42 protein-coding genes and 1 pseudogene (1 of these 43 running past the window's edge) are annotated in these 57,671 nt (G+C 74.3%); 14 read left to right on the top strand and 29 right to left on the bottom strand.

Translation table 11 applies throughout. From position 1 onward, the window contains the following. The 13 genes from AB0D08_RS16290 to AB0D08_RS16230 all read right to left on the bottom strand — a co-directional run. Positions 1 to 487 carry the start of a cupin domain-containing protein gene (locus AB0D08_RS16290; RefSeq protein WP_359889314.1) on the bottom strand. 554 nt of this gene lie to the left of the window's left edge, so only the first 487 of its 1,041 coding nucleotides appear in the window; it begins with the start codon at positions 485 to 487; its stop codon lies beyond the left edge, outside the window. 5 nt (positions 488 to 492) lie between these two features. Beyond that, positions 493 to 1,551 carry a hypothetical protein gene (locus AB0D08_RS16285; protein ID WP_359889312.1) on the bottom strand — a complete coding sequence of 353 codons (1,059 nt, stop codon included), beginning with the start codon at positions 1,549 to 1,551 and terminating at the stop codon, positions 493 to 495. Then, on the bottom strand, positions 1,548 to 4,820 hold the full coding sequence (locus AB0D08_RS16280) for a thiopeptide-type bacteriocin biosynthesis protein (RefSeq protein ID WP_359889309.1): 3,273 nt from the start codon (positions 4,818 to 4,820) through the stop codon (positions 1,548 to 1,550). Before AB0D08_RS16280 ends, AB0D08_RS16285 begins: the two co-directional genes overlap by 4 nt. Before the next feature lie 166 nt (positions 4,821 to 4,986). Next, positions 4,987 to 5,139: a hypothetical protein gene (locus tag AB0D08_RS16275; RefSeq protein ID WP_158515557.1), complete on the bottom strand. Its 153-nt coding sequence runs from the start codon at positions 5,137 to 5,139 to the stop codon at positions 4,987 to 4,989. Positions 5,140 to 5,322: 183 nt separating this feature from the next. Beyond that, positions 5,323 to 8,370 (bottom strand): AAA family ATPase, encoded by a 3,048-nt coding sequence (locus AB0D08_RS16270; protein WP_359889305.1) that lies wholly within the window; start codon positions 8,368 to 8,370, stop codon positions 5,323 to 5,325. Beyond that, positions 8,367 to 8,555 carry an aroma-sacti cluster domain-containing protein gene (locus AB0D08_RS16265; protein ID WP_033822141.1) on the bottom strand — a complete coding sequence of 63 codons (189 nt, stop codon included), beginning with the start codon at positions 8,553 to 8,555 and terminating at the stop codon, positions 8,367 to 8,369. The genes AB0D08_RS16270 and AB0D08_RS16265 overlap by 4 nt, the downstream gene beginning before the upstream one ends. Further along, positions 8,471 to 9,286: an iron-containing redox enzyme family protein gene (locus AB0D08_RS16260; RefSeq protein ID WP_359889302.1), complete on the bottom strand. Its 816-nt coding sequence runs from the start codon at positions 9,284 to 9,286 to the stop codon at positions 8,471 to 8,473. Before AB0D08_RS16260 ends, AB0D08_RS16265 begins: the two co-directional genes overlap by 85 nt. 569 nt (positions 9,287 to 9,855) lie before the next feature. Next, positions 9,856 to 10,881 carry a hypothetical protein gene (locus AB0D08_RS16255; RefSeq protein ID WP_359889300.1) on the bottom strand — a complete coding sequence of 342 codons (1,026 nt, stop codon included), beginning with the start codon at positions 10,879 to 10,881 and terminating at the stop codon, positions 9,856 to 9,858. Next, on the bottom strand, positions 10,878 to 11,999 hold the full coding sequence (locus tag AB0D08_RS16250; RefSeq protein ID WP_359889297.1) for a radical SAM protein: 1,122 nt from the start codon (positions 11,997 to 11,999) through the stop codon (positions 10,878 to 10,880). The genes AB0D08_RS16255 and AB0D08_RS16250 overlap by 4 nt, the downstream gene beginning before the upstream one ends. Before the next feature lie 7 nt (positions 12,000 to 12,006). Then, entirely contained in the window at positions 12,007 to 12,597 is a 591-nt protein-coding gene (locus tag AB0D08_RS16245; RefSeq protein ID WP_051813952.1) for a GAF domain-containing protein, read from the bottom strand. Continuing rightward, complete coding sequence (locus AB0D08_RS16240; protein WP_233289309.1) at positions 12,594 to 13,454, bottom strand: S8 family serine peptidase; 861 nt, start codon at positions 13,452 to 13,454, stop codon at positions 12,594 to 12,596. The genes AB0D08_RS16245 and AB0D08_RS16240 overlap by 4 nt, the downstream gene beginning before the upstream one ends. Further along, entirely contained in the window at positions 13,451 to 14,848 is a 1,398-nt protein-coding gene (locus tag AB0D08_RS16235) for a radical SAM protein (RefSeq protein WP_051813951.1), read from the bottom strand. Before AB0D08_RS16235 ends, AB0D08_RS16240 begins: the two co-directional genes overlap by 4 nt. Then, a complete protein-coding gene (locus tag AB0D08_RS16230; protein ID WP_359889293.1) occupies positions 14,845 to 15,771 on the bottom strand; it encodes a hypothetical protein in 927 nt (308 codons plus the stop codon). The genes AB0D08_RS16235 and AB0D08_RS16230 overlap by 4 nt, the downstream gene beginning before the upstream one ends. Positions 15,772 to 16,138: 367 nt before the next feature. Here AB0D08_RS16230 and AB0D08_RS16225 point away from each other — a divergent pair, with 367 nt between their 5' ends. Both AB0D08_RS16225 and AB0D08_RS16220 read left to right on the top strand, forming a co-directional pair. Beyond that, positions 16,139 to 17,176, top strand: a complete 1,038-nt coding sequence (locus AB0D08_RS16225; protein WP_359889291.1) for a helix-turn-helix transcriptional regulator — start codon at positions 16,139 to 16,141, stop codon at positions 17,174 to 17,176. Positions 17,177 to 17,370: 194 nt separating this feature from the next. After that, positions 17,371 to 17,865 carry a hypothetical protein gene (locus tag AB0D08_RS16220; protein ID WP_359889289.1) on the top strand — a complete coding sequence of 165 codons (495 nt, stop codon included), beginning with the start codon at positions 17,371 to 17,373 and terminating at the stop codon, positions 17,863 to 17,865. A gap of 9 nt (positions 17,866 to 17,874) precedes the next feature. Here the strand turns inward: AB0D08_RS16220 and AB0D08_RS16215 are convergent, their stop codons facing one another. The 5 genes from AB0D08_RS16215 to AB0D08_RS16195 form a co-directional block, all read right to left on the bottom strand. After that, a complete protein-coding gene (locus AB0D08_RS16215; RefSeq protein WP_033824261.1) occupies positions 17,875 to 18,771 on the bottom strand; it encodes a prohibitin family protein in 897 nt (298 codons plus the stop codon). A gap of 110 nt (positions 18,772 to 18,881) precedes the next feature. Then, positions 18,882 to 19,295 (bottom strand): (2Fe-2S) ferredoxin domain-containing protein, encoded by a 414-nt coding sequence (locus AB0D08_RS16210; RefSeq protein WP_359889285.1) that lies wholly within the window; start codon positions 19,293 to 19,295, stop codon positions 18,882 to 18,884. 283 nt (positions 19,296 to 19,578) lie between these two features. Beyond that, the gene (locus AB0D08_RS16205; RefSeq protein ID WP_033824260.1) at positions 19,579 to 21,234 is read right to left on the bottom strand and encodes an FAD-binding dehydrogenase; all 1,656 of its coding nucleotides are present in this window, start codon (positions 21,232 to 21,234) and stop codon (positions 19,579 to 19,581) included. 343 nt (positions 21,235 to 21,577) lie between these two features. Continuing rightward, positions 21,578 to 22,159 carry a hypothetical protein gene (locus AB0D08_RS16200; protein ID WP_033824259.1) on the bottom strand — a complete coding sequence of 194 codons (582 nt, stop codon included), beginning with the start codon at positions 22,157 to 22,159 and terminating at the stop codon, positions 21,578 to 21,580. 181 nt (positions 22,160 to 22,340) lie between these two features. After that, positions 22,341 to 24,461: an RICIN domain-containing protein gene (locus AB0D08_RS16195; protein ID WP_359889281.1), complete on the bottom strand. Its 2,121-nt coding sequence runs from the start codon at positions 24,459 to 24,461 to the stop codon at positions 22,341 to 22,343. A 321-nt stretch (positions 24,462 to 24,782) separates the two neighbouring features. On the opposite strand from AB0D08_RS16195, the gene AB0D08_RS16190 reads away from it, so the two are divergent. Then, complete coding sequence (locus AB0D08_RS16190; RefSeq protein WP_359889279.1) at positions 24,783 to 25,715, top strand: SGNH/GDSL hydrolase family protein; 933 nt, start codon at positions 24,783 to 24,785, stop codon at positions 25,713 to 25,715. A gap of 64 nt (positions 25,716 to 25,779) precedes the next feature. On the opposite strand, the gene AB0D08_RS16185 is transcribed toward AB0D08_RS16190, so the two are convergent. Then, the gene (locus tag AB0D08_RS16185) at positions 25,780 to 28,167 is read right to left on the bottom strand and encodes a lamin tail domain-containing protein (protein WP_359889340.1); all 2,388 of its coding nucleotides are present in this window, start codon (positions 28,165 to 28,167) and stop codon (positions 25,780 to 25,782) included. Between the two features lie 665 nt (positions 28,168 to 28,832). On the opposite strand from AB0D08_RS16185, the gene AB0D08_RS16180 reads away from it, so the two are divergent. Next, positions 28,833 to 30,803 carry an NPCBM/NEW2 domain-containing protein gene (locus AB0D08_RS16180; RefSeq protein ID WP_359889337.1) on the top strand — a complete coding sequence of 657 codons (1,971 nt, stop codon included), beginning with the start codon at positions 28,833 to 28,835 and terminating at the stop codon, positions 30,801 to 30,803. Positions 30,804 to 30,891: 88 nt separating this feature from the next. Here the strand turns inward: AB0D08_RS16180 and AB0D08_RS16175 are convergent, their stop codons facing one another. Further along, positions 30,892 to 31,998, bottom strand: coding sequence for a HoxN/HupN/NixA family nickel/cobalt transporter (locus tag AB0D08_RS16175; RefSeq protein WP_359889276.1), 1,107 nt, complete (start codon positions 31,996 to 31,998; stop codon positions 30,892 to 30,894). 255 nt (positions 31,999 to 32,253) lie between these two features. Here AB0D08_RS16175 and AB0D08_RS16170 point away from each other — a divergent pair. After that, positions 32,254 to 33,201, top strand: a pseudogene (locus AB0D08_RS16170) (hydrolase); the annotation flags it as partial. A gap of 93 nt (positions 33,202 to 33,294) precedes the next feature. On the opposite strand, the gene AB0D08_RS16165 reads toward AB0D08_RS16170, so the two are convergent. The 3 genes from AB0D08_RS16165 to AB0D08_RS16155 form a co-directional block, all read right to left on the bottom strand. Continuing rightward, positions 33,295 to 34,704 carry a CHAP domain-containing protein gene (locus AB0D08_RS16165; RefSeq protein ID WP_158515621.1) on the bottom strand — a complete coding sequence of 470 codons (1,410 nt, stop codon included), beginning with the start codon at positions 34,702 to 34,704 and terminating at the stop codon, positions 33,295 to 33,297. Positions 34,705 to 34,934: 230 nt separating this feature from the next. Next, positions 34,935 to 35,252, bottom strand: coding sequence for a hypothetical protein (locus AB0D08_RS16160; protein WP_033824569.1), 318 nt, complete (start codon positions 35,250 to 35,252; stop codon positions 34,935 to 34,937). Positions 35,253 to 35,259: 7 nt separating this feature from the next. Then, complete coding sequence (locus AB0D08_RS16155) at positions 35,260 to 35,412, bottom strand: hypothetical protein (protein WP_158515620.1); 153 nt, start codon at positions 35,410 to 35,412, stop codon at positions 35,260 to 35,262. 510 nt (positions 35,413 to 35,922) lie between these two features. Here AB0D08_RS16155 and AB0D08_RS16150 point away from each other — a divergent pair. Together AB0D08_RS16150 and AB0D08_RS16145 are read left to right on the top strand one after the other, a co-directional pair. Beyond that, a complete protein-coding gene (locus AB0D08_RS16150) occupies positions 35,923 to 36,756 on the top strand; it encodes a helix-turn-helix transcriptional regulator (RefSeq protein ID WP_359889273.1) in 834 nt (277 codons plus the stop codon). 127 nt (positions 36,757 to 36,883) lie between these two features. Next, on the top strand, positions 36,884 to 38,947 hold the full coding sequence (locus AB0D08_RS16145) for a CocE/NonD family hydrolase (RefSeq protein WP_033824568.1): 2,064 nt from the start codon (positions 36,884 to 36,886) through the stop codon (positions 38,945 to 38,947). Positions 38,948 to 39,029: 82 nt separating this feature from the next. On the opposite strand, the gene AB0D08_RS16140 is transcribed toward AB0D08_RS16145, so the two are convergent. The 4 genes from AB0D08_RS16140 to AB0D08_RS16125 are packed head-to-tail and all read right to left on the bottom strand — an operon-like array spanning position 39,030 to position 43,476. Next, positions 39,030 to 40,370, bottom strand: a complete 1,341-nt coding sequence (locus AB0D08_RS16140; protein ID WP_359889270.1) for a GH1 family beta-glucosidase — start codon at positions 40,368 to 40,370, stop codon at positions 39,030 to 39,032. A 35-nt stretch (positions 40,371 to 40,405) separates the two neighbouring features. Then, entirely contained in the window at positions 40,406 to 41,248 is an 843-nt protein-coding gene (locus AB0D08_RS16135; RefSeq protein ID WP_359889268.1) for a carbohydrate ABC transporter permease, read from the bottom strand. Next, positions 41,241 to 42,158: a sugar ABC transporter permease gene (locus AB0D08_RS16130; protein ID WP_082527077.1), complete on the bottom strand. Its 918-nt coding sequence runs from the start codon at positions 42,156 to 42,158 to the stop codon at positions 41,241 to 41,243. Before AB0D08_RS16130 ends, AB0D08_RS16135 begins: the two co-directional genes overlap by 8 nt. Before the next feature lies 1 nt (position 42,159). After that, entirely contained in the window at positions 42,160 to 43,476 is a 1,317-nt protein-coding gene (locus AB0D08_RS16125) for a sugar ABC transporter substrate-binding protein (protein WP_359889266.1), read from the bottom strand. 145 nt (positions 43,477 to 43,621) lie between these two features. Here AB0D08_RS16125 and AB0D08_RS16120 point away from each other — a divergent pair, with 145 nt between their 5' ends. The 3 genes from AB0D08_RS16120 (at position 43,622) to AB0D08_RS16110 (ending at position 48,975) form a co-directional block, all read left to right on the top strand. Then, positions 43,622 to 44,866, top strand: a complete 1,245-nt coding sequence (locus AB0D08_RS16120) for an ROK family transcriptional regulator (protein WP_359889263.1) — start codon at positions 43,622 to 43,624, stop codon at positions 44,864 to 44,866. A gap of 369 nt (positions 44,867 to 45,235) precedes the next feature. Beyond that, positions 45,236 to 47,770, top strand: a complete 2,535-nt coding sequence (locus tag AB0D08_RS16115; protein ID WP_359889334.1) for a discoidin domain-containing protein — start codon at positions 45,236 to 45,238, stop codon at positions 47,768 to 47,770. Positions 47,771 to 47,931: 161 nt separating this feature from the next. After that, positions 47,932 to 48,975, top strand: a complete 1,044-nt coding sequence (locus AB0D08_RS16110) for a LacI family DNA-binding transcriptional regulator (protein ID WP_033824748.1) — start codon at positions 47,932 to 47,934, stop codon at positions 48,973 to 48,975. A 17-nt stretch (positions 48,976 to 48,992) separates the two neighbouring features. Here the strand turns inward: AB0D08_RS16110 and AB0D08_RS16105 are convergent, their stop codons facing one another. Further along, positions 48,993 to 50,888 carry an AfsR/SARP family transcriptional regulator gene (locus tag AB0D08_RS16105; protein WP_033824767.1) on the bottom strand — a complete coding sequence of 632 codons (1,896 nt, stop codon included), beginning with the start codon at positions 50,886 to 50,888 and terminating at the stop codon, positions 48,993 to 48,995. 137 nt (positions 50,889 to 51,025) lie between these two features. Here AB0D08_RS16105 and AB0D08_RS16100 point away from each other — a divergent pair, with 137 nt between their 5' ends. Beyond that, complete coding sequence (locus AB0D08_RS16100; RefSeq protein ID WP_033824749.1) at positions 51,026 to 51,433, top strand: hypothetical protein; 408 nt, start codon at positions 51,026 to 51,028, stop codon at positions 51,431 to 51,433. A gap of 83 nt (positions 51,434 to 51,516) precedes the next feature. Continuing rightward, the gene (locus AB0D08_RS16095) at positions 51,517 to 52,833 is read left to right on the top strand and encodes a VanZ family protein (protein WP_359889259.1); all 1,317 of its coding nucleotides are present in this window, start codon (positions 51,517 to 51,519) and stop codon (positions 52,831 to 52,833) included. A 55-nt stretch (positions 52,834 to 52,888) separates the two neighbouring features. On the opposite strand, the gene AB0D08_RS16090 is transcribed toward AB0D08_RS16095, so the two are convergent. Next, positions 52,889 to 53,614 carry a HEAT repeat domain-containing protein gene (locus AB0D08_RS16090; protein ID WP_033824751.1) on the bottom strand — a complete coding sequence of 242 codons (726 nt, stop codon included), beginning with the start codon at positions 53,612 to 53,614 and terminating at the stop codon, positions 52,889 to 52,891. 215 nt (positions 53,615 to 53,829) lie between these two features. Between AB0D08_RS16090 and AB0D08_RS16085 the strand changes: the two genes are divergently transcribed. Then, positions 53,830 to 54,969 (top strand): alpha/beta hydrolase-fold protein, encoded by a 1,140-nt coding sequence (locus AB0D08_RS16085; protein ID WP_359889257.1) that lies wholly within the window; start codon positions 53,830 to 53,832, stop codon positions 54,967 to 54,969. Positions 54,970 to 55,182: 213 nt separating this feature from the next. Beyond that, positions 55,183 to 57,564: a glycosyltransferase family 39 protein gene (locus tag AB0D08_RS16080; protein ID WP_359889254.1), complete on the top strand. Its 2,382-nt coding sequence runs from the start codon at positions 55,183 to 55,185 to the stop codon at positions 57,562 to 57,564. Positions 57,565 to 57,671 lie beyond the last annotated feature (107 nt).

Here is a 57,671-nt window from a genome sequence, read left to right as displayed (position 1 = left end):
ACACCCGCCAGCGCTTGGAGCCGTGCACCTGGCGCACCAGCACACCGGCGGTGTCGTAGTGCGGGGCGACGCCGCGCGCGCCGGCCGGGGTGAGGAAGGCCGCGCAGTAGGTGGCGAATCCGGTCTCGGCGGTCAACTCCCGGCAGAAAGCGGCGACCTGGGGGCAGTACGTCTGCAGCTCCTCCAGGACCAGGGTGGCCCCCGCGGCGACCTCGCGTTCCACCGCGCGGCCGTCCAGCAGGGGCTCCCGGCGCCCGGCCGTCCGCTCCCGGCCCCGCCCGACCCGGGCGGCGGGCAGTTCCTCGCCGTCCCGGAACAGCCGCACCGAGGGCAGCGGCAGACCGGTGGTGTGGATCAGCCGCTCCGCCGTCCGCGCGTCGAACACGTCGGAGAACGAGCCGAGCGCGACCGCGACGAACGGGCGGCTCTCCCAGGCGCTCTCCAGGCGGTCGGCCGTACCGACCAGCCGGGCCAGGCCGGTGGCCATCGCGCTCACACCCCCGCCCGGCTGCGGACCGGTGCCAGCGCCAGGTGCAGCTGCCGGGTCACCTCGGGGAGCCGCCCGAGGTCATGGGTGCGGGGCGGGGCCGGTTCGCCGAGCCGCAGCAGCGCCCCGCGGACCAGCGGGGCGTCCCCGCGGGCCTCGGCCAGCGCCGCCCGCAGCAGGATCCGGCCCTGCTGCTCGCGGCCGGCCCGCTGCAGGGTCGCCCCGAGCACCGCCCACCAGCGCGGCACGGTCAGGGGTGACGCCCAGGGGCCGGGCAGTTCGCCGATCGCCTCCACCAGCGGGCCGGTCAGGTCGAGTGCCCGCTCGCGCTGCCCGCGGCCGGCCGCGTGCGCGGCCAGCTGCAGGGTCCTGACCACCGCGAGGCGCCGGGCCATCGGGTCGGGGTCGGCCAGGGCGGTCGGGCCGGGCGCCCCGGCCGTGTCGGCGCCCAGCAGCCAGGGGGCCTCGGCGGCGTGCTGGACGCCCTGGGACGCCAGGGCGGGCCAGCGTGCGGTCAGCCGGGCGGCGGCGCCCGCCAGCAGGTCGGCCCGCCCCCGGCGGTGCAGGATCTTGCAGGTGTCGCTGACCCGGATGTTGCGGGCCAGCGCCCGGACCTGACGGGCCAGTGCCGGGTCGGCGGCCACGTCCTCGGGCCACCAGTCGACGTCCTCGGTGTGCGCCCGCTCGCCGTCGGCGATCCGCTCCAGGGCGGCCAGCCCGGCCAGCGCCCGGTCGAGGTCCCCCGCGTAGCCCTCGATCCGGACCAGGTTGACCTGCGGCTGGAGGGCGAAGGCGGCCAGCCTGGCCGGTGTCCCGCCATGGGTGCGGGCACGGCTGCGGGCGTAGGCGATCTCGGCGTGGCACAGGGCCCGGGCCCGGTCGGGGCGGCCGAGCCGGAAGTGCACCAGGGCCACCAGGTTGGCCGCCACGAACAGCGGCTCGGGGTCGTCGCCGACCGGGCGGTCCAGCAGGTCCCGGGCGCGGGCCACGGCGGCGGTCTCGTCCTGCGGGACGCGCTCCTCGTCGGCGAGGAAGCCCAGCCAGTTCGGTGCCGGTGCTGTCACGGTACGTCCTCCTTCGCGGGCTCCGACCGGCGCGGCGGATCGCCGGCCGGGTGGGGCGGGACGGGCGGGTCGGGTGCGGTGGGACGGTCGGGTGCGGCGGGGGTCCCGGTGGTGCGGGCCTCGCGTTCCAGGAGCCGCCGCCACAGGCCGAGGGCGGTGCGCTCACGGACCCGGTCCAGGCCGAGCCGGTTGGCGTGCAGGTGGAGCAGGGAGGCCACCGCGTGGTGGCGGCGGTCCGCCCCGGCGGGGCCCGGCCAGTGCTCCGCGAGCAGGCGCCGGTACTCGGCGGCGGGCGCGGACCAGTACCCGGCGGCCGGCTCCGCCGGGCCGTCGGGGTCGGCCCTGAGCCGCCACAGCTCCCGTCCGTGGCGCCGGTGTTCCTGGGATCCGGCCCGGGAGTCCGCCGCCCGCGCGGCCAGCAGCCGCCGCTCGGCCGGGTCGGGGACCAGCAGCGCGGCGTACCGGTCGAGGGTCAGCGCCGCCGACACCGCTCGTGGCAGCCCGTCCGGCGGCGGACCGGCCAGCAGGCCCGCGACGGCCGCCGAGTCCGCGCAGAACAGCCGCTCGGCGGCCTCGATCAGCGCGGGGCCGCCGTAGCGGTCGGCCTCCGGCCGGTAGGCGCGGACCGCCACCTCGTGCACGGGCAGCCGGCCGGCGGACCCCCGGGCCCAGTCCAGCAGCTCCTCCAGCAGACCGGGCCGGTACCGGACCCTGATCCGCAGGTGTTCGAGCGGATCGGCGTACCGGAGGAAGAACAGCCCGCCACCGGGCCGCCCGAGCTCGGCCCGACGGGCCGCCAGATCGGCCACCAGGGCGTCCTGCCAGGGTCCGCGCAGGTAGAGGTGGAGCGAGAGCCAGCCGGGCGCGACCTGCCCGGCCCGGTACCCGGCCCCCGGCGGCGGAGCCGAGACGGCGGGCGGGACGGGCGAGGTCCGGGGGCCCCCGGGCGCGGCCGCGGTCGCCGGTGAGGGTGTGGCCGCCGCCCCGGCCACGGGCTGCGGCGCGGCCACGGGCGCCGACGGCGGACCGGGCACGGCCACTGACGCGGGGTCGGGCGCCGGCCCCGAGATGGTCACCGTCGCGGGTGGGTGCGCCGGCCCAGGGTCGGGCACGGGCACGGGCGCCGTCAGGACGACCGGGATCACCGCCTCGAGGAGGTGCCGGCCGCCGTCCGCCGCCGCGACCGGTCCGTGGGCGGGGTCCGGGGTGGCCTCCTCCAGCAGCAGTCCGGTGTCGTCGGCGCGGTCCAGGGCGTGCCGCAGGTGGGCGAGCGAGACCGCGCTGTCCAGGTCGAGCAGCAGCTGCCGCCCGGCCTGCACCAGGTGGACGTGGCGCGGGGCGAGCCAGCGCTCCGCCCAGCCGCGGACCTGCTTCGCCGAGCAGTCCCCGAGCTCGTCGCGGCCGGGACGCCAGGCCGCGGGGGCGAGGACCAGCCCGTCGCGCTCCAGCCGGGGCCGGAACGGGCCCTGCCCCGCGGGCCCCCAGTCGAACGGCGCGGGGTGGCGGAACTGGTTGGCGGAGGCGTCCAGCAGGAAGCGGCAGACCGGCGGGGCGAGCCGCAGGTCCAGGGCCGAGGCCTGGGTGAGGTGCAGCAGGCCGCCGGTGGCGGCCTCGTACAGCTCGAACCGGCCGTCCCGGACACCGACCGACACCTCGGCGAGCGTCAGGTTCTCCCCCGGGGCCGGGACGTCGACGGGCAGGTGGCGCGGGCGCCAGGGTTCGCGGGCGGCCACGTTGGCGGCGGCGCGCCGCTCGGGGCGGTAGACCAGTTCGACGAACCGGTGGTGCGGGGCGGCGGCCTCCTCGGCGGCGCGGGCGGCCCGCAGCGCGGCGCGGGCCGCCGGGTCCAGCAGGTCGGACGCCCGGCCGTAGGCCACCCCCGCCGGCACGGCGCCCGGGCCGCTGAGCGCTGCCCGGATCCGGCCGTCCGGGCCCCAGCCGAGCCGCAGGCAGATGTCGGCCGCCGGCAGGGCCGGGCGCATCCGGTCGATCGGGAGGTCGGCGGCGAGGCGGGCGAGCAGTACGTCATCGAGTTCGCGGACCGGGTCGCGTTCGGCGAGGGCCCGCGCGACCACGGTGGCGAGCAGGGTGTCGCGGCCGTCCGGGCCCGGGGCCGGGCCGCTGTCCAGGACCCGCAGGTCGGTGAGGGTGTGGACGGCGGCGAGGGCCGGTACCCGGGCGTGCGCGCCGAAGTGGTCGAGGAACGCGGCCGCGGCGCGGGCCAGGTAGCGGGGGTAGCGGCTGCCCCGGCCGACCAGGGCGAGGAGCCCGGCGGCCTGTTCGGCGTACCGGGCCGCCTGTGGGTCGAGTGCGGAGCCGGGGGCCGGACGGGCCACGCTGTCCAGGTGGAGGGCGGGGCGGGGGCGGGACCGCAGGGCGGTCAGCAGCCGGGTGAGCGCTGCGGCGGGCTCGGCGGGGGCGTTCAGCCGCTCGCACAGGCCGAGCAGCGGTGCGGGGGCGCCGGGGCCGGGCCCGGCGGGGCGCAGGAAGCCGAGTCTGACCAGGTCGCGGACCAGGCGCCGGGCCGCCGCCACGGCGGCCGGGTCGCTCTCGGCGGGTTCGCCGTCGGCCGCTGCCCCGGCCACCGGGCCCGGGTGGCCGGTGAGTTCGGCGAGCAGCCGGGCGACCGGGACGGGGCGGGCGGCGGCCCGCAGCGCGGTGCGGACCGGTTCGCTGCCGCGCAGCCAGCGGGCGGCGCCGCGTCCGGCGGGTTCCCGCCAGGGGTGGCCGTCGAGGAGGTGCACGAGGTCGGAGACGACCACCGTGTCCTGGTCGCCGATTGCGGTGTGGGGGGATGACGCCGGGTCGGGTGCGGCGGCGTCGGGTGCGGCGGCGTCGGGGCGGGCGACCGGGCGGGCCGGGCCGGACAGCCGCAGCAGGTGGCCGCCGGGGTCGGTCCCGGTGGGCCGGCCGGCGCGGGCGACGGGCACCGCGGCGACCGCGGCGGCCAGCCCGAACGGGGTGGGCCGGGTGCTCAGCCGGTTCAGGCAGCGGTCCAGCGCGAGCGCCGTCCTCGGCCCGTCCGGGCCGCCGGCCTCGGTGAGGGCGCGGGCCAGGTCGGGTGCGGAGTGCTCGACGGCGGCGGCGAGCAGCGGGGTACGCCAGGCGTCGGCGAGCAGGGCGCGGTGGGTGGCGGGCCAGTCGGGGTCGTCCGGTCGGCAGGCGGCGAGCAGGCCGGTGCAACCGTCGGCGGGCAGCGCCGGAATGCGCAGGACGGCCACGTCGGCGGCCCGGTACCGGGGTATTCCGGGTCGGATCCGGTCGGTCATTCGGCCCTCCCCGCTCCGCTGATTGAGATCCGGCGCCGAGGGCCGCCGGTTGTTCGCCGGTAAATCACTGATGCGGGCCCCGGAACACCGGTGCGGGTGGCGGCCCGCACCTTGCCGGCGGCACCTGATCGACCGTCGGCAAGGGGGGTCCGGCTCCGGCCGGGTGTCAGTTGGCCGAGCAGCCGAAGTTGATGTTCGTGAAGCCGGCCTCGTCCTCGACGTCGGCCGCGTGGCCCTCGACGTCGCTCTCGGCCAGCTCCGCCTCGCGGGCGGCGGCGGCCAGCTCCTCGGCCTCGTTCTTCTCGAATTCGTTCGACATGAGCCCTCCCATGGGTTCTTGACGGTGCGTCGGGCGCGCTTGTGCGGCCTTTTCGAATTCTTCTCAAAGGGCGGACGGCCGTCAACACTCGCGACAGCATTCGAAAAACACCGGCAGCGCCGGAAAAATGGCAGGCCGAATTGCCGCTCGGAACATTCCGTGAAAGAGCCGAAGGTATTTCTCTCAGGGCCTTCCGGGCGGCTCGGGACCGGTCAGTTTGGCGGCCCTGGCGGCTGCCAGGGCCTGTCCGGCCCGCTCGGCGAGGTCCTGGCAGCCGGGTGCGGCCCGGGCGATCCGCAGGGCGGCGGTCAGCGGAAGCAGCAGCGCACCCGCGCCGCGGACGGTGTCCAGTTCCGCCAGCGACCGTTCGATCGGGCCACGCGCCGCCGGGTCCCCCCGGGCGGCCAGCCGGACTGCCTCCACCTGCTGGTGCAGCACTCGGGCCTCCCAGCCCGCCCCGGGCGGTGGCGGGTCCCCGGCGGGGGCCGGGCCGCGCGGATCGAGCAGCCAGGCGGAGGCCAGGCAGCCGGCGGCCGCCGCCCCGGCGCCGGCCTCGGTGCAGCAGTCGGCGGCGGCACGCTGCCAGTGCGCGGCCCCGGCCGGGTCCCCGGCCCACTCCTCGACGGCGCTGCGGAACTGGTACAGCCCGGCCAGCGCGGCCCGGTTGCCGATCCCGGTGAACACCTCCCGGGCCTGTTCCAGCAGGTCCCGGGCGGGTCCGGCGGCCCCGCCGAAGGCGTGCAGCAGCGCGGCCGAGCAGCCGACCAGGGCGTGCAGGGCCGGGGCGTCCGCGGTGGCCCGCCGCAGTTCCTCGCAGCGGGCGAGCGCGTCCCGCACCGGCCTGTCCCCGAAGGCCAGGCAGAGCGCCAGGTTGGCGTGGACCTCGGCGGTCCCGAGCCCGGCGCCGGCCGAGCGGATCCCGCCGTACGCGGCGTCGAGCAGCCGCTCACCGAGCCGGTAGTCGCCGCCGCCGATCGCGGTGAGTCCTTCGAGCAGCAGCAGGCGGGCCCTGGAGGCGTGGTCGCCGGCCTGCTCGGCGAGCCGGCGGGCGGCCCGTACGGCGTCCGGGCCGGCCGGGCGCAGCGCCAGCTCGTTGGCGCGGAGCTGGAAGACGGCCGCCGGGTTGCCGCCGGACGGGCCGGCAGCGGACGGGTCCGGGGCGGACGGGTCGGCGGCGGACGCGGTGTGCTGGGCGGTGCGGTCGATCAGCTCGAGCGCGTCCGCGGTCCGCCCGCAGGCGGCCAGGGCGTAGCTCTCGATCGCCGCCGCCTCCAGCTGCAGGGCCGGGTCGGCCGCCGACTCGCGGGCACGGGCGGCGAGTTCTACCGCGCGCCGGACGTCGGAGCGGCCGACCGCGCGGCGGGCCGCGGCGACCAGGCAGCCGGCGGCGAGTTCCGCCGCGCGGGCCTGCTGGGGTGAGCCGGGGCGCAGTTCCCGTTCGCACTCCAGGGCCCGTTCGGCGTGCACGGCGGCCTGTTCCAGGGCGCCGGGGGCGGTGGCCGCCTGCCCGCGCAGCAGTCCGGCCACCGCGGTGTGCAGCTCGGCCCGGTCGGCGAGCGCCAGGTGGGCATACGCCACCTGGGCGGGGCTGCGGCAGTCGAAACGCAGTCTGCCGTCCTCGCCGGGCCGCCCGGCCGCGAGTTGCCTCTGCTCCAACTCGGCGATGCCTTCGGCTAGTTCGGCGGGCTCCAGGCCTGCCGTGGCGGACAGTTCGCGGGTGCCGACGGCGGTGCCCCAGGCGCCGATGCAGCCCAGGACCCGGCGGGCGGGGTGACCGAGCCGCTCGATCCGGGCCCCGAGCGCGGCACTGGCCGAAGGGGCGACCAGGTCCTCGATGCCGTCGGCGGACAGTGCGGCGAGCTGTTCGAGGAAGAGCGGATTGCCGCCGCTGCGCGCCACCAGGGCGGCGGAGGCGGCCGTGTAGTGCAGTTCCAGGTCGCCGCCGGCGGGGGTGGCCGGGCGCAGCAGGCCGAGCAGCCGGTGGCCGTGCTCGGCGGACAGCGCCGGTACGCCGAAGACGGTGGGCCGCCGCCGCAGGCCGGCGGGCAGATCGCGGCCGGCCAGCACGAGGACCACCGGGCCGCAGCCGTCCGGCACGACGTGCCCGCCCGCGGCCTCGCGGGCGTCCGGAACGCCGTCGATCACCTGGAGCAGTTCCGCGGACGCCCACTGGACGTTGTCGATCAGCAGCAGCAGCGGCTGCCGGGCGCTCAGCCGGGCGAGGCGGCGGCCGATCCGCCAGCCCAGTTCGGCGGTGGACCCGGCGATCCCGTTGCCCGCTGCGGCAGTTGCGGTGCCGGGCGTCGCGGCCGCCAGCGCGGCGTCCAGTTCCAGCAGCCGGGCGCGCCCCTGGGCGTGGTCGTCGCGGGCGCAGTCCAGCCGGACCACCAGCGCGCCCGCGGCCGCCGGGCCGTGCGCCAACTGCCGTAGCACGGAGGTCTTTCCGCTGCCGGGTTCGCCGTCCACGGCCAGCAGTGAGCCGCCCGGGCGGCGCAGCGCGGCGGCGACGGCGGTGGTGAGGCCGGCGAGCAGCGGGCGCTGGTTGACGAAGGGCGGCCGGGCGGCGGCGGGCCGGGCGCCCGGTTCGGGGATCCAGGCCTGCAGGGCGGTGTCGAAGCCTTTGGCGGCGACCGGGTCGACCGCCGTGCAGCGCACCTGGTCGCGGATCAGCAGCCAGGTGCGGACGTCGGCCAGGGCGCCCTCGGGCGGGGCGGCGGCCTGGAGGCGGGCAGCGCGGTTCATCACGGCGCCGATGGCGAAGGAGGAGTCCCGGTCGGCGAGGACCACCTGGCCGGAGGCGATGCCGAACCGGACGGACAGCTCGACCCCGCCGTCCTGGCCGCCGGCGAGCCGCCGCAGCGCCTCGTGGGTGGCGTGCACGGCGCGGACCGCGTCGTCGTCGGCCGGGTGGTCGGCGCCGAAGACCCCGACCACGGCGTCGCCGATGAACTTCTCGACCCGCCCGCCGTGGTCCTCGACCGCGCCGCGCATGGTCGCGAAGTAGCGTCCCAGGACGCGGTGCCAGAGTTCGGGGCTGAGGCTGGTGGCGAGCCGGGTGGATCCGGAGATGTCGCAGAAGGTGACGGTGACGAACCGCAGACCGCTCGGTGCGGCGGCGGCCGGCTGGGCGGTCGGGGTGCCGCACGCCATGCAGAACCGTGCCACCGGCGGGTTGACCGTGCCGCAGCCCGGACAACCCGCGGGCGGCGGCGCCGGGTCGGGGGTGCTCACCACAGCAGGGCACCGCCCTCGATCCCGTGGCCCTCGACGTCGGCGCCGGCCGCGTCCAGCCGCCGCTTGACGTCGAGCAGCAGCTGGATCTCCTCCTCGGTCAGGGCGTCGAGGACGGCCAGTTGCTCGTCGCTCGCGTAGTCCAGGTCGAAGCCGAGCTCGGTGAGCCGGTGCGGGTCGGCCATGATTCCTCCGTGGGGTGTCGGCCCGGTCCGGCGGCCGGGAGCAGCGGGGCGAGGACGTCGGCGAGGCCGGCCGCGCTGGTGGCGGCGGCCGTGAGCAGCAGCCGGTGCTGGGCCGGGGTGAGCTGCAGGGAGTCGAGCAGGGCGCGCAGGTCGCCGCCGTGGGCGGTGTCCAGATCGGCGTGCGCGGTGAGGGTGCGGAAGGCGGCGGCGGGCAGGCCGGTACGGGCGGCCAGCCGGGCCGCGGCCGAGGCCGGCGGCGGGTACCACTCCAGCAGTGCGATGTGGCCGAGCAGCGCGAGCGGGTGGGTGTGCCGGATCCAGTACGCCGGGGCGCCCGCGAACCGGGCGACGGCGGGCGGGGGTTGGGCGGCGGTCAGGTCGGCGGGGTCGGCGCCGGTGGCGGCGTAGTCGGCGAGCAGCCAGTGGTCGTGGCCGTGCTCCTCGGCCAGTTGGACGGCGAAGTACGGCGCCAGCCGGGCGCTCAGCGGGTCCGAGCGGCGCAGGCACTCCTGGGCGGCGTCCGCGAGCAGCGGGGTGGTGGCGCGGATCACCTGGTGGGCGGTGCGCAGCCAGGCCCGGTAGCGGTCGACCCCGCCGGCGCCGTCCCAGGCCGGGCCGTCGGACCACAGCCCAGCGGCGACGGCCGCCAGCCCGGGCGCCAACCGGTCGAGCAGCAGCCGCAGCCGGGCACCCGCGGGGAGCACCGGCGGGGCCGCCGGGGGTGACTGCACGGCAACCCCCGGCCCGGCGGCCACGCCGGGCATGACGGGCGTGCCGGGCGTGCCGGGCGTGACGGGCGTGCCGGGCGAGCCCGACGGGGGCCGCAGGGACGCCGCAGACGCACCCGGGCCCGCCGGCACCGCAGGCGGACCGGACACCGAGGGCACGACGGCTACCGCCACCACGGGCGCGCCGGGCGGTTCGGCCGAGCCCGGCGGTTCAGCCGAACCCGGCGCGGGCGACACCGACGGCACACCAGCTACCTGCACCAAGGGCACGCCCAGCGGTACGGGCGAGCCCGACACCGACCGCACGGGCGCCGCAGACTCGCCGGGCACCGGCACCGGCACCGGCACCGCAGCCGCTCCGCGCGCCGCGGGCGCCCCCGGGCCGGGCGCCGCGCCGGGCGCTGGGGCGCGTTGGCAGAGTCCCGCCGGGTCCGCGAGGCTCCCCCGGCCATCCGTGGCTGGACGCACGCCCGAATCATCCGAGTACGACCCGGTACGAGGGTGATCCGGGCGCACGCCCAGCCGGGCGCCCGACGCCGCGGTCTCATCCGACGCGACGTTGCCAACGCGCCCTAGGGGTGGCTTCGGCATCGGTCTGCCTCCTCCACGTCGGGGGTGCTCGTCGGCGACGGCGGTGCCGGGGTGAGCAGGGTGAGCAGGGCCGCTGTGCGGGGTTCGGCCGCGGCCGTGTGGTGGGCGCTCCAGCAGGCGTCGCAGACGGTGCGGTGGGCGGTGCGGGTGAGGCCGGTGAAGCCGGGCAGCGGGGCGAGGGCGGCGGGGCCGGTGGTGGCGAGGATCCGCAGCAGCGGGTCGCGGCCGAAGTGGTCGAGGGCGGCGGTGAGCGAGGCGGCGTCGGTGGCGGTCCGGCGCAGCGCGGCGGGCCCGCCGCCGGTGATCACGTCCTCGTTGCAGCAGCCGGTGACGGTGCCGTCGTAGCGGACGGTGGGGGCGTTGGCGGGCAGGCAGGGGCCGAACGCCGCGACCGGGCGCGGGGCGGGTGCCGGGAACAGTGCGGCGCCCCGGCCAGTGGCCAGCGGCCGGGTGGGGTACAGCTCGGCGCGGGCCGGCCAGTCGGGGCCGAGCTCCTCGGCGAGCAGGGTGCGGGCGTCGTCCAGGCGGCCGGGCAGGTCGATCACCTGGAGCACCAGGTGGCATCCGGCGGCGGCGACGGCGGTGACGGCGCGGCGCAGCCGCTGCGGGCCGAGCCGGGCCAGGTGGTGGCTGTCGGTGCCGAGGACGACGGTGGCGATCCGGCCGAGCAGGGCGGTGATCCAGGCGGGGGTGCGGGGTCCGGCCCAGTGGCCCGCGGTGTACGCGATCAGGGCGGGGCCGGTGCCGTGCAGGCGGTCCGCGGTGAGGGTGAGGGCGCGGCGCTCGGCGAAGGGTTCGCCGCCGGAGACCGCGACGGCGCGCAGGCCGGGGCGGGCGGCGAGCGCGTCGAGCAGGCGTCCGAGCAGTCCCAGGTCGGTGGGGCCGGGGCTGTCGGGGCGGGCGGAGACCGAGCAGTGGTCGCAGCCGACCGGGCAGCGGTCGGTCAGGTAGAGCAGCACGCTGGCGCCGGGGGTGCGGCGCGCGGCCAGGAGCTGGTCGAGTCTCATCCGGTCCACCCCAGTTCGACCAGGTCGGCGTAGCGGGGGAGGGTTCCGCGGGCGGCGGCGAGCCGGTGCGGCGGGCGGGCGGCGGCGAGTGCGAGCACGGTGTGTTCGACGGCGCGGCCGCCGGGGGTGGCGAACTGCCGGGCGGTGGCGTCGGCGGTGGCCGGGTCGAGGGCGAGGCAGCTGCCGCAGGGGTCGGGGGTGCCGGGGCGGGTGGCGCAGCCGTCGGCGGCGGGCGGCGGGCCGTACCGCTCGCGGGTGGTGACCGGGCCGAGGGTGCGGACCGAGCGCAGCAGGGGGTCGCCGAGGGTGCGTTCGCTGAGGGTGCGCCAGGTGTCGCGGGCGGCGTGGCCGAGGACCAGGTGGGCGGGGGCCGGGCCGCCGCGCAGCAGGCTCTGCCGGGTGCAGGCGTACACCGTGCCGCCCTGGTCGACCACCGGCCAGTGCGCGAACTCGCAGGGGGCGGTGGCACCTCGGCCGGTGGCGCCTCGGCCGGCCGGCGGGTGGACAGGAACCCGGCGGGCGGCCCGGCCGGTCGGCCGGACCGCGCCGACCAGCATCGGCACCCGGGTGCCGAACCGCCGCCGGACGTCGGCGATCACACCGTCCAGGTACGCGTGTCCGGCGGCGTCCGGGACCGCGGTCAGGTGCAGGCTGGCGTGCGGGACGTGGTCGAGGGCGGCGCCCAGGGCCCGGAACACCTCGGCGCGGCCGACCTCGCGTTCGTGCTCGGCGTCCAGGCTGGCCGCGAGGTGGGCGAGGCCGGTCACCGCCCGGCGGACGGCCGGCGGCAGGCGGCCGCCGCCGCGGGCGAAGAACATCCCGGTGAGCAGGGCGGCGCCGGTTCCGGCGGTGGCGGCGGAGGCGGTCAGCTCCCGGACCAGGGCGGGCCGCAGCAGGGGCTCGCCGCCGGACATCAGGATCAGCTCGGGCCGGCAGTCCGGGGTGAACGAGGAGACCAGGGCGCGGAACGGGCCGCCGGGCGACTGCGCGGAGGCCATCGTGGAGTCGGTGGAGCAGTGGGCGCAGGCCAGCGGGCAGCGGTCGGTGAGGGAGAGCAGCAGTCCGGCGGCCGGCCGGGCGCCGAGGGTGAGGAGGTCCGCCAGGTGCACCGCCGTCACCCCCCGGTCACCGGTCGGTCTGGAGGAGGTCGGCGACGGCCGCCAGCAGGGCCTGGACGGCTTCGCCGCGGGTGCCGTCGGCCTGCCGGGCCGCGGCGGCGATCCGGGTGAGCGGGTCGCCGCCGGGCGGGGCGGTGGGGCGGTGGCGTTCGGCGAGGCTGAGGGCGAGCACCGCGGCGCTCTGGTTGGCGAGTTCGGTGAGCAGGTCCATGGCGTCCAGGTCGCCGACGCCGTCGACCTCGGGGTCGAGGACCTCCAGCACGCCGAGGATCTCGCCGCGGTGCTCCATCGGGACGGCCATGATCACGTCCGGGACCAGCCCGGTGCTCTCGGCGAAGCCCTTGTCGAAGCGGGCGTCGTCGGCGACGCCGCGGACCACCATCGGTTCGCCGGTGTTGGCGACCCATCCGGCGATGCCGTGGTCGCCGGGGATGGCGATGCCGACCAGCCGGTCCTCGCCGACGCCGGAGGAGGCCTCGAAGACCAGGGTGCCGTGCTCCTCGTCGCGGACGAACACCGAGGCGGCGGCGGCCGCGAAGGAGAGCCGGGCCAGCCGCACGGTGGAGCGCAGGATCTCGTCGAGCTGGTCGGACGTCACTCCGGTCTCCTCGGGGCGATGTTGTCGGCGGTGGCCGCCAGCACGTGCCGCAACTGCGGGGTGCCGAAGCCCGGGTGGCGTTGCAGGATGCGCGCGCACAGTCCGGTAATGTGCGGGGCGGCGAAGCTGTTGCCGGACACCCGGCGGGTGGCGCCGCCGAGCCAGGGCGCGGGGACGTCCACGCCGAGGGCGAAGAAGTCGACCGGCGGCCGCGGGTTGGACTCCACCCGTTCGGGGTCGGCGACGGCGTGCGCGCCGACCGAGATCACCGACGGGAACCGCCACGGGTAGCTGTCCACCGGGCTGTTGTGGGCGGCGGAGATCAGGGTGACGCCCGCGTACCAGGCCTCGTCGGCGAGGTCGTGCAGCCGTTCCTTGAAGTGCTCGCGGCGGGTCGAGAGGCTGACGTTGACCAGCGGGAACCGTTCGGCGACCGCCCACTCCAGGGCGGTCAGCAGGGCGTCGCCGTTGCCCTGCAGGTTGCCGCCGAGCACCCGGACGCTGGTCAGTTCGCAGTCCGGCGCGAGCGAGCGGACGATCCCGGCGCAGGCGGTGCCGTGGCCGGCCACGTCGCCGCCGGTGTCCTCGGCGACGGTCCACGGGCGGGTGCCGTCGGCCGCCGGGTCCGGCGCCCGGGTGGCGGCCAGTTGCCGGACCCCGTCGCCGATCTGCGGGTGCCCGGCGGTGACGCCGCTGTCGACGATGCAGACCCGCACCCCGCGGCCGGTCGCGCCGCCCCAGGCCCAGGCACGGCTGACGGGGGCGGGAGCGGCGAGCCCGGCCGGGTCGAACGGCTCGCCGGCCGAGGTGTGCGCGAAGCGGATGGTCCGGCGGGCCGCCGGTGCGGCGCCGCTCACCGGCCGGCCGCCGGGTCCAGCGGGGTGTACCCGCGCCGGCGGACCGCCAGGTCCATGCGCTGCGCCCAGTTGAACTTGACGCTGGGGCAGGGCAGGTGGCCCTCCCGCCAGAGCTTGGGACAGGACCCGCCGCAGACCGGCAGGATCGGGCAGCGTGAACACTGCGCGCCGCCGTCGCCGACCTGGTCGTACCAGTCGTCGAAGGCGCCGGCCGGGCGCCGGGCCGAGCCGGCCAGCTCGGCCACCTCGGCGACCACGCCGCTGTCCCGGGCGCCGGGCACCAGCGGGTGCTCGGAGCAGGAGTAGACCCGGCCGGCGGTGTCGATGATCTCGCCGGACCGGGTGGTGGCGGTGCAGGTGGTGCGGACGGTGGCGGCGGGCAGCGGCCCGAAGTGCAGGCCGAGCGCCTCGGCGGTGCGCAGCCAGTCGGCCTCCCGGGCGGCGTACGCGCGGGCGGCGAGCTCCACCTCGGAGACGTCGTTGCCCCAGGAGTGCACGGCGATCAGGTGCAGGGTGACCTGCGGGTGGGCGAGGCCCAGGCAGGCGAGGTCGTTGAGCAGGCCGGTCACCGAGTCCTCGTTGTCCCGGTCGATGTTGACCCGGATGCCGATCCGCAGGCCCGGGGCGAGGCCCTCGTCCAGGGTGCGGGCCAGCACGGCGACGGTCCGCCGGAAGCTGCCGCGGCCGTTGCGGGTGAGCCGGCGCCGGTCGTGCACCTCCTCGGGGCCGTCGATGGTCAGTTCCATCTCGGCGAGCGCGCAGTCGTCGTGCAGTTCGGCGAGGGTCCGGGTGGTGAGCAGGCTGCCGTTGGTGGCCATCCGGGCGGTGTAGGTCTTGCCGTGCAGGGCGGCGGCCGCCGTGAAGCGGGCGCTCAGCTCCCGGATCACCCGCAGTGCGAGCAGCGGCTCGCCGCCGAACCAGGTGACCGTGACGGCGTCCACCGCGGGGTCGGCGAGCATCGCCTCGACCCGGCGGGCGGTGCGGTCGGCGCGCTGCCGGTCGTGGGCGGCCTTGACGTGCTCCTGGCCGCAGTAGCTGCACGCCATGTTGCAGTACGAGGTGGGCATGATGGTCACCGACCGGGTGGCACCGTGCGCCGAACCTTCGCGCAACCCGTCGGTCACGGCGGCGAGTTCGTCCTCCGCCGGGTCGACCAGGGCGTGCAGGCGGGCCAGCCGCCGGCGTTCCTCGGGACCGAGGCCGGCCAGCGCCGCCGGGTCGCCGGAGCGCAGCGCGTGCGCGCCGGCCCGGTCGAGCCGGATCAGGGTGGCCGAGCGGGTGGCGTACCCGAACCAGGCCTCGCTCCCGTCGCTGTCGCGGTAGGCCCGGTCGCCGACCAGCAGGTAGCGGCTGGGGACCAGGGCCGGGGGCGGCTGGACCATCGGTGCGCTCACGGTGCCTCCCGGTGCTCGGGTTCCGGTGTCCAGGACGCGGCCGCGCCCAGGGAGATGCGCAGGCCCGCCGAGGCCGTCGAGTACGGGCGGTCGGGGTCGACCACCAGCCGCAGGGTGACCTGCGGCCGGCCCGCGGTCGGACGGCACCTGACGGCCGCCAGCCGGTCCAGCCGGTGCACCGACACGGCCCGTTCCAGCAGGCCGAGCAGGACCGGGTCGGCGCAGCCGAGTGCCGTCACCCGGCCCGCCGCCAGCCGGACCGACACCGGCCGCTCGTGCAGCGAACCGCCCAGCCGGGTCGGCCGGTTGATCGCGATCAGCCCGTCCGCGACGAACTCGCCGTCGGCCTGCGCGGCCGGCCAGTGCAGGTGCCCGGCGGGCAGCTGCCGGACCCGCCCGGCCTCGGCCGGCCCGTCCTCCACCCGGGGCGGCCGGCCGTCGGCGGGACGCAGCCGCAGTTCGGCGCCGCCGCCGGTGGCGACCAGGACGGCCGGTGCGGCGGCGGTCAGCTGCCGCAGGTGCGCCAGCCGGCCGGCCCGCAGCGCGGGGTCCTCCCAGTCCGGGACCGGGAGCTGGACCGCGACCAGGGTGGCCGGCAGCCGCAGCACCGCGTGGTCCAGTGGCTCGGCGCACAGGAAGAACACCGCCTCCCGGGCCGGCGGCCCGTCCCCGCGCAGGTCCGCCAGCGCGCCCAGGACCCGCCGGCCGGTCCGTACCGGGCTCCGGGCGTCCCCCGCCAGCAGCCGGACCGCGATCCCGCCGGCCCTGGCGGTGGCCGCCAGCCAGGCCGCCTCGGCCGCCCGGCCGCGGTCGAGGACGACGACCAGCCGGTCTCCGGCCGCGAGCCGCAGCCGGTCGAAGAGCGCGGACCGGACGGCGAGCCGCTCGGCGGGGTCGGGTGCCAGGATCTGGGCAGAGGGCATACGGGCGGCCTTCACGGGGTCGGGTGCCGTCCGCTGGTCACGGATCGGCAGGGCGGTCGGGCCGGGCGGTCGGCCGCGGCCGTACGGGATCGAGGGCGCGGACCGGGCCGGGGTGACTGGCCGACCGGCCGGTCGGGTGTCCGGAAAACTGCGGTCGCCGCACCGGCCCTCTGGCCGGGCGCTGCCCCCTGTGGCATGTTGGCGCAGGCCCGCTCCCCCCACGAGCCGGGCCGGTCCGACGAGCTACCCTGACGAGCTGTCAGAACTGTTGAAGATCAGAGCATTTGACAGTTTCGCGGCCATCCGGCCGGAGCGTCCAGCATGCGGATCTGGCAGCAACCTGCATGTCCCCAACGTGCAGCGAACCATGACCGGGGGTACCTCCTTGCCGGACACCACGGCTCCCGACCCCGTACCGCGGCTCGACACCGCCGCCGTCCGGCTCTTCGACCTGGCGCTGGCCAACGGCCGGCTCGACCGCTCCCGCCCCGGCCAGGAGGCCCCGGACCTCGACCGCGAGCAGTTCGACCGGGCCTGCGAGGTGCTGCTGCGGCTGCGGCTGCTCCGCCCGGCACCCCAACGGCCCGACCAGCTGGTGCCGATGAGCCCCGAACTGGCCGCCGCCGGGGTGACCGCACCGCTCGAACGGGAGATCGCCGGCACCGCCGAACGGGTCCGGGCGATCCGCGAGGAGTTCGGCGCCCTGATGCCCCGCTACCGCTCCGCCCGGCGCGGCACCGCCCGGCACGATCCGGTCGAACTGCTGACCGACCCGGAGGTCGCCGCGGCCGTCTTCGCCGAGGAGAGCGCCCGCTGCCGGCAGGAACTGTTCACCGTGACACCCGGCGGCCTGCCCGCCGCCACCGACGGCGACCCCGGGTTCGCCGCCCTCGGCCGCGGCGCCCGGCTGCGCACCCTGTGCCGGGCCGCGCCCGCCGCACCCGGCCCGCAGCGCGAGCGGATCGACCGGCTGATCGCCGCCGGCGCCGCCTACCGCGCCCTGCCCGAACTGCCCGCGCCCGCGACGGTGATCGACCGCAGCACCGCCTTCCTCGCCCACCGCGAACCCGACGGCTCCACCGGCACCGTCCTGCTGCGCGACCCCGGCGCGGTCGCCCACCTCTGCCAGGCCCTGGACCTGCTCTGGGCCGCCGCCGTCCCCTGCCACGGCCGCCGACCCGCCGCCACCGGCGGCCCGCTCGCCAGCGGGGTCCACCGGGCCGTGGTCCGGATGCTCGCCGAAGGCGCCAAGGACGAGGTGATCGCCCGCCGGCTCGGCGTCTCGCTGCGGACCTGCCGGCGGCACATCGCCGAGATCCTGGAGACCCTCCAGGCCGACAGCCGGTTCCAGGCCGGGGTGCTCGCCGAACGCGCCGGGCTCACCACCGCCGGACCCCAGCCGTAGTGCCGGGGGCCGGCAGGGCAGCGCCGGGCGTACGGGCGGGGCCCGCGCGCGGGCGCCGGGGCGTACGGGCGGCGCGGGCGCGGCGGCCACGTCACCACCGGTCCGTTCCGGTCGTCGGGCGACGATTGCGGACTGCGCCCGCCGCGGCGCCCCGCCCGCCGGTAGCATCCGGTCAGCCGACAGGAGGAGTGCCAGTGACGGTGATCGCGGTGACCGGCCATCTCCACCTCACCGACCCGACCGTCCACCTGGTCCGCGCGGCCCTCGGCCGCCTGCTGGCCGGCCACCCCGCCGCCGCCCTCACCGGCGTCTCCTGCCTGGCCCCGGGCGCCGACGCCCTGTTCGCCGACGCCGTGCTGGCCGCCGGCGGGGCCCTGGTCGCGGTGATCCCCTCCCCCGCCTACCGGGACACCGTCGACGCCGGCTACACCGCCGAGTTCGACCGGCTCCGGCACGCCGCCGCCGAGGTGCTCGTCCTGCCGTTCGACACCCCGGACGCCGACGCCTACGAAGCGGCCAACACCGAACTGCTGCGCCGGGCCGACCTGTTGGTCGCGGTCTGGGACGGCCTGCCCGGCAACGGCCGCGGCGGCACCGCCCACATGGTCGCCGCCGCCCGCCGGGCCGGCATCCCGGTCGAGGTGGTCTGGCCGGAGGGCGCCGGCCGCCGCCCCGCCCCGCCGGCCTGAGACCCCCGCCTAACGCTTGGTGCCGTCCACGATCAGCGGCGCGCTGCCGCCCGCCCCCGAGCCGCACGGGCTGGCGTACACCGGGTTCTTCTCGGCCGCGGCCTTGAACGCGTCGATGCACTGGCTCATCAGGATCCGGTCGGTCAGCGAGTTGGCGATCACCGTGTTGGCCTGGGCCTGGCTCTCCGCCTCGATCCGGCGCTTCTCCGCCTCCGCCTTGGCGGTCAGCACCGCGGCCGCGGCCTGCTCGGTCGCCTGGTCCTGCTGGATCTTCTGGTCGATCGCCTTCTGCAGGACGTCACTGGGCTTGACGTTGCGCAGGTTCACGCCGTTCACGATGATCCCGCGCGGCGCCAGCCGGCCCGTGATGATCTGCTCCATCTCGGAGTTGATGACCTCCCGCTGCGAGGCGTAGCCCTCCACGCTGGTGTGCTTGGCGAAGACGTTGCGCACGATCTCCCGGGTGTCCGGGTAGACCAGCCGCTGCTGGACGCCGTCCGAGCTGCCGGACAGCTTGTAGAGCGCCAGCGCGTGCTGCGGGTCGATCGACCACTTCACGGTCAGGTCGACGTACAGCACCCCGCCCTCGGACGAGCGGACCTCGACCGTGTCGTTGCCGGTCAGGTTGAGGTCCGAGGGCCGGGTCGAGAACGTGGTGACCTCGGTCAGCGGCGTCTTCAGGTGCAGCCCCGGCTGCCAGGTCGAACCCACCGAACCGAGCGAGGTCGGCACCCCGACCTGGTACGGCTCCACCACGTACACGAACGTGCTCAGCCCCAGCAGCAGTCCGACCGCACCCACCAGCACCCCGGTGAGCATCGCGAACCGGAACTCGACCACGGAACGGCGCCTGAGCACCACCAGCACGACGCCGGCGGCAAGAAGCAGGATCGAGAAGTAGAACATCGTCGCATCCCCCCTGGTCACACATCAGGACACCAGCAGCGTAGGGACACCGGCCCGTTCTCATCAGCCGAACCGAGATGCTGACCATCAGCCAGGGTGGATTCGGCCGGTCAGCGCGCCTGCTCCGGGAGCCCCTCGCGGACCCGGCGGGACACCGCGAACGCCTGGAGGTCCAAGGTCCCCGGGGCGTCGGCCACCCCCGGGCCGCCCGCCCGCACCCAGTCGGTGATGTCGTCCAGCATGTCGTCCTGGAACACCCAGCCCAGCCACACCGGCCGCCCACCGGCCCGCCGGCCCTCCGCCGAGGGACTGACCACCACCACGTTGGCGTGGTCGCAGACGTCCAGGCAGTCGACCACCCGGACCTTGCCCGCCGTACCCACGTCCGCCTTCAACTTCGCCACCTGGCCGGGGTGGTCCACCCCCGGGTACTTGGCGGCCACGCCGCAGCAGCACCCCCGGCAGACCGTCACCGTCACCGGCGCGGCCGGGGCGACGGGTTCCTTGCGGGGCATGCGGGCCATCGGTCTCCTCCCACCGGGGCCCACCACCAGGACCGGCGGCGGACCACTCGATCCTCCGCCGATTCTCCCCCACCACCCCGCCCCCCAGCGAGGCACCCCCAACGACCAGCCCCCCAGGGGCGCGAGGAACTGCGCGCAGCGGAAGACCCCCACCTCAAACCCGGCAACGCACGACACCCCCACCCACCCTCGCCACCCACGCCCCCACACGCTCCCGCCCCGCGCAGTTCCCCGCGCCCCTGACGAGCAACCCACTCAGGGGCACTGGGAGCATCCCCCGGCCTCAGGCCGTTGCCTGCGCCGCCGCCCGCCCTGCCGCGCGGCCGGAGAAGATGCACCCGCCGAGGAAGGTCCCCTCCAGGGAGCGGTAGCCGTGGACGCCGCCGCCGCCGAACCCGGCTGCCTCGCCGGCCGCGTAGAGGCCGTCCAGCACGGACCCGTCCGCCCGCAGCACCCGCGAGGACAGGTCGGTCTGGAGTCCGCCGAGCGACTTGCGGGTGAGGATGTTGAGCCGGACGGCGATCAGCGGGCCGGCCTTGGGGTCGAGCAGGCGGTGCGGGGTGGCGGTGCGGATGAGCTTGTCGCCGAGGTAGCGGCGGGCGCCGTGGATGGCGGTCACCTGGAGGTCCTTGCTGAACGGGTTGGCCATCTCCCGGTCGCGGGCCTCGATCTCGCGCCGCAGCGCGGCCTCGTCGATCGGCGCTTCGGGGGTCTTGGCGTTCATGCCCCGGACCAGTTCGGTGAGGGTGTCGGCGACCACGAAGTCGGCGCCGTGCTTCTTGAACGCCTCGACCGGCCCGGTCGCGCCCGGCAGCGCCCGTCCGAGCACGCCCTTGACGGACTTCCCGGTGAGGTCGGGGTTCTGCTCGGAGCCGGAGAGCGCGAACTCCTTCTCGATGATCTTCTGGGTGAGGACGAACCAGGTGTGGTCGTGCCCGGTGGTCATGATGTGTTCGAGGGTGCCGAGGGTGTCGAAGCCGGGGAACAGCGGGACGGGCAGCCGGTTGCCGCGGGCGTCGAGCCAGAGCGAGGACGGCCCGGGCAGGATCCGGATGCCGTGCCGGGCCCAGATCGGGTCCCAGTTCTCGATGCCCTCGGTGTAGTGCCACATCCGGTCGCCGTTGATCAGGTGGCCGCCGGCCGCGCCGGCGATGCCCAGCATCAGGCCGTCGACGTGCGCGGGAACGCCGGACAGCAGCCGCTCGGGCGGGGTGCCGAGCCGGGCCGGCCAGGCCTTGCGGACCAGTTCGTGGTTGCCGCCGATCCCGCCGGAGGAGACGACCACCGCCTGGGCCCGGAGTTCGAAGGCCCCCGCGACCTCGCGGGAGCTGGCCTCGCCGCGGCGGACGTCGCTCGGCACCAGTACCTCGCCGCTGACGGTGTCGACGGCGCCCGCCGTGGCGGCCAGCCCGGTGACCCGGTGCCGGAACCGCAGTTCCACCCGGCCGGCGGCGACCGCCGCCCGTACCCGCCGGGCGAACGGCTCGACCAGGCCGGGTCCGGTGCCCCAGGTGATGTGGAAGCGCGGCACCGAGTTGCCGGGGCCGCTGGCGAGCAGTCCGCCGCGTTCGGCCCAGCCGACCACGGGGAAGAACCGCACGCCCTGGCGGTGCAGCCAGGAGCGCTTCTCCCCGGCCGCGAAGTCCACGTAGGCCTCGGCCCACCGGCGGGGCCACTCGTCCTCGGGGCGGTCGAAGCCGGCCGTGCCGAGCCAGTCCTGCCAGGCGAGTTCGTGCGAGTCGCGGATCCGCATCCGGCGCTGTTCGGGCGAGTCCACCAGGAACAGCCCGCCGAAGGACCAGTGGGCCTGACCGCCGAGGTTGGTCTCCGGTTCCTGGTCGAGGAGGATCACCTTGCGTCCCGCGTCGGCGAGTTCGGCGGTGGCGACCAGGCCCGCGAGGCCGGCTCCGATCACGATGACGTCGGCGTCCAGTGCCATGCGAACGGTCCTCCAGGGCTCGGTGGGTGCCCCGATACTGCGGCCTGCGGGCCCCGGGGTCAACCGGCGGGTAACAAACCGTCCGGCGGAATTGCGCTCCACCCCGTAGCCGAATTGCCGTCCCCCCGCCGGTGGAAATGCCGGCGGATATCGGCGCCGCGCGCGGCGGACGGCCGGAAGTAGCCCCTCCCCGCTCCCGCCAAGGGCGGATCGCCCACGATGCACCGCGGCCGGACAGCGTGCACCGCGACGGGAGACGGCGCACCGCAACGGGAGCGGCCCGGGACACCGGGGTCCTCCGGTGTCCCGGGCCGAGGCCGGGCGGGGTGCGCGGGCGGCGGGGTCAGCGTGCCGCGCGGCGCCGTCGCAGCAGGGCGGCGGAGACCACCACCGCGGCGACGGCGGCCAGCACCGCGGCCACCGCGATGACCCAGTTGGGGCCCGCATCGGCGGAGTCCGCCGTCTCGGCCACGGCCGCCGGGGTACCGGTCGGCGCCGCGGACGACGGGGGCACGGCCGGGCCGGCCGTGCCCCCCTCACCGGCCGTGGTGCCCGGCACCGCGGTCACCGTGAGGTCGGCCTGGCCGCGGCCGAGCGCCGGGAACCCGGACTCGACGGTCACCGCCCAGTGGCCGGGCGGCAGGGCCAGCGCGGTGGTGAAGGTCCCGGGGGTGCCGGCCACCGCCTCCAGCTTCCAGGGGCCGACCGTCCGGCCGTCGTCGGCGGTCGCGCTGAGGGTCGCGGCGACCTTGTCGGTGACCGGGTCGTTGTCGTTCGCCCAGGTGGCGGCGGCCCGGGTGTGGCCGTCCCCCAGCGCGGAGATCTTGAAGACGATGGTGTCGCCGTGGGCGCCGGCCTGGCCGGCCCCGCCCAGGACGGCGAGGCCGGCCATCACGGCGGCTGCGGCGAGCGTGCGGATGCGCATGCGGTGGCTCCTCGGACGGTCGTGCGGGGTGCGGGAGTGCGGTCGAGCGGTGGTGCGGTGCAGCGGTGGTGGTGCGGAACGGGCCGCGGTACGCAGCACCGCCGGGCGCCTGGGCGCCGCGGCGGATTCGCGTACCGGGGGTGGGGCGGGAGGTCGGTCCCGCCCCACCGGTGCGGGCGGTCTAGGAGACCGGCTGGATGGTCCAGTTCTGGTAGGACTGCTCGTTCGCCTTCTGCAGTTCCAGCAGCCAGCCGCCGTAGTACCAGCGCTTGCTGGCGCCGAGCACCAGCGAGGAGCCCTTGGCGGTCAGCGTGTAGCCGCTGCCGCTGGCGTTGACGGTCCACTGCTGGGTGTCGGCGCTGCTGCACGGCTGCTGCATCACGTACTGGCCGGCCACCGCGTTGCCGCCGATCTGCAGGCACTTGTCGGAACGCACCGAGCGGATCCGCAGGTTGCCGCCGCCCTGGTCCTCGAACGTCCACTGCTGGTTGGCGTAGCCGGTGCGCTGGTAGCCGATCAGCACGGCGCCGTCGTTGGTCGAGCCGCCCCACATGTCGGCGGCCTGGCCGGTCAGGCTGTTGGTCATCGTGTACTTGGTGCCGGGCTTGGTCGGGCCGGGGCCCGCGGCCTTCGGGGTGCGGAAGGAGGCCTCACGACCGGCCTTGCCCGCCTTGCCGGACTGGTCGCGCACCGCGACGGCGATCTTGTACGCGGTGTCGGGGCGCAGGTTGATCAGGCGCACCGCGGTGGAGCGGACGGTGCCGAGGGTGCGGCCGTCCAGCACGATGTCGTAGCCGCTCGCGCCGGCCGTCTGGGACCAGCTCAGCACCACGGAGTTCTGGGTGAGCTGACCGATCGCCACGTCGGGCGCGACCGGACCGCCGGTCGGGCTGGGGCTGGCGGTCGGGCTCGGGGAGCCGGTCGGCGACTTGGTCGGGCTCGGGCTCGGGCTCGGGTTGGGCGACGGGCTGCCGGTCTTGGTCGCCGTGGCGGTCGGGGTCGGCGTCGGGTTGGGGCCGGTGCCGCCGCCGGAGATCAGGAACTGGTTGTTGGCCACGTTCCAGTGGGTGGTGAGGTAGCTGCCCGCGGCCGGGTTGGTGTTGTAGTAGTCGTCGTGGTTGCAGTCCAGCCGGTCGTCACTGGCGCGGTTGGGGCACTTGGTGACCATCTGCGGGTAGTACGGCGCGTCCGAGTAGCACATGATGTCCCACTCGTCGACGCAGTGGCCGGCCTTGCTGCTGTTGGGCGCGCTGTTGTTGACCGCGCCGAGGTTGTGGCCGAGCTCGTGGGCGGCGGTGGAGCCGCCCCAGCAGCCGCCGTCGGTACGGCCGTAGGACGGGCCGAAGTTGCTCAGGTTGTCCTTGCCGGGGCGCTCGTCACCGGCGAAGGTGCCGATGCCGCAGTAGACCTGGGCATCCGCGAAGATCATGTACTTGCGGTCCTTGCGGTTGAACCCCTGCTGGGCCAGCGCGTTGTTGGTGGCGCCGAACTCCTGCAGCGCGGAGGCCGAGAGCTCGACGTTCAGCACCGCGGCCGAGCAGTCGGACTCGGTGACGAAGCGGATGTGCCGGGTGCCGCCGGTCTCCTCGGCACTGGCGTTGTAGATGACGTCGGCGTCGGCCGCCCACTTCTTGAACGAGGGCAGGTACTGGCCGAAACGGTCCTTGCCGGGGGCGTGCACGTACAGCACCTGGACCCGGTTGCCGGTGCTGCCGTCGCCGTCGCAGACCACGGCGGTGCCGGCGGCGGCCGCGGCGGCGGAGGCGGGGGTACCGCCGGCGGCCGGGGCCTCGGAGGCCAGCGCGCTGCCGGACTGGACGTCGAAGACGGTCTGCCCGCCGAGCAGGTCGGCGGCGGACGGCGCGGCGTCGGAGGCGACGGTCAGCGCGGCCGGCTCGGCGGCGGCGGCCGCGACGGGCTTGGCGTCCTGGTGGATGTCGACGCCCTTGGGCGCCTCGTCCGGGCCGTGGGTGCACAGACCCGCGTCGGACACCTTGTACACACCGGCACACTTGTCGCCACCTGCGGCGGGAACCAGGCCGGTGTACACCATGCCCTTCCCGGTGTCGCTGGCCGGCACCGCGGTGACCGGGGCGGGGGCCTCGTTGTGCAGCGGTCCGGCCGCCGGGCCTATCTCCTGGGTGACGGCGGCGTCGGCGGAGACGACGACCGGCCGGTCGCCCTCCAGCGCGGTGCCGATCGTGACGGCTCCCGCGATGAGGCCTGCTGTCACGGTGGCTGCCACCAGCAGCCGGCCACGGCGGTTTCGGCGGCGGTGCGTGACCGCTCCCCTGCGTCCCATGCGTGTCTCTCCCTCATCGGCAGGTGTCGGTCGTGGGTGCCGACACCTAGGAGACGGGTGGGACGGGAGGGGATAACGGAAAATCGCACAGATTTTTTTCGGACAGGTTGGCGAGGCTCTCGGGCCACCCGTGGAAGCCATGCCATCGCTCCACCATGGAGCGTAATTCCCAAGGAAGTTGACCAGGATTCAGCAGCAATTCGCTGGGGCGGAAACCTGGACACCCCGTTAACGTGCCAGTAACTTACCAATCAGTAAGACGCTGTGGCCCAGCTCACGTACCCCACCACCCACCCTCGTTTCTCTCCCCCAGGAGGAACCGTGCTCGGCCCTGCCCTGAAGCGAAAGTCCGTCCTGGCCGGCGGCGTGCTGCTGTCCGCCGCACTCACCGCGCTCACCGCGCTCGGTGCCCCCGCCCAGGCCGCCGGCGGCACCGGCAAGTACGTGGCGCTCGGCGACTCCTACGCCGCCGGCGCGGGCGTGCCCGGCCAGTCGGCCGGCCTGTGCCTGCGCTCCGACCACAACTACGGACACCTGGTCGCCGCCGCCCTCAAGAGCAGCGCGTACACCGACACCACCTGCTCGGCCGCCAAGATCAAGGCCATCACCTCGGCCCAGTACGACGCCTTCATCCGGGTGAACGACCCTCAGATCGACTCGGTCACCGCCGACACCGAACTGATCACCGTCGGCATCGGCGGCAACGACCTGGGCACCTCCGACCTCGGCATCGCCGACGTGATCGCCACCTGCATCGGCGGCGCGGTGGTCAACCCGCTCGGCACCCCCTGCAAGGACCACTACGCCGACGGCCACTGGGACTGGAGCAGTTGGAGCTGGCAGTGGGGCACGGACACCCTGCGGCAGCGGATCGACGCGGCCCGCCCGCAGCTCGCCGACGCCCTGCAGCGGATCCACGCCAAGGCGCCGAAGGCCAAGGTGCTGCTGGTCGGCTACCCGTCCGTGCTGCCCGACGACGAGTGGAACTGCGTCGGCCGCCAGCCCGTCACCGTCGGCGACGTGGCCTACCTGCGCGGCGTGCTCGGCAGTCTCAACTCGATGCTGGCCTCCACCGCGGCCGCGAACGGCACCACCTACGTGGACACCGCGACGCCGACCAAGGGCCACGACATCTGCTCGGACGACCGCTGGATCGAGGGCACCATCCCGCACTCGCTCGCCGTCCCGTTCCACCCGAACGCGACCGGCGAGGCGGTGATGTCCCGCGCCGTGCTGAAGACGCTCGGCCGCTGACACCGACGGAACGGGGCGGGACCGCTGTGCGCGGCCCCGCCCCGTTCCGTTCACCGCCGCCGGGTCACGGCTTGACGCGGACCACCTGCGGGTCGTGGTCGCTGGCCTGGTTCGCGAACTCGCTGTTGATGTGCACCACGTCGTACTTGGCGTGGGTCAGCCCGGGGCTGACCAGGATGTGGTCCAGCACCTGGGAGTTGCCCTGGTAGACGTAGGAGTAACGCTGCTTCTCCGGGAGCTCGTTCACCAGGTCGCGCAGCACGCAGTCCTTGGTCAGCGCGGTCAGCGCCGGGGAGAACTGGTAGTCGTTGAAGTCGCCGAGCGAGACCACCTTGGCCTGCGGGTCGGCGGCCAGCAGCTTGGCGACGAAGGCCTGCTCGATGCCGGCCTGCTTGACCCGCTGCACCTCGGAGGAGCGGGTCGGCGCCTGGAAGCGGCTGTCGATGCCCTGGTCGCCGCCCTTGCTGTTGAAGTGGTTGGCGATGACGAAGACCTTCTTGCCCTTGAACGAGAACTGGCCGACCAGCGGCTTGCGGCTGGTGTTCCAGGCCTCGTTGCCGGGGTCGATCCGGCCCGGGGAGGCGGTCAGCGCGGTGGTGCTCCCCTTGCCGGTGACGTCCACCGCGGTGGTGGCGCCGCCGCCGGCGATGTCGGTGAAGGAGACCCGCTGCGGGTTGAACAGGAAGACCTGGCGGATGTTGCCGCCGGGCTCGCCACCGTCCTTGTTGTTCTCCGGGTTGATGGAGCGCCACTCGTACGCCGGGCCGCCGGCCGCCTTGATCGCGGCGATGAACTTGGCCACGGTGGCGCCGGCGTCCACGGTGCCGTCGTTGGTGGCGCCGTTGTTGTCCTGGATCTCCTCCAGGGTGACGATGTCGGGCGAGCGCAGGTTGGTCACCACGCCCTTGGCGAGCTCGCCGAACTTGCTGTCCGGGTCGCTCGGGTCGAGGTTCTCCACGTTGTAGGTGGCGATGGACAGCTCGCCGGCCGCCGCCTCCTTGGTGACCTCACGCTGCAGGCCGTTGTCCTGGAGTGCGCCGAGGGTGGACGCCACCAGGGTGTAACCGCCGAACTGGTTGTAGTCCAGCGGGCCGGAGGTCACGCCCTGCAGCCGGTCACCGACGTTGGCCAGCGGGAACGGCTTCTCTGCCTCGGGCGCGAGCGCCTGCACCATCAGCCGGCCGGAGTTGGGCCTGTCGTAGCCCAGGTAGATGGCGCCGCCGCGCTTGGACTTCTCGTCCTGGCGCCGGGCCTCCACCCACAGCTCGTGGTACTGGTCGGTGGCCTGCACCACGCGGACGTTCTTGACCTGGACGTTCATCCCCTCCAGGGACTCGAACAGGTCCAGCGCGTAGCTGCCGGGCTTGAGGATGTTGGCCTCGATCGTGCCGCCGGCCGCGTCGGCGGTGTACGCCTCGGGGATGGAGTCATCGTTCAGCACCACCGGGGCGGGCACCGGGTTTCCGGAGGAGACCACGGTGACCAGCGGGTTGGTCAGCTCGGTGACGGACTGGCTGCCGCCGGCCTGGTTCGGGTAGTACTCGCTGACCTTGGCGGTGACCAGGACCGCGTCACCGGCCTTGACGGTCGGGGTGGCGCTGCCGGTGTAGACGAACACGCCCTCGCTGGTGGCCGGGTCGGCGTCCGGGTTGGTGTCCTGGATCCAGAAGCCCTTGGAGCCGTAGGTGCGCACGCCGGTGACCACGCCGGGGATGCCCTGGATGGTCTGGCCGGCCTTGGGCGAGATGCGGGTGTTGCCCTGGATGTCGTGGATCCGCACCGAGCCGGGCTCGGTCGGGTTCGGCGGGGTGGTCGGGCCGCCGGTGGTGTCGCCCTTGCTGTTGGTCGGCGTCGGGTCGCCGGCCTTGAGGTCGGCCGCGTTGTCGTCGGTGTCGGCGAGGTCGGCCGCACGGGCCACCGAGGCGGTGTTGCTCGCGCCGGCGGCAGGGCCGCTGCCCTCGCGGACCACGGCGGTGCCGAAGCCCACCAGGTCGCGGACCTTCGGGTCGGCGGCGCAGTCCGCGGCGGTCTTGCAGGTGAGCGCGGTGGTGCCCTGCACCAGGGCGACGGTGCCGGCCGTGCCGGACAGCGCGAGGGTGCCGGTGGCGTCCGGGGCGGGCAGCTCGACGGTGCCGCCGGTGCCGGCCGACTCGGCGACCAGGAAGCGGCCGCCGGGGGCTATCGAACCGGTCAGCGGGGTGACGCTCCAGGTGGAGGTCGGGCCGGGGCTGGCCGAGATGTACTGCACGCTCCAGCCGGTCAGGCCGAACGCGGCGCCGCCCTTGTTGGCGAGCTCGATGAAGTCGTTCTTCAGGGTGGCGCCGGAGTTGCCGCCACCGCCGTAGACCTCGGAGATCACCGCGTCGGCGGAGGGCGCGGCAACGGCGCCCGGCAGCGGGACCAGGACGAGCGAGGCCGCGACGCCGGCCGGGATGATGGTGGCGCGCAGCAGCGCCCGGCGTGAGCGGGCGGCGGTGGGCTTGGACACCGGTATCAGGACTCCTTAGGTCTGCCCGGCCGTCACGGCGGGCCGGTTCCGGGCAGCGAGGTGGCCCGGCCGACGGGAGGTCTCCGGGCGCTTGAGGGTGTGTCAGAGCGCTTACTACTCGCGTAGATCCGAAGCCTGTGGGCGCTTCGGCGAAGCCAAGATACGCGCGTAGAAAATGACCCGACAAGGGCCTGTGCGTTAACTCTTGGCGCAGACACGTCCAACCGTCGCCCACCCCGGCCGGCCCGGGCCGTTCATGATCCACCATTTTCCAACGTGCGGGTTCCGGGCTGTTGATTTCGGTCAGTCCTCGCCCGGCGCCGAGTGCCGCGCCGAACGGACGGTGTGTCAACACTCTTGACGCGGCCATGAAACGGCGCTGTCATGTGTGACATTACGTTGGAACGCGTTGGCTTTGGTTGCTTTCTGATCGCCTTCGCAACCGGCCACCTCTCACCCGCAGGAGCCCTCACGTGCTGTCCCGCAGAGCCTCCTGGCGCCGCCGTTCGGCGTCCGCGCTCACCTCGCTCGCGTTACTCACCGGCGGCGTGGCCCTCACCGCGGCCGTCCAGCTGGCCGGCGCCCCGCCAGCCCTCGCCCTCGCCAACGGACTCGCCCTCACCCCGCAGATGGGTTTCAACAACTGGAACTCCACCTGGTGCGGGGACGACTTCGACGAGGCGATGGTCAAGGGCATCGCCGACCTCTTCGTCTCCAAGGGCCTCAAGGACGCCGGGTACCGGTACGTCAACCTCGACGACTGCTGGGCCCTGCCCGCCCGCGACGCGGCCGGCAACCTGGTGCCCGACCCGGTCCGCTTCCCGCACGGCATCAAGGCGCTGGCCGACTACGTGCACGACAAGGGCCTCAAGTTCGGCCTCTACTCCAGCGCCGGCAGCAAGACCTGTGACGTCAAGGGCTTCCCCGGCGGCCTCGGCCACGAGCAGCAGGACGCCAACCTCTGGGCGTCCTGGGGCGTCGACTACCTGAAGTACGACAACTGCAACAACCAGGGCGTGGACGCCCAGCAGCGCTACAAGGCGATGCGGGACGCGCTCGCGGCGACCGGCCGCCCGATCCTGTTCTCGATCTGCGAATGGGGCGCCAACCAGCCCTGGGGCTGGGCGCAGCCGGTCGGCAACTCCTGGCGCACGACCGGGGACATCAGCGACACCTGGTCCAGCATGATCACCATCGCGCACCAGAACCAGCAGCTCGCCCCGTACGCCCGGATCGGCGCCTGGAACGACCCGGACATGCTGGAGGTCGGCAACGGCGGCATGACCGACACCGAGTACCGCACCCACTTCAGCCTCTGGGCCCAGATGGCCGCCCCGCTGCTGATCGGCACCGACCTGCGCACCGCGGACCCCGAGACGCTCGCGATCCTGACCAACAAGGACGTGATAGCCGTCGACCAGGACCCGCTGGGACGGCAGGGCACCGTGGTGTCCTCCACCGGCGGCAAGGTGGTGATGTCCAAGCCGCTCGCGGACGGCAGCCGCTCGGTCACCCTGACCAACGAGGGCTCGTACACCGCCACCGTGGCCACCACCGTCCAGGCGGTCGGCATCGGCGGCGCCACCTCGTACGCCGTCAAGGACCTGTGGAGCAAGCAGAGCAGCAGCACCACCGGTGCGATCAGCGCCTCGGTGCCGCCGCACGGCACGGTGATGCTCCGGGTCACCCCGGGCACCCCGGTCCCCCCGCCGGGCGGCATGAACCGGCTGAGCGACCTGTCCTGGAGCTCCGCGGTCAACGGCTGGGGCCCGGTGGAGCGCGACCGCTCCAACGGTGACACCGCGGCCGGCGACGGGCGCACCATGGCGCTGCGCGGCACCCAGTACAGCCGCGGCCTCGGCGTCCACGCGGGCAGCGAGGTCGGCTACTTCCTCGGCGGCACCTGCCGCAACCTCACCGTCGACGTCGGCGTCGACGACGAGACCGGCGGCAACGGCTCGGTGGACTTCCAGATCTGGAAGGACGACGCCAAGGTCGCCGACAGCGGCCGGCTGACCGGCCGCGACGCCGTCAAGCACCTGAGCGCCGACCTCACCGGCGGCACCCGGCTGCGGCTGGTGGTCACCGACGCCGGCGACGGCATGAGCTACGACCACGCCGACTGGGCCGAGCCCCGGCTCGCCTGCGGCGGCGGCCCCTCGGCCGGCACCCACCCGCTGAGCGACCTGCCCTGGTCCGCCGCCGTCAACGGCTGGGGCCCGGTCGAGCACGACCGCAGCAACAACGAGGCCCCCGCCGGGGACGGCCACCCGATCACCGTCCAGGGCGCCACCTACGCCAAGGGCCTCGGCACCAACGCGTACAGCGAGATCACCTACTACCTCGGCGGCGACTGCACCGGCCTGACCACCGACGTGGGCGTGGACGACGAGTCCGCGACCCGCGGCTCGGTGGTCTTCCAGATCTGGAAGGACAACACCAAGGTCGCCGACAGCGGCCTGCTCACCTACCAGGACGCGGCCAAGCACCTGACCGCCGACCTGACCGGAGCGCTGGAGCTGCGCCTGGTGGTCACCGACGGCGGCGATGGCGCCGCCTCCGACCACGCCGACTGGGCGGCCCCGCAGCTGACCTGCTGACCTGCTGACCACGGTCCGACCCGGTCACGCGCGCGAGGCCCGCCCGACGGCTGTCGGGCGGGCCTCGCACGGCTGGTCCGGGGCCTGCTCAGTCGGCCTCCACGGCGGCCGGCTCGCGCAGCGCGGTCGACCACTTCTGCTCGACCTTGCCGAACTTCCAGTACGCGGCCGCCACCGCCCAGGTGAGCACGAACAGGCCGACGATGGCGTAGCCGACCAGGTTGAGGTCCAGCTCGGCGATCCAGCCGACCGGGCCGGCGGTGATGTCCAGCTTCTCGGAGAGCAGGCCGATCAGCTCGATGCTGCCGATCACCAGGGCGACCAGCACGGACAGGCCGGTCACCGTGAGGTTGTAGTAGATCTTGCGGACCGGCTTGGAGAACGCCCACTCGTAGGCGAAGTTCATGAACGAGCCGTCGATGGTGTCCAGCAGGCTCATACCGGCCGCGAACAGCACCGGCAGCACCAGCAGCGCGTACCAGGGCAGCGAGAAGGCGGCCGCGCCGCCGGCCAGCACCAGCAGCGAGACCTCGGTGGCGGTGTCGAAGCCGAGGCCGAACAGCAGGCCGACCGGGTACATGTGCCAGGACTTGGTGACGGCCCGGGTGACCCGGCCGAGGATCCGGTTCATGAAGCCGCGCTTGTCCAGCTGGCGCTCCAACTCGGCCTCGTCGTAATCGCCTTCGCGCATCCGGCGGAAGACCTTGAGGATGCCGTTGAAGGCGCCCAGGTTGATCAGGCCGATCAGCAGCAGGAAGGTGCTGGAGACGCTGACGCCGATCAGGCCGGTCGCGTTGTGCAGGGAGGACTCGTCCGACTCCACCTGGCCGGCCAGCGACTGGATGCCGAAGGCGAGCAGCGCGCACAGCCCGAAGACGATCGACGAGTGGCCGAGCGAGAACCAGAAGCCGACCGACAGCGGGCGCTTGCCCTGGCCCATCAGCTTGCGGGTGGTGTTGTCGATCGCGGCGATGTGGTCGGCGTCGAAGGCGTGCCGCATCCCCAGGGTGTAGGCGGTGAGGCCCATGCCCGCCCCGAAGACCTGGCCGCCGACGTCATAGTGGTGCGGCGCGATGACCGCCAGCAGGGTGAACCAGCCGATCACGTGCAGGGCGAGGATGAACGCACCCATCCCCGCGAGGCGGATCCACTCGTCCCGGGTGAGCCGGTCGCGGAGACGGCTAGGCGCTGGCATGGGGGGTCCTCTCGGTACGGGGGTCGAGCCGGGACAGTTTTCCCTGCTGTTGTACCCATGTGCAAATCATGTGCAACAGCGAATTCCCCTCGCCTGCCTGTATCTCGCATGCCGGATGCCCGAAGCCCCCGAGAAATGTCATGAACCGTACATGGATCGGCCATCCGCCGAACCTTTCGGCCCCTGTGTCTACGCGCGGATACTCTCCCTCGCTCGTCCCGCCCGAATCCCCAACCCCCCTCGGAGGAACGACAGATGACCAGCTTCCGCCCGGCCCGCCGGGCCGCCGGCGCCGCCGCAGCAGCCGCGCTGACCGCCGCCCTCACCGCCCTCGCGGTCCCGGTGCCGACGGCCGCCGCCACCACCGCCCCCGTCGCCGCGGCGGCCAAGCACCGGGTGCTGTTCGACAACACCAAGGCCGAGACGGCCGGCAACGCCGACTGGATCATCAGCACCGCCCAGCCCGACCCGCTCACCCAGAACCCGAACCCCAGCACCGAGAAGAGCTGGACCGGCGCCCTCTCCGCCTGGGGCGTCGCCCTGCAGAAGACCGGCCAGTACAGCCTCAAGACCCTGCCCGCCGGACAGACCATCACCTACGGCACCGGCGGCACCCTCGACCTCGCCAACTTCGACACCTTCGTGCTGCCCGAGCCGAACACCAGATTCAGCGCGGCGGAGAAGACCGCGATCATGCGGTTCGTGCAGAACGGCGGCGGGCTGTTCCTGGTCTCCGACCACGTCAACAGCGACCGCAACAGCGACGGCTGGGACTCGCCGAAGATCATCAACGATCTGCTGACCGGCAACGGCGTCGACGACACCGACCCGTTCGGCTTCTCCGTCGACCTGCTCAACATCACCACCGACAACCCGCGCGCCGTCACCGACGCCGCCGACCCCGTCCTGCACGGCCCGTTCGGCACCGTCACCGGCTCGATCCTGCGCAACGGCACCACCTTCACCCTCAGGCCCGCCGACAACCCCGCCGTCAAGGGCCTGCTGTACCGCACCGGCTACAGCGGCACCACCGGCGCCTTCTTCGTCACCAGCACCTTCGGCGCCGGCCGGGTGGCCATCTGGGGCGACAGCTCACCCGCCGACGACGGCACCGGCCAGAGCGGCAACACCCTCTACAACGGCTGGAACGACCCCGCCGGCACCGACGCGGCCCTCGCCCTCAACGCCACCGCCTGGCTCAGCAAGGCGTAGTTCCGCAGGTCGACCTCCCGACCGGGGAAACCCGGGGCGGCGGGCTCCGCATCGGATGCGGGGCCCGCCGCCCTGGGTCTCCCGTCACATGGCGGGGGTGCCTGCCTGGTAGGCCAGGTCGGTGGTGGCCCAGGCGCCGCCGTTCGGGAGGTAGGTCAGGTTGAGGTGGCCGTTGCCGGCGTTGCGGCTGTAGAGGGCGAGGGTGCCGTCGTTGCCGAGCACCGAGCTGACGTTGCCGTCCGAGGTGGCGGCGCCGAAGCTGCCGGTCAGGTCACTGGTCTGCCAGGCACCGGCGGCCGGCTTGTAGGTGATCCGCAGGTGCCCGTTGGCCGCGTCCGCCGTCACCACCCCGAGCGTGCCGTTGGCCTGCAGGAACGCCACCGGAGCACCACCACCGGAGACCGCCGCCCCCACGTTGTCCGTCAGATCGAAGTTCTGCCAGCCGCCACTGGTCGGCAGGTAGGTCAGATTGACGTGACCGTTCAGGGAGTTACGGCTGAAGATCGACAGCGTGCCGGACGCATCGACCTGGGTGCTCACATCACCGTCGCTGACCGGAGCGCCGAAGCTGCTGGTCAGATCGGTGGTCTGCCAGCCACCGCCCGACGGCTGGTAGGTCACCCGCAGGTGCCCGTTGGCCGCGTCCGCCGTCACCACCCCGAGCGTGCCGTTGGCCTGCAGGAACGCCGCCGGAGCACCACCACCCGCGGCGGCCCCGCCCGTCATCCCCGTCAGATCCGCCGTCGCCCAGCCCCCACCCACCGGCAGGTACGTGACCTGCAGATGCCCCGAACCCGCATCACGCGTGAACGTCACCTGATTGCCGTCCGAGGCAATGATCGAACCCTTGTTGCCCAGCGCCGGCTTGGTGTTGGGCGCCGTCGGGGCGGAGTTGCTCAGTACCGGAGCGGCGTAGCCCGCGAGATGGACGGCGGTGCCGTTGACGGTCCATTCGTAGGCGCCGACCGTCCCGGGCATGCCGTTGTTCCGGGAGACCTTCCCGGGCGCTCCGCCCTGGTTGCCGCCGACGTAGTCGATCGTCCCGTTTCCGTTGACCGCGACCACGATCGCCACGTGGTCGTCCTCGGTGAAGGAGGAGCTGTAGCCGCTCGGGTGGAAGAACACCGCGTCACCGACGTGCGGGGTGGAGGACAGTCCGCCCTGGTTGTTGTTGGCGTAGGTCTGGAAGCTGTTGGCAAGGTTGTTCAGCACGCCCAGGTTCTTCGCGCCGTTCTGTGCCCAGACCCAGCCGGCGAAGTCGGCGCACCAGGCGTGGGCGGTGGTGCCGCCGGAGCAGCTCGAGGTCTGGCCGGTGCCGGACGCGTAGTAGCCGGCGCCTCCGTTGCCGCAGGCGTTGTTGCCGACCTGCCCCGCCGCGGTGGCGGCGATGTCGCTGCCGGTGGCCGCCTGGGCCGACGGAGCGGACAGGAGACCCAGTCCGGAGCCGAGCAGCAGGGCGGCGGCGCCGGCGGCCGTGGTCGTGCGACGAGACATGGACATGGTGACCCCTTCGGGAGGACGGTTCGGCTGGAACGCGCACGGGAGGCGCGGGGAGAGTTGGTGCGTCGGTCGACGCGGACCGCCCGGCGGCACGGGTCGGCGCGGACCGTCGCGGGGGAACAGCGCCGCACGCTCGACGCGGGAGCGGGTGGCCGGGGCCCGGGTACGGCGGAGGAGCGGCGGCGGTCCACTCGATGGCGGCGGGCCGGACGGCCGCCACCCGTTCAGCAGGCGGCGGCAGTCTCGCGCGGCGCGAGCGGCTCGGGTGGCAGGTAGCGCCGGTTGAGCCAGGGCGAGGCGCGGTGGCTCCGGGAGATCAGGGCGTGGGCCCGCTCGACGGCGTCGGGGTCACCGGCGCAGGAGCGGCCGAGGAAGTAGAGCAGGAGGTCGATCCGCCCGGGGGCGGGGCGCGCACTGACGTGCTGGAGTCCGTCGTCGGACAGCGCGTGGGCCCACAGGACGTCCACGATCTCGGCCCGTTCGTCCGACGGGACGGGCTCGCCGGACCGTCGGTGGATCAGGCTGGCGTAGGCGGCCTCCACGGCCGGCTCAGCCGCCCCAGCCGAGGCTGTCCTGGGACACCGTCCGGACGACGGGGGCACCGGCCTGGGTCGCGGCCGTGGCGACGGAGGGCGCGAGGACGATCGCGGCGACGGCGACGGAGGCGACCGCGGCGGCCTGGACGATACGGGCGCGGAACATGGTGGTGGTCCTTCGCTCGTGGTGCTGATGGTGTGGCAGTTCGGTACCGGTGGGGCGCCCCGCGGTTGGCGCTCCGTCCGGCCGCCGCCCCGGGTTCGTCCCCCTGGCGGCGAGGTACAGCTTTCCCGCTCGCCGCAGGCACCGGAAGACGTTCCGGATGGCGCCAACCGGACTGTCCGGAGACGGACATGGGTTCATGGACACGTCAGGCCGTGGACACCTCCGACGGCCCGGCGACCCATGACCCCACCTGCGCACATGCGCACGGGACGGCCCGAACGGCCAAAAACGATCTTGAGCAATCGATCGAAGGCCTGTTTGAATGCGGCGAGACGATCGCAGGCCCGACAGGGCCGGTGAACCAGGGGGACGGATGCTCGAGGTACTGGGACTGACCGCCGCGGCCGCAGGGCTGTACCAGGCGATGCTCGACCATCCCGGGACGGCCTGGACGAGCTCGCCGCCCGCTGCGGCCTGACCTCGACCCAGGCGCACGACCACCTCGACGAGTTGTCCCAGCTCACCCTCGTACGCGTCTCCGCCGAGCGCCCGGGGCAGATGCGCGCGGTCAGCCCCGAGATCGGCCTGGCCGGCATCCTCGCCGGCCAGGAGGCCGACCTCGCCGCACGCCAGGCCCAGCTGGCGACCTCCCGGGCCGCCGTCTCGCGCATGGTCGCCGAACGCGCTTCGCACCGGACGAACCACGGCGAACGCCTGCTCGGCATCGACGCCATCCACCATCGCCTCGAACGGATGGGCCACTGCGCCACCACCGAGATCCTCAGCAGCCAGCCCGGGAACCAGCGCCCCGAGGACCTCCTCGCGAGCCGCCCGGCCGACACCGAGGCGCTCGGGCGCGGGATCACGATGCGCACCCTCTACCAGAGCACGGTCCGCAACCAGCCCCACGTCACCGCCTACGCCCACTGGCTCCTCAGCCGGGACAGCGAGGTCCGCACCATCCCCGCGACCCCCCAGCGGCTGGTCATCGTGGACCGCGCCCAGGCCCTGGTCCCCATCGATCCCGCCGACAACCGCCAAGGCGCCCTCTACGTCACCGAGCCCGGGATCCTCGCCGCTCTGCTCGACCTCTTCGAGCAGGCCTGGAACACGGCCGTCCCGCTCGGCGCCGCCAGCCCCGAAGACCCCCGGACCAGCCTCACGCCCACCGAACGCGAGCTCCTGCGCCTACTGAGCTCCGGTCTCACCGACGACGCCGCGGGCCAGCGCCTCGGCATCTCGTCGCGGACGGTCGGCCGCCACATGTCCTCGATCATGGAGCGCCTGGGCGCCAGCAGCCGCTTCGAGGCAGGTATCAAGGCCGCCCACAGGGGCTGGCTCTGACCCGCCCCGGGCGGCGGGGCGCGGAGGGCCGCTGACCGGAACGACGCCGAGATGTCCACTATTGTCGGAATTCGGCGACCGCCGGCAGCCACCCCGCACCACCACCCACGCCCAGGGAGCAGGCACCATGCGGCACCCCACCTCGTACCCGTACCCGACCACCCGCGAGGACGTACACATCCCGCTGCCCGACGGCACCCTGCTGTTCGGCCGGATCTGGCGGCCCGTCACCGAGCGGCCGGTACCGGCCCTGCTGGAGTACCTGCCGTACGGGCTGACCGACCGGACCGCCGCGCGGGACGCCGAGCGGCACCCCTGGTACGCGGGCCACGGCTACGCCGGTGTCCGGGTCGACGCCCGCGGCCACGGGAACTCCGAGGGCCTGCCCGAGGACGAGCAGACCGGGACGGAGGCGGCCGACGGCGTCGCCGTGGTGGAGTGGCTGGCCGGGCAGGCCTGGTGCAGCGGCCGGGTCGGCATGTTCGGCCTCGGGCGCGGCGGCCGCACCGCGCTGCGGGTCGCCGCGCTCGACCCGGCCCCGCTCCGGGCCGTGGTCGCGGTCTGCGCCGGCGACGAGGACCACGAGGACGCCCACTACCTGGGCGGAACGCTGCTGGCGACCGGCCTGCAGAACCGCACCTGCGCCGACCTGGCCTCGGCCGCCCGCCCACCGGACCCCCGCTACGTCGGCGACCGCTGGCGGCAGCTGTGGCTGGAGCGCCTGGACGCCCTGGAACCGGTGGTCCACCGGCGGCTCGCCCACCAGAGCCGGGACGCCTACTGGCGGGACGGCGGCATCCGCGACCGCCACCACGCGATCACCGCCGCCGTCCTGGCTGTCGGCGGCTGGGCCGACCCGCACCGGGACGCCGTACTGCGGCTGGTCGAGCAACTGGACGCGCCCACCCGCGGCATCATCGGCCCGTGGCCGCGGCAGTACCCCGACCAGGGGCTGCCACCGGGCCCCGCCATCGGCTTCCTCCAGGAGACCCTGCGCTGGTGGGACCGGTGGCTGCACGGCCCCGGCAGCGACAGCGGTTCCGGCAGCGGTACCGACACCGGCAGCGGCACCGCAGACGGACCCGCGCTGCGCAGCTGGATGAACGAGTCGGTGCCGCCGGCCGCCGCGTACGCCAACCGGCCCGGCCGCTGGGTGGGCGAGGACGGCTGGCCCTCCCCCGACGTCCGGGAGGTCCGCTACGGTCTCGACGGTGCGCTGCGGGGCGCCGGGACCGCCTCCGCCGACCGCTTCGTGCGGGTCCGCTCGCCGCAGCACACCGGGGTGGACGCCGGACGCCAGGTGCCCGCCGGTGGCGGCGCCGACCTGCCGCCGGACCAGCGGGAGGAGGACGGCAGGTCGGTCTGCTTCGACTCCGCGCCGCTGCCCGAACCGGTCGAGCTGCTCGGCCGGCCCGGCGTACGGCTGCGGCTGCGCTGCGACACCCGGCGCGGGCAGGTCGCCGCCCGGCTCTGCGACGTGGCGCCGGACGGCTCGTCCGCGCTGGTCACCCGGGGGGTGCTCGGGCTGTCCGCCCGGCACGGCACCGAACGGGTGGTGGACTGGGAGCCGGGCGCGGTCGAGGAGGTGGAGTTCGACCTGGCCGGCATCGCGCACGACTTCCCGGCCGGCCACCGGATCCGGCTGGCGCTGTCCTCCGCGTACTGGCCGTGGGTGTGGCCGCAGCCGGACGCGGCCGGTTTCGAGGTCGACCCCGGCGGCAGCGTGCTCACCCTGCCGGTCCGCCACCTGGCCGCCGACGCGGGCAGCCCGCCGGTCGCCTTCGAGGCGCCCGAGCAGGCGGCCCCGCTCGCCGTGCGGGTGTCCGAGCCGCTCACCGCCAGGCCCGAGCGGCTGCTGGTGCACGACGTCGCGGCCGGCGAGTGGCGGCTGGAGGCGTCGCCGGGACCGGCCGGACCGTACACCCTGCCCGACGGCCTGGTCGTCGCGGAGCACACCGTGGAGGCGTACCGGATCCGTGCCGACGACCCGCTCAGCGCGCAGGCCAGGACCGATCTGACGGTCCGGCTGGAGCGCCCGGAGATCGGCTGGGACGCCACTGTGCAGCTCCGTGCGGAGATCCGCTGCGATGCCACGCACTTCGTCACCCGCAACCGGCTGCGGGCGCTGGATGGCGGCGACGTGCTGTTCGAACGCGACTGGGAGCGCCGGATCCCGCGGTCGGCCTGCTGAGGCCGGTCAGGGGGTCCGGCATGCCGCGGGGCTCGGCGGCCGGCGCCGGGCCCGCTCGGGGGTGGTCCGGGAGGGGGCGGGCTCAGCGGGCCCGGTGCGTGCGGATCAGCTCCGCGTACCGGTGGCCGCTGGTCTTGACGGTGCGCTGCTGGGTCTCGTAGTCGACCCGGACCAGGCCGAAGCGCTTGTCGTAGCCGTAGGCCCACTCGAAGTTGTCCAGCAGCGACCAGGCGAAGTAGCCGGCCAGCGGGGCTCCTTGGGCGGCGGCGGAGGCGCAGGCGGCGAGGTGCCGCTCCAGGTAGGCGGTCCGCTCCGGGTCGTGGACGGTGCCGTCGGGGGCGACGGTGTCGCGGTAGGCGGCGCCGTTCTCGGTGACGTAGAGCTGCCGGGCGCCGTACTCCTCGGTCAGCCGCAGCAGCAGCTCCTCGATGCCGGGGGCATGCACCTCCCAGGGCATCGCGGTGTGTTCGGGGCCGGGGCCGGGCAGCTGGCGGAAGTACGGGGCCGGGCCGGTGGGGTCGTCGGCGACGATCTGGCGGAAGTAGTAGTTCAGGCCGAGCCAGTCCAGCGGGGCCGAGATCAGCTCCATGTCCCCGTCCTGGACCGGGAGTTCCACGCCGTAGAGGTCGACCATGTCCTGCGGGTAGCCGCGGCCGAGCACCGGGTCGAGCCACCAGCGGTTGATGTGGCCGTCGGCCCGGCGGGCGGCCTCGTGGTCGGCCGGGCGGTCGCTGCCGGGCCGGATGGTGGAGAGGTTGTTGACGATGCCGATCCGGGCGCCGGGCACGTGCTCCCGCAGCGCCCGTACCGCGAGGCCGTGGCCGAGGTGCAGGTGGTAGGAGGCGCGGACGGCGGCGGTCAGGTCCTGCCACCCGGGGGCCATGTCGCCGTCGAGGTGACCGATCCAGGCGGAGCAGAGCGGTTCGTTGAGGGTGGCCCAGTGGGTGACCCGGTCGCCGAGGCGCTCCGCGACGGTCTCGGCGTACTCGCCGAAGCGCAGCGCGGTGTCGCGTTCGGGCCAGCCGCCGCGGTCCTGCTGGGCCTGCGGGAGGTCCCAGTGGTAGAGGGTGGGGAAGGGGGTGATGCCGGCTTCCAGCAGGGCGTCCACCAGCCGGTCGTAGAAGCCGAGGCCGGCCTCGTTGACCCGGCCGTCGGCGTGCGGCACCACCCGGGGCCAGGCGATGGAGAACCGGTAGGCGTCCAGGCCGAGTTGCTTCATCAGGGCGAGGTCCTCGGGCCAGCGGCGGTAGTGGTCGCAGGCGGTGTCGCCGGTGTCGCCGCCGGCGACCTTCCCCGGGGTGTGGGAGAAGGTGTCCCAGATGGAGGGTGCGCGGCCGTCAGCGGCCACGGACCCCTCGATCTGGTACGCGGCGGTGGCCGCGCCCCAGACGAATCCGTCCGGGAGAGCACTGAGGTCGTTCACGACATGCCTTTCGGGGAGGGTTGTCCGACGGAGGATCACTTGACGGCGCCGGCGGTCAGCCCGGCGACCAGGAAGCGCTGCAGCAGCAGGAAGCCGGCCACCACCGGGACGCTGACCACCAGGGAGGCGGCCATCACCTGGTTCCAGTACACGTCGGTCTGGGTGGCGTAGCCCTGGAGGCCGACGGCGAGGGTGCGGGTCTCGTCGTTGGTCATCACGGAGGCGAACAGCACCTCGCCCCAGGCGGTCATGAAGGCGTACACGGCGACCGCGACGATGCCGGGGACGGCGGCGGGGATGACGATCCGCACCAGGGTCCGCAGCGGGCCGCAGCCGTCCACGGCGGCGGCCTCGTCGAGGTCGCGCGGGATGGAGTCGAAGTACCCGGCCAGCATCCAGATCGAGAACGGCAGCGAGAAGGTGAGGTAGGTGAGGATCAGTCCGCCGCGGCTGCCGTAGAGGGCGACGCCGGTGGAGTTGCCGATGTTCACGAAGAGCAGGAACAGCGGCAGCAGGAACAGGATCCCGGGGAACATCTGGGTGGAGAGCACCGTGACGGTGAACAGCCGCCGCCCCCGGAAGCGGTAGCGGCTGACGGCGTACGCGGCGAGGATCGCGATCAGCACCGAGCAGACGGTGGCGCCGCCCGAGACGATCAGCGAGTTGACGAAGTAGCGGCCCAGCGGGACGGTCTTCCAGATGTCGGCGTACGGCCGGAGGGTGATGGTGCTGGGGATCCAGCGGAACGGTCCCTGCACGTCCTGCAGCGGCTTCAGCGAGGAGCTGAGCATCACCAGTACCGGGGTGAGGGTGAAGGCCAGCAGGACGGTGAGCGCGATCCGGCGGGTCCACCGGTAGGAGGCGGGCGGGTCAATCATCGGCACCCTTCCGGCGCGAGGTGGCGAACAGGTAGCCGGCCGTCACCAGCAGCAGGAAGAGCAGCAGCAGGACGGACATGGCCGAGCCGGAGCCGAAGTTCCAGGTGACGAAGGAGGACTGGTAGATGTGGATGGAGATGAGGTCCGCGGCCTGCGGCGCCGACTTGCCGAACAGCACGTAGGGCGTGTTGAAGTCGTTGAAGGTCCACAGGAACAGCACCAGGACCAGGACCAGGTTGACCGGGCGCAGCGAGGGCAGGGTGATCCGGCGGATCTGCTGCCACACGCCGGCGCCGTCCATCGCGGCGGCCTCGTAGAGCTCGCGCGGGATGTTCTGCAGGCCGGCCGTCAGGGTGAGGAAGGCGAACGGCCAGGACTTCCAGACCGAGACGGTGACCAGCGCGGTGAAGCTGTTGTCGCCGATCAGCCAGAACGGCCGGCCGGAGGTGAGGTGGAGCTGGTCGTGCAGCAGGTGGTTGACCAGGCCGGTGTCGCGCTGGAACATGAACGACCAGGTGATCACGGCGGCGTACACCGGCAGCGCGTACGGGAGCAGGAAGGCCGCGCGCAGCAGCCCCCGGCCCTTGAAGGCGTCCTGCATGAAGATCGCCGCCGCGGTGCCGATCAGCCAGGACAGGCCGACCGACAGTACGGTGAAGGCGCAGGTCACCCAGAACGAGTTGAGCAGCGACCGGCCGATCGGCGCGCTGAAGTCCACCGCCACCCGGTAGTTCCCGAGGCCGGCCCAGGGTGCGGCGGACCAGTCCCGGATGAAGAACTGGGTGAGCTGTTTGGCGCTCATCACGATGCCGACCACCATCGGCACCAGGTGGATCAGCAGCTCCAGCGCGAGGGCGGGGAGCAGGAGCAGGTAGGGCAGGCCGGTGCGGCCGAGTCGCTTGCGGATCACGTCAGTTGGCCGGCATCTGCTGCTGGGCCTTGGTGAGTTCGGCCTTGACGGTGTCGTCGGTGACCGGCTTCCCGGCGGCGGCCCCGGCGAGCAGGTTCTTCACGGCGGTGCCGACCAGGGTCTCGAACTGGCTCTCGTTCGCGACCTGGGGCAGCGGCCGGGCGCTGGTGGCGAGGACGTCGGAGAGCGCCTTGAGCTCCGGGGTGGCGAAGGCGGGGTCGGCCTGGGCGGCCTTGACCGGCGGGATGGAGCCGTAGGTCTTGTTGAGCTGCTTCTGCTCGTCGTCGCCGGTCATGAACTTCACGAACTGCAGGGCGCCGTCCAGGTTCTTGGTGTTCCTGAAGACGGCCAGGTTGATGCCGGCCACCATCGAGGTGGTGGCCTTGGTGCCGGTGGCGCCGGCCGGGACGGGGATCGGGGCGACCGCGAAGTCGTCCGGGTTCATGCCGTGCGACGTGAGGTTGGCGCCGACGGACTGCCACATCAGCATCGCGGCCTTGCCGGTGGCGAAGTCGGTGACGGACTGGTTGTTGGCGTACTCGGCGTTGCCGGGGGCGGCGATCTTGTCCTTGGCGATGAAGTCGACGTACTGCTTGACGGCGCCGACCGCCTCGGGGCTGTCGAAGGCGGGCCTGCCGGCGGCGTCGAACCAGCCGGTGCCGTGCTGCTGTCCGAGCGCGAAGGCGTGGTGGACGTTCTCGGAGACGTTGCCGCCCTCGATGGCGAGCCCGTACTTGCCGTCCTTGGTGAGCTTCTGGCCGTCGGCGACCAGTTCGTCCCAGGTGGCGGGCGGGTTCGCGATGCCGGCCGCGGCGAAGGCCTTCTTGTTGTAGTAGAGGCCGTAGGCCATGGAGTAGAGCGGGACGGCGGCCGGGTCCTTGCCGGCGGCGCCGGCCGAGGCGATGGTGGCGGGCAGGAAGCGGTCCTTGCCGCCGATCTTGGCGAAGGTGGCGTCGTCGAAGGGCAGCAGTGCGCCGGTGGCCTGGAGCGAGGCGGACCAGGTGTTGCCGATGTTCAGCACGTCGGGGCCCTGGCCGGAGGCGGTGGCGGCGAGGATCCGGTTCAGCAGGTCGGACCAGGGCACCACCTCCAGCTTCACCTTGATGCCGGTCTGCTGCTCGAACTTTCTCAGTTCCGGCTCCAGGACCTGCTTGTCGTTCTCCAGGCTGGTGCCCTGGTTGGAGGCCCAGTACGTGAGAGTCTTAGGGCTGCTGTTGTCGCCGCCACCGGAGCTGCTGGAGCCCCCGCCGCAGGCGCCGACGGTCAGGGCGAGCGTGGCGGCAAATGCGGTGGCGGCGGCGAGGCGGTTGATGCGCATGACCGTTGCCCCTCTCGGGCGGGGTGGCGTGGTGGGGGGTGAAGTGCGAAGCCCAGCGGCTTACTTCAAGGCGTGATTTAACGTGTGAGAAAAGCTGGCGTCAAGACTTCGCGCAGCGATAGATTCAGCCCAGGAGGGAGAGTCCATGACGCTTCGAGGCAAGCAGACCGTACGTGACCTGCGGCGGGGCAGCAGATCCACGCTGCTGCGCCGGCTGTACTTCGACGGGCCGCTCAGCCGCCAGGAGTTGGGGCGGATCACCGGCCTGAGCGCCGGCTCGGTCAGCAACGTGACCGGCGAACTGCTCGCCGACGGGCTGGTCGAGGAGTGCGGCTCGGTGGAGTCGGACGGCGGACGGCCGCGGATCCTGCTCCAGGTGACCCCGGGGCGGGCCCACCTGGTCGGCGTCGACGTCGGTGAGACCCAGGTCCGGGTCGCCCTGTTCGACCTGGCCCTGACCGAACTCGCCGCCAGCGACCACCCACTGTCCGACAAGGGCCACGACGTCGACCACGTGGTCGAGCTGATCCTCACCGGACTCGCCGAGGTACTGGCCCGTACCGGCACCGACCCGCAGACCGTGCTCGGCGTCGGCGTGGGGGTGCCCGGCATCGTCGAGCAGGGCGCGGCGGCCGAGCACGGGCTCGGCATCGTGGTGCACAGCCAGACCGTCGACTGGGACGCCGTGCCGCTCGGCCGGCTGCTGCGGGCCGGCACCGACCTGCCGCTGTTCGTCGACAACGGCGCCAAGACGCTCGGCCAGGCCGAGATGTGGTTCGGTGCGGGCCAGGGTGCGCTCCACGCGGTGGTGGCGCTGTTCGGCTCCGGCGTCGGCGCCTGCGTGATCGCCGACGGCGCCCGCTTCCGCGGCGCCACCAGCAGTGCCGGCGAGTGGGGCCACACCAAGGTGCACGTGGGCGGGCGGCTGTGCCGGTGCGGTTCGCGCGGCTGCCTGGAGGCCTACGTCGGCGCGGAGGCGCTGGTCGAGAGGTGGGGCGCCGCACCGGCCGGGAGCAGCGAGAAGGCGGGGCTGGCCGCGCTGCTGGCCGCCGCCGAGTCCGGCGAGGACGCCGCCGTCGAGCTGCTGGACGAGGCCGCCGAGTACCTCGGCGCGGCCATCGCCGACCTGGTCAACCTGTTCAACCCGGAGCGGATCGTGATCGGCGGCTGGGCGGGCCTGATGCTCGGCCCGCGGCTGCTTCCCGCCGTCCGGGACGCCGCCACCGCGTACGCGCTGCGCTTCCCGCGGGCGCAGACCTCGATCGAACTCGGCCGGCTCGGCCCGGACGCCGTCACGGTCGGCGCGGCCACCCTGCCGCTGTCCCAGTTCCTCGACTCGGGCGGCGAATTCCCGGACCGTTCCGGTCCGGCCGCGCCCGCCGCGAGCTGACCGGCCGGGACCGGCCGCCACCAGCGGCGATCCCGTCCACACAGGCCCTCGGGCTGATCAACCCGGCCGTCCGGCACGGAAGATGACGCCCAGTGCGATTCCCGGCACGGGGGTTGACACCCGCTCTCGGACGCCCCGAGACTCCTGCCGGGGAGCGCTCTCCCGGCCATCGCCCCACCCGGGCCCGCCACCTGACCGGCGCCCCTGCGCCGCCCGCCGGACACCCTCCGCCGGGCCCGGCCGGCCACCCCCGCGCGCCCCCACCCGCGTCACCCCCACCCACCCCACCCATCGCAGGAGAAGCCCGTGAGGCTCACTTCAGCACGCCCCGACGGCCGGACCGGCCCCGGCCGGCGCGGCTCGGCCGGACTGCTCGGCCTGGCCCTGCTCTGCGGTGCGGTGCTCGCCCTTCCGAGCACCGCCGCACACGCCGCCGACACCCTGATCTCCCAGGGCAAGGCGGTCACCGCCTCCTCCACCGAGAACGGCGGCACCGGCGCCGCGCTCGCCGTCGACGGCTCCACCGGCACCCGCTGGTCCTCCGCCGCCAGTGACCAGCAGTGGCTCCAGGTCGACCTCGGCGCCACCGCCACCATCGGCAAGGTGGTGCTCAACTGGGAAGCGGCGTACGGCAAGGCGTACCAGATCCAGACCTCCGCCGACGGCACCACCTGGACCACCGTCTACGCCACCACCACCGGCACCGGAGGCACCGAGACCCTCACGGTCTCCGGCTCCGGCCGGTACGTGCGGATGAACGGCATCACCCGGGGCACCGGCTACGGCTACTCGCTCTGGGAGTTCCAGGTCTTCGGCTCCTTCACCGGCACCACCCCGGGCGGCTGCGGCACCGCCAACGCCGCCCAGGGCCGGCCCGCCACCGCCTCCTCCACCGAGAACGGCGGCACCGGCGCCGCGCTCGCCGTCGACGGCTCCACCGGCACCCGCTGGTCCTCCGCCGCGAGCGACCCGCAGTGGCTCCAGGTCGACCTGGGCTCCACCCAGCAGATCTGCCAGGTGGTGCTCAACTGGGAGACCGCGTACGGGAAGGCGTACCAGCTGCAGACCTCCGACAACGGCACCAACTGGACCACCGTCTACTCCACCACCACCGGCACCGGCGGCACCGAGACCCTCTCCGTCTCCGGCTCCGGCCGGTACCTGCGGATGAACGGCACCGCCCGGGGCACCGCCTGGGGCTACTCGCTGTGGGAGCTGGCCGTGCACACCGGCAGCGGCGGCCCGAGCGTGCCGCCGGTCCAGGGCGGCGGCGACCTCGGGCCGAACGTGCTGGTTTTCGACCCGGCCACGCCCGGCATCCAGGCCAAGGTGGACGAGGTCTTCGCCAAGCAGGAGTCCAACCAGTTCGGCAGCGACCGCTACGCACTGCTGTTCAAGCCCGGCACGTACAGCAACATCAACGCCCAGATCGGCTTCTACACCTCGATCGCGGGCCTCGGGCTCAGCCCCGACGACACCGTGTTCAACGGCGACGTCACCGTGGACGCGGGCTGGTTCGGCGGCAACGCCACCCAGAACTTCTGGCGCTCGGCGGAGAACCTCTCACTGAAGCCGGTCAGCGGCACCGATCGCTGGGCGGTCTCGCAGGCCGCGCCGTTCCGCCGGATGCACGTCCAGGGCGGCCTCAACCTCGCCCCCAACGGCTACGGCTGGGCCAGCGGCGGCTACATCGCCGACTCGAAGATCGACGGCACCGTCGGCAACTACTCGCAGCAGCAGTGGTACACCCGCGACAGCGCGATCGGCGGCTTCACCAACGGCGTCTGGAACCAGACCTTCTCCGGCGTCCAGGGCGCCCCCGCGCAGGGCTTCCCCAACCCGCCGTACACCACGCTCGCCACCACCCCGGTCTCCCGGGAGAAGCCGTTCCTCTACCTGGACGGCAACGACTACAAGGTCTTCGTGCCCGGCAAGCGCACCAACGCCACCGGCGTCTCCTGGGCGAACGGCCCGGGCGGCGGCACCTCGCTGCCGCTGAGCCAGTTCTACGTGGTCAAGCCCGGCGCCACCGCGGCCACCATCGACCAGGCGCTGGCCCAGGGCCTCAACCTGCTGTTCACCCCAGGCGTCTACCACGTCGACCGGACCATCGAGGTCACCCGGCCCGGCACCGTGGTGCTGGGCCTGGGCCTGGCCACCGTGGTGCCGGACAACGGCGTGGTCGCGATGCGCACCGCCGACGTGGACGGCATCCGGCTGGCCGGTCTGCTGTTCGACGCCGGCACCGTCAACTCCCCCGCGCTGCTCCAGGTCGGCCCGGACGGCGCCACCGCGGACCACGCGGCGGACCCGACCACCGTGCAGGACGTCTTCGCCCGCATCGGCGGCGCCGGCCCCGGCTCGGCCACCACCGCCATGGTGGTCAACGCCAACAGCACCATCGTCGACCACACCTGGCTGTGGCGCGCCGACCACGGCGCCGGAGTCGGCTGGACGGCCAACCCGTCCGACTACGGCATGGTGGTGCGCGGCAACGACGTGCTGGCCACCGGCCTGTTCGTGGAGCACTTCAAGAAGTACGACGTGGAGTGGTCCGGCGAGCGCGGCCGGACGATCTTCTACCAGAACGAGATCGCCTACGACGCCCCCGACCAGGCCGCCGTCCAGAACGGCGCCACCAAGGGCTTCGCGGCCTACAAGGTGGACGACAACGTCACCGTCCACGAGGGCTGGGGCCTCGGCTCGTACTGCTACTTCAACGTCGACCCGACCATCCGGATGGACCACGGCTTCGAGGCCCCGAACCGGCCGGGCGTGAAGTTCCACGACATCCTGGTCAACTCGCTCGGCGGGAAAGGCCAGTTCGACCACGTGATCAACGACTTCGGCGCGGCCACCTCGGGCACCTCGACCACCCCGTCCAACGTGGTCTCCTACCCGTGAGCCTTCCCGGCCACGGCTGACGCCCCCGAGCAGGTCCGCTTCGACGAGCGATCCCCCTGAACGCGCGCTCCACCCGCGGGGCCGGTCCTGACAGGCCCCGCGGGTGGAGCGCTCTCCCGGCCCGCCTGACGGCGTGTCGCCCAAGTGCTATAACAACGCGTATGACTGACGCCCTCCAGCGCACGGCAGCCCGCCCGGCCACCCTGGAGGACGTCGCACGGGTGGCCGGGGTGTCCCGCTCCACCGTCTCCAGGGTGGTCAACGGCGTGCGCAACGTCGACCCCGCCATCCAGGAGACCGTCCGCCGGGCGGTCACCGCCACCGGGTACGTCCCGAACGGCGCCGCCCGCTCGCTGGTCACCCGGCGGGCCGACACCGTCGCGCTGATCGTCTCCGGGGCCGGGCGGACCGGCGGCGACGGGATGCTGTTCACCGACCCGTTCTTCGGCCGGGTGGTCGGCGGGGTGCTCGGCGGACTCCGCCCGCTCGGCATGCACCCGGTCCTGATGCTCGCCGACGACCCCGCCTCCCGCGAACAGGCCGTCGGCTACCTGCGGCGCGGTAGCGCCGACGGCGCCCTGCTGGTCTCCACCCACGCCGGCGACCCGCTGCCCGCCCGGCTCGCCGAGGCCGGACTGCCGACCGTGCTGTTCGGCCGGCCCGCCACCCCGCTGCCGCTCAGCTACGTCGACCTCGCCAACCACGACGGCGCCCGGCTGGCCGCCGACCACCTCGCCGCCCGCGGCTGCCGGCGGGTGGTCACCGTCACCGGGCCCGCCGCCCTGCCCGCCGGACAGGACCGGCAGGCCGGCTTCCGCGAGGCGATGGCCCGGCACGGCCGGCCCTGGGCCCCCGAGGCGGCCGGTGACTTCACGCTGGCCGGCGGCGCCGCCGCGATGACCCGGCTGCTCACCGAACACCCGGACCTGGACGGGGTGTTCGCGGCCAACGACCTGATGGCCCAGGGCGTGCTCGCGGTCCTGCGCGAGCACGGCCGCCGGGTGCCCGACGACGTCGCCGTGGTCGGCTTCGACGACAGCAGCGCCGCCACGACCGCCCACCCCCGGCTCACCACGGTCCGCCAGCCGGTCGAGGAGATGGCCCAGCGGATGACCGCCCTGCTGCTCGACCGGATCGAACACCCCGGCGAGGGTCCCGTCTCCGTCCTGTTCGAACCCCGCCTGGTCGTCCGCGAGTCCGCCTGACCGCCGCCCGACCGCCGTCAGGCCCCGGCCGCGCACCAGCTGAGCAGCCGCGACAGCGCCCGTTCCCGGTCCTCCCCCGCCTCCTCGCGCGCCGCCCGCTCGGCCGAGAACTCGCCGATCAGGTCGTGGAACCCGTACGAGTCCGGCCGTGGGCGCTGCAGCAGTTGGGCGTCGACCAGGACGTCCAACAGATCGGCGGCACGGTCCGGCTCCTCGTCCAGCAGCGCGGAGGCCGCCCGCAGTGACAGCGGGCGGTCCGGTCTCAGTCCGAGCAGCCGGAACGCCCTGGCCGCCTCCCGTTCCAGCGGGTTCGAGCTGGTGCGCAGGGCGTCGTAGCTGGTCGAGAAGGACTCCCGGACGGCGAGGTGGTCCACGGCGAGGAGGTCGAGACGGGCTTCGGCCCGGGACAGCCGTCGCGCCAGGGTGCCCAGCGCGGCGGCGGGCCGCCCGGCCAGCCGGGCGGCGGCGATCCGGACGGCCAGGGGCAGCCCGGCGCAGGCGTCCAGGATCCGGTCGGCCGAGCGGCGGTCGGCGGCGATCAGCTCGGCGCCGCACACCGCGGCCAGCAACTCGTACTGCTCGGAGCGGGTCAGCGGGCCGAGCGTGATCCGGGCCGCGCCGGGGAGGGCGGCGAGCGGCCTGCGGCTGGTGACGATGACGGCCGAACCGCCGGTGCCCGGTACCAGTGGGGCCACCTGTCGGGCGTCGCGGGCGTCGTCGAGGACGATCAGCACCCGGCGGTCGGCGAGCAGGGCCCGGTAGCGGGCCACCCGGTCGTCGGCGTGCCGGGGGACGTCCCGGTCCGGCAGCCCGAGGTCGGTGAGGAGGCGGGCGAGCAGGTCGAAGGGGTTGCGGGCGGGGCCCGGCCCCAGGCCCCGCAGGTCGGCATGGAGCCGGCCGTCCGGGAACTGCGACCGCAGGCCGTGCGCAGCGTGCACCGCCAGGGCGGTCTTGCCGATGCCGGCCATGCCGGAGACCACCAGCACCTTCGGTGGCGCGGGGTCGCCCGCTGCGCCCAGCTGCCGCTGCAGGGCGTCCAGTTCGGCTCCGCGTCCGGTGAAGTCCGGCAGGTCCCGCGGGAGCTGCGACCTCGTCCGGACCGGGCCCGGCACGGGCCGCGCGACGGTGGGAGGCCCGGCGGTAGGTGGCCCGGCGACCGGTTGGGCAGGGGCCGGCGGGGCGCCCAGCACCTCGCGGTGCGCCTGCCGGACGGCGGGGCCGGGTTCGATGCCCAGCTCGTCGACCAAGGTCCGGCGCAGCCGCTGGTGGACCGCGAGCGCCTCCGCGGTCCGGCCCGACCGGTGCAGGACGAGCATCAGCTGCCGGTGGAACGCCTCCTTCAGCGGGTTCTCGGCGACCAGCGTCGCGAGGTCGGCGGCGAGTCCGTCGGTCCGGCCCAGCTGCAACTGGTCCTCGTAGTGCCACTCGAGGGCCTGCAGATGCTGCTCCACCAGACCGGCGACCTCGGGCCGGTCCGCGAGAGCGGGCAGGTCGGCGAGGGGCCGGCCGCGCCACCGGGCGAGTGCGGCGGCGGTCTCGCTGCGGGCGGTGGGCCGGTCCCGCTCGGACCGGGCCGCGCGGGCCCGCCGGAGGTGGGAGACGAAGGCGTCGGCGTCCAGCTCCCCGTCCAGGACCTCGATCAGGTAGCCGGACGGGACGGCCCGCACCCGGCCGCCGCCCTGCGGTCCGAGCGCCTGGCGCAGCCGCGCCGCGTGGTTGTGCAGGGCGGAGCGCGCCGTCCTGGGCGGCCCGCCGCACCACAGCGTGCGCCGCAGCTGCTCGGCCGACACCACGTGGTTGCCGTGCAGCAGCAGCGCGGCGAGCAGCAGCCGGACCTTCTCCCCCGTCACCGGCCGCGGCCCGTGATCGTCGTGCACCGTCAATGGTCCGAGCACGCCGAAGCGCATCCCCATGCCCCGCCCCCGTATTCGACGATCCATCACATGTGATGAGCCGCAAGTGAGTTGGATGTTAGCCGTTCGTTGGCGGACGGAGGAACGATGTTTTCCTCCGTCCGGCCCGGCACTCCTCCGGGTCCTCCACGAAAGGCATGACGATGCGCATTCGCCCGGTTCTGGCGGTCTCGGCCGGCCTCGCCGCGCTCACCCTCGCCCTGGCACCCGCCGCCTCGGCGCGCGGCAACTACCTTCCGTACGCGTCCAAGACCAAGCTGTCCAACGGCAACCTCTTCACCGAGATCACACCGCAGTACGACGGGACCGGCTACTGGCGGATGGACGAGTGGTACGAGAAGACCGGCGGCGGGACCATCACCCAGCAGCTCGGCTTCAACTACCACGGCTACAGCTACGCGAAGGGCTGGATCACCCAGACCTCCGGCACCTCGCGGATGCAGAACTTCACCGATCTGGGCTTCACCGACTGTTCCGACGTGGTCGGCTGGATGCAGGTGGACGGCCAGGGCACCTTCTACAACGCCCCGGTCGGCATCTGCTGACACTCCCCGGCCGGGCCTGCCCTGCGGGGCGGGCCCGGCCCGCCGGCCCGACCAGTGCCTCCCGACCCAGGAACACCCGCCTCATGATCGAAGCAGCCCTCCGCGGCAACCACTCCATCCTCGTGCTCTGCGCGGTCCTGTCCGTGCTGGCCGGCGCGCCGGTGTGGTTCGCCGCCCGCCGGTACCGGCTGCCGGTGGTGGCGGCGCTCGGTGCCACCGTCTCGCTCTCCCTGGTGCTGGCCGCCACGCTCTGCCCCTTGAGCCCGCAGGCCCCCGCCTCGATGGCGTGCACGGTGCAACGGGACGTCGTCGGGGCACTGCTGGCCGACCAAGGTCTGCTGAACGCGGCCCTGTTCGTACCCGCCGCCCTCTTCCTGACGCTCGCGGTCCGGCGTCCGCTGCCGGTCGCCGCCTCGCTCGCCGTACTGTCCGGGGCCGTCGAGGTCACCCAGGCGCTGGTCTCCGGCATGGGCCGGGCGTGCGACTCGGCGGACCTGGAGGCCAACCTGGCCGGTGCGTTGCTGGGCTGCCTGATCGGCCGGCTGTGGCTCGGGCGCGGCGGTCGTCGGCCGTTCGGCCGGGAGCTGCGGCTCGGTGCACTGGTCGGGGCCGGCGGGGCGGCGGTGCTGGCCGCCGTCGCGGCGCCGGCACTGCTGTTCGTGGTCTCCGACACCAGCGACGGCCACCGGGCGGACCAGGCCCAGACCACGGCCGCGGTCGATGCCGCACACGCCTTCTTCGGCGCCGGCACCTCGCCGGGGCGGGTCCAGTTCACGGCGGGCGGCTTCGGGCAGCCCGGGCGGCTGGAGGTCGCCACTCCGGCGGGCAACCTGGTGCTCGACTGGCCCTCACGTGAGATCACCTCCGGCGTTCTCGGCGCGGTCGCCGAGCAGCCGGGCGGCCACCCGCCGCTGTCGGACCAGGACGCGCTGGCGATCGGTACCGGCTTCGCCCGTGCGCACTTCCCGTGGGCGGTGGCCGACTCGGCCACCGTGGTCTTCCCGGCGGGCGGCCCCGGCAGCCAGGCGAAGCTGGTGCAGTGGCGGTCCCGGGTGGACGGAGTGCTGATGCCGATGCGGCTCGACGTGATCGTCGGCGACGACCGCCGGGTGGTGTCGTTCACTGCCCGCAACGTGCCGCGTCCGGCACTGCCGAAGCCAGCCGTGACGGCCGAGCAGGCCCGGGCGCTGGCCGCCCGCCCCGGGATGACGGTGACCGGTGGCGAGCTGCTGGCGAAGGCGGACCGCTCGGGCGGCTGGCACGTGTGCTGGCTGCTCTCGCTGGCGCCGGCCGGCCTGGCGACGCCCGCGCCGGACGGACCGGGCCGGGCCCTGGTGGTGCTGGACGCGGTGACCGGTGCCCCGTTCACGGACGGGGATCCGGCCGGGCCCGGCCACTGACCCGCCGGGCGGACGGCCGACTGCTCAGGACCGCGGCCGCTCAGGGCCTCAGCCGCTAAGACCCCGGCCGCTCAGGACGCGTCAGCAGCCCGTGCAGCACAGCGTCGTCGTCCGGTTCCAGGGTCGAACCGAGGTGGTGCAACTGGGCCAGCCGCTCGGCGTCGCCGTCGGCGTCGGCCACCAGCCCGGCGGCCCAGCCCCGCCGCCGCTCCGCGTCCGGCCCCACCCTCCCGTCCCCCACCGTCTCGTTGAACAGCGCGTACAGGGCGTACCAGCGGACGTCGGTGTCGGTGTCCCGGCCGAGGGCCAGCAGTGCGTCGACGACGCGTTCCTCGGTCCGGTCCGGGTCCGCGAGGCCGGGCAGCGCCGCGGCGACGGCGAACCGGACCGGCTGCGCGGCGTGGTCCCGGTAGGAGAGCACCAGGTCGAGCGCCTCGCGTGCGCCGTGGTAGCCGATGACGGAGAGCATCAGGTGGGTCACCCAGGGGTCCGGCTCGTCGGCCAGCTCCCGCAGCACCACCGCCACCGTCTCGGCGCCGAACGGGCGTCGCCCGTCCTCGTCCGGCGCCCCGAGCTCCCGCAGGATCCGCGCGCCGAGTTCCCGCTCCTGCGGCTCGTCGTGGCCGAGCAGGGCGGCCGCCCGCTCGAAGACCTCCCGGGTCGGCCGACGGTGCAGCGCAACCAGGTGCGGCACCGGGGCGTCCTCTTCCTCGTCGGCCAGTTCACACCGGGCGGCGGCGAACAGCTCGTCGGTGGTCGGTCCGACCGGATCGATCGTCATACGGGTGCCGTCTCCATGTCCTCGGCCGCACCGGTCGGCGGACCGGCGCCGATCCTAGGGCCACGTCAGGCACCGCGTCAGGCGCCGTGTCGGACAGACCGGCCTCACGCGAACGACCCGGGTGGCCAACGGCGACGGGGCTGACTCCTAGCCATCCCCCAGACTGCGCCCAGCCCGCTCTCAGATCGGCAGCACCGGTCAATTACGATCAGCTGGTGCCAAGCCTCACCGGACTCCCGCTTCAGATCATCGTCGCCCTGCTGGCGGTCGCCGCGTTCGCCGCCACCATGTGGCTGTGGCCCAGACTCGGCGGGAACGGCTGGAAGGCGTGGCTCGGGCGGCTCGGGGCGTTCTTCGGGACCCAGGTCGTGGTACTGGCCGCACTCGGCCTGGTGGCCAACTCGTACTTCGGCTTCTACAGCACCTGGAGCGACCTGCTCGGTCTGGACGGCGCCCCCGGCCAGGTGGTGGACCACCAGCCGGGCGGCAAGGCGATCCGGGTGACCGGCGAGCAGAAGATGTACTCGGCGCAGGGCCCGGCCAAGGAACGCTCCGGGAAGATCGAGAAGATCGACATCCGCGGCGAGGCCTCCGGGCTGAACTCGGACGCCTACGTCTACCTGCCGCCGCAGTACTTCCAGCCGGAGTTCGCCGGCAGCCGGTTCCCGATGGCGCTGGTGCTCTCCGGCTACCCCGGCATCCCGGAGAAGCTGATCAGCCTGCTGAAGTACCCGGAGACCGCACTCAAGGGCATCGAGGCCGGGCAGCTGCCGCCGACCGTGCTGGTGATGATGCGCCCGACCCCGGCGGGCGTCGGCAACCGCGACACCGAGTGCATGGACATCCCGAACGGTCCGCAGGTGGAGACCTTCTTCACCACCGACCTGCCGAAGGCGATGGCCACCGACTACCGGATCTACGACAAGCCGGAGGCGCGGGCGGTGATGGGCGACTCCACCGGCGGGTACTGCGCGCTGAAGTTCGCGCTGCGCAAGCCCGACGCGTACCGCTCGGCGGTGTCGCTGTCCGGCTACTACGAGGCGCCGTCCGACCCCACCACCGGTGACCTGTTCGGCGGCAACGCCGACCTCAAGCGCGAGAACGACCTGCTGTGGCGGCTGGAGAACCGGCCCGCCCCGCCGGTCTCGCTGCTGCTCGCCACCAGCCTGAACGAGGACAACTACCAGGACACCCAGAAGCTGGTGGCCGCCTTCAAGGCCCCCACCCAGCTGTCCACCATCACCCTGAGCACCGGCGGCCACAACTTCCACACCTGGACCCGGGAGATCCCGCCCGCGATGGCCTGGCTGGGCAAGCGGCTGACCCCGCCGCAGCCCGCCTCCCGGCAGGCCTGACGCTCCGCCACCCCACCCCCGTACGGCGCGGCAACCGCGCGGCGACCGCGCCTCCGACCACACCTCCGATCACACCTCCGGCAGCGCTGCGGCCCTGCCCAGGAGGGGCTGCCCCCGACCCTGGCTGAGCCGGACGGGTGACTTCCGGCAGATCACAGGGCGCTCATAGGACGCGTTCACGGACCTCTCAGGCAGGGCCGCGAGCGTATGCCCATGACCACGACCGACTCCGTTCCTCCGACCAGCGAACCGTGGCCCGAGGCTGCGGACCACCCGCCGCCGGTGCCGCCGGCCCGGGCCGCGGTCGACGACCCGTTCCCGCCCGCCACCGCGCCCGCGCCCGGCCCCGAGGGCCCGGGCTCCCGGGGCGGACGGCTGCGCACCCTGCCGGCCCGCGCCTGGCGCGGCCGCCCGGACGACCCCCGCTGGGCCCGCCCCGCGCTGCTCGGCCTGCTCGCCGCCACCGCGGCGCTGTACTTCTGGAACCTCACCGCCTCCGGCTGGGCCAACGCCTTCTACTCGGCCGCGGTCCAGGCCGGCAGCCAGAGCTGGAAGGCCTTCTTCTACGGCTCCTCGGACGCCGCGAACTTCATCACCGTCGACAAGCCCCCGATGTCGCTGTGGCCGATGGCCCTGTCGGTGCGGCTCTTCGGCCTCAGCTCGTGGAGCATCCTCGCCCCGCAGGTGCTGATGGCCGTCGCGACCGTCGGCACGGTGTACGCGGCGGTGCGCCGCCGGTTCTCGCCGCTCGGCGGCCTGGTGGCCGGCGCGACGCTGGCGCTGACCCCGGTGGCGGCGCTGATGTTCCGGTTCAACAACCCGGACGCGCTGCTGGTGCTGCTGATGACGCTGGCCGCGTACGGCCTGCTGCGGGCGACCGAGACGGCGAGCACCCGGTGGCTGCTGTTCACCGGCGTGATGTTCGGCTTCGGCTTCCTCACCAAGACGCTGCAGGCCTTCCTGGTGCTGCCCGGGTTCGCGCTGATCTACCTGGTGATCGCGCCGACCGGGCTGGGGCGCCGGGTCCGCCAACTGCTGCTGGCCGGGCTCGCGCTGGTGGTGTCGGCCGGCTGGTGGGTGGCGATCGTCGAGCTGGTGCCCGCCTCGGCGCGGCCGTACATCGGCGGCTCGCAGGACAACGACTTCCTCTCGGTCACCTTCGGCTACAACGGCTTCGGCCGGATCACCGGCGACGAGACCGGTTCGGTCGGCGGCGGTGGCGGCGGCCGCGGCGGCGGCCCGGGCGGTGGCAGCGGGATGTGGGGCAGCACCGGGATCACCCGGCTGCTCGACGGCGACATCGGCGGCCAGATCGCCTGGCTGATCCCGGCCGCGCTGATCCTGCTGGCGGCCGGCCTGTGGGCCACCCGCCGCTACGGCCGCAGCGACAGCGCCCGCGCCGCGTTCCTGGTCTGGGGCAGCTGGCTGCTGGCGACCGGGCTGACCTTCAGCTTCATGTCCGGCATCTTCCACCAGTACTACACGGTGGCGCTGGTCCCGGCGGTCGCCGCACTGGTCGGCATGGGCGTCGACGGCCTGTGGCGGGCCCGCCGCCGGATGCCGTACGCGGCGCTGCTGGCCGGCGTGGTCGCGGTGACCGCCTGGTGGGCGTACGTGCTGCTGGGGCGCAGCGCCGACTTCCTGCCGTGGCTGCGCTGGACGGTCCTGGTGGGCGGGCTGGCGGCGGCCGTGGTGCTGCTCGCGGCGGGCCGGATGACCGGCCGGACCGGCGCCCGGCTCGGGGCGGTGGCGGGGCTGGCCGCGCTGGCGGCCGCGCTCGGCGGCCCGGCCGCGTACGCGGTGGACACGGTCTCCACCGGGCACTCGGGCTCGATCGTGACGGCCGGGCCGCGAGTGCAGAGCGCCAACGGCTTCGGCGGTCCGGGCGGCGGGGGTCCGGGCGGTGGCCGGATGGGCTTCCCGGGCGGCGGGTTCCCGGGCGGCGCCTTCCCCGGTGGCGGCACAGCCCCGGGCGGTACCGGCCAGGCCGGCGGCACCGGGCAGACCGGCGGCTTCCCGGGCGGTGGGTTCCCGGGTGGCGGGTTCGCGGGTGGCGGGTTCCCCGGCCAGACGCCGGGCGGTACGGGTACGGGTACGGGTGGCACCGGTACCCGTGGCGGGGAGGGCTTCCGCGGCGGGATGGGTGGCATGGGCGGCGGTGGCGGCATGGGCGGCCTGCTGAACGGTGCCCAGGTCAGCAGCGAGGTCGCCGCGCTGCTGAAGCAGGATGCCGGTTCGTACACCTGGGTGGCTGCCGCAGTCGGTTCGCAGAACCAGGCCAGCTACCAACTCGCCACCGGTGAGCCGGTGATGGCGCTCGGCGGCTTCAACGGCACCGACCCGTCGCTGAGCCTGGAGGCCTTCCAGCAGTACGTCGCCGAGGGCAAGATCCACTACTTCATCGGCGGTGGCGGCATGGGCGGAGGCATGGGCGGCGGGATGCGCGGCGGTACGACCGGCGGCGCGGGCGGCGAGGGTGCCTCCGCCACCGGCTCCTCCGGCAACGACTCCTCCAAGATCACCGCCTGGGTCGAGGCCAACTTCACCGCCAAGACGGTCGGCAGCACCACGCTCTACGACCTGACGGCGAAGTAGCACCACACGTCACGCCCTGGGCCTGCGGCGCGGAGGCTGGGAGGGCCGGATCTCGCTGCTCGGCGACGAGCCGCACCGCCCCTACGACCGGCCGCCGCTCTCCAAGA

This window comes from Kitasatospora sp. NPDC048540, from assembly GCF_040651175.1.
Classification (GTDB): Bacteria; Actinomycetota; Actinomycetes; order Streptomycetales; family Streptomycetaceae; genus Kitasatospora.
The sequence above is the reverse complement of the archived record's forward strand: the minus strand, read 5'-3'. Positions and strand labels throughout refer to the sequence as shown.

Coding starts and splice junctions, on each gene's coding strand:
- AB0D08_RS16280 (WP_359889309.1), bottom strand. CDS start 4,820: ATGACCGACCGGATCCGACCCGGAATACCCCGGTACCGGGCCGCCGAC.
- AB0D08_RS16275 (WP_158515557.1), bottom strand. CDS start 5,139: ATGTCGAACGAATTCGAGAAGAACGAGGCCGAGGAGCTGGCCGCCGCC.
- AB0D08_RS16265 (WP_033822141.1), bottom strand. CDS start 8,555: ATGGCCGACCCGCACCGGCTCACCGAGCTCGGCTTCGACCTGGACTAC.
- AB0D08_RS16255 (WP_359889300.1), bottom strand. CDS start 10,881: ATGAGACTCGACCAGCTCCTGGCCGCGCGCCGCACCCCCGGCGCCAGC.
- AB0D08_RS16230 (WP_359889293.1), bottom strand. CDS start 15,771: ATGCCCTCTGCCCAGATCCTGGCACCCGACCCCGCCGAGCGGCTCGCC.
- AB0D08_RS16225 (WP_359889291.1), top strand. CDS start 16,139: ATGACCGGGGGTACCTCCTTGCCGGACACCACGGCTCCCGACCCCGTA.
- AB0D08_RS16215 (WP_033824261.1), bottom strand. CDS start 18,771: ATGTTCTACTTCTCGATCCTGCTTCTTGCCGCCGGCGTCGTGCTGGTG.
- AB0D08_RS16210 (WP_359889285.1), bottom strand. CDS start 19,295: ATGGCCCGCATGCCCCGCAAGGAACCCGTCGCCCCGGCCGCGCCGGTG.
- AB0D08_RS16205 (WP_033824260.1), bottom strand. CDS start 21,234: ATGGCACTGGACGCCGACGTCATCGTGATCGGAGCCGGCCTCGCGGGC.
- AB0D08_RS16200 (WP_033824259.1), bottom strand. CDS start 22,159: ATGCGCATCCGCACGCTCGCCGCAGCCGCCGTGATGGCCGGCCTCGCC.
- AB0D08_RS16195 (WP_359889281.1), bottom strand. CDS start 24,461: ATGGGACGCAGGGGAGCGGTCACGCACCGCCGCCGAAACCGCCGTGGC.
- AB0D08_RS16180 (WP_359889337.1), top strand. CDS start 28,833: ATGGGTTTCAACAACTGGAACTCCACCTGGTGCGGGGACGACTTCGAC.
- AB0D08_RS16175 (WP_359889276.1), bottom strand. CDS start 31,998: ATGCCAGCGCCTAGCCGTCTCCGCGACCGGCTCACCCGGGACGAGTGG.
- AB0D08_RS16165 (WP_158515621.1), bottom strand. CDS start 34,704: ATGTCTCGTCGCACGACCACGGCCGCCGGCGCCGCCGCCCTGCTGCTC.
- AB0D08_RS16155 (WP_158515620.1), bottom strand. CDS start 35,412: ATGTTCCGCGCCCGTATCGTCCAGGCCGCCGCGGTCGCCTCCGTCGCC.
- AB0D08_RS16145 (WP_033824568.1), top strand. CDS start 36,884: ATGCGGCACCCCACCTCGTACCCGTACCCGACCACCCGCGAGGACGTA.
- AB0D08_RS16135 (WP_359889268.1), bottom strand. CDS start 41,248: ATGATTGACCCGCCCGCCTCCTACCGGTGGACCCGCCGGATCGCGCTC.
- AB0D08_RS16125 (WP_359889266.1), bottom strand. CDS start 43,476: ATGCGCATCAACCGCCTCGCCGCCGCCACCGCATTTGCCGCCACGCTC.
- AB0D08_RS16120 (WP_359889263.1), top strand. CDS start 43,622: ATGACGCTTCGAGGCAAGCAGACCGTACGTGACCTGCGGCGGGGCAGC.
- AB0D08_RS16110 (WP_033824748.1), top strand. CDS start 47,932: ATGACTGACGCCCTCCAGCGCACGGCAGCCCGCCCGGCCACCCTGGAG.
- AB0D08_RS16105 (WP_033824767.1), bottom strand. CDS start 50,888: ATGGGGATGCGCTTCGGCGTGCTCGGACCATTGACGGTGCACGACGAT.
- AB0D08_RS16100 (WP_033824749.1), top strand. CDS start 51,026: ATGACGATGCGCATTCGCCCGGTTCTGGCGGTCTCGGCCGGCCTCGCC.
- AB0D08_RS16095 (WP_359889259.1), top strand. CDS start 51,517: ATGATCGAAGCAGCCCTCCGCGGCAACCACTCCATCCTCGTGCTCTGC.
- AB0D08_RS16090 (WP_033824751.1), bottom strand. CDS start 53,614: ATGACGATCGATCCGGTCGGACCGACCACCGACGAGCTGTTCGCCGCC.
- AB0D08_RS16080 (WP_359889254.1), top strand. CDS start 55,183: ATGACCACGACCGACTCCGTTCCTCCGACCAGCGAACCGTGGCCCGAG.